Source organism: Synechococcus sp. FACHB-909, from assembly GCF_014698945.1.
GTDB lineage: Bacteria > Cyanobacteriota > Cyanobacteriia > PCC-6307 > Cyanobiaceae > Cyanobium.
In genome coordinates this window covers 109,190-163,255 of sequence record NZ_JACJTY010000003.1, presented here as the reverse complement: position 1 = coordinate 163,255, position 54,066 = coordinate 109,190, and the positions used below count along the sequence as shown (strand labels likewise).

At 71.4% G+C, this 54,066-nt stretch carries 59 protein-coding genes and 1 tRNA gene (2 of these 60 only partly in view); 32 read left to right on the top strand and 28 right to left on the bottom strand.

The genetic code is table 11. The features are described from left to right. From kaiC to H6G99_RS06970, 3 genes are all read right to left on the bottom strand, one after another. On the bottom strand, positions 1-447 hold the start of the coding sequence (gene kaiC, locus H6G99_RS06980; protein ID WP_094585600.1) for a circadian clock protein KaiC. 1,098 nt of this gene lie to the left of the window's left edge; only the first 447 of its 1,545 coding nucleotides appear in the window; its start codon is at positions 445-447; its stop codon lies off the left edge, out of view. A 92-nt stretch (positions 448-539) separates the two neighbouring features. Continuing rightward, complete coding sequence (gene kaiB, locus H6G99_RS06975; protein WP_094585601.1) at positions 540-899, bottom strand: circadian clock protein KaiB; 360 nt, start codon at positions 897-899, stop codon at positions 540-542. Positions 900-908: 9 nt separating this feature from the next. Further along, on the bottom strand, positions 909-1,757 hold the full coding sequence (locus tag H6G99_RS06970) for a circadian clock protein KaiA (protein WP_190610705.1): 849 nt from the start codon (positions 1,755-1,757) through the stop codon (positions 909-911). Positions 1,758-1,906: 149 nt separating this feature from the next. Here H6G99_RS06970 and rplU point away from each other — a divergent pair, with 149 nt between their 5' ends. Both rplU and rpmA read left to right on the top strand, forming a co-directional pair. Next, positions 1,907-2,305, top strand: a complete 399-nt coding sequence (rplU, locus tag H6G99_RS06965) for a 50S ribosomal protein L21 (protein WP_190610703.1) — start codon at positions 1,907-1,909, stop codon at positions 2,303-2,305. A gap of 54 nt (positions 2,306-2,359) precedes the next feature. Further along, entirely contained in the window at positions 2,360-2,626 is a 267-nt protein-coding gene (gene rpmA / locus H6G99_RS06960) for a 50S ribosomal protein L27 (protein ID WP_094585604.1), read from the top strand. Here rpmA and H6G99_RS06955 read toward each other — a convergent pair. Continuing rightward, entirely contained in the window at positions 2,623-3,384 is a 762-nt protein-coding gene (locus H6G99_RS06955; RefSeq protein WP_190610702.1) for a queuosine precursor transporter, read from the bottom strand. The genes rpmA and H6G99_RS06955 overlap by 4 nt on opposite strands. 12 nt (positions 3,385-3,396) lie before the next feature. On the opposite strand from H6G99_RS06955, the gene truB reads away from it, so the two are divergent. Both truB and H6G99_RS06945 read left to right on the top strand, forming a co-directional pair. Then, positions 3,397-4,320, top strand: coding sequence for a tRNA pseudouridine(55) synthase TruB (gene truB / locus H6G99_RS06950; protein WP_190610700.1), 924 nt, complete (start codon positions 3,397-3,399; stop codon positions 4,318-4,320). 18 nt (positions 4,321-4,338) lie between these two features. Further along, positions 4,339-5,115 (top strand): YebC/PmpR family DNA-binding transcriptional regulator, encoded by a 777-nt coding sequence (locus tag H6G99_RS06945; protein ID WP_190610699.1) that lies wholly within the window; start codon positions 4,339-4,341, stop codon positions 5,113-5,115. Between the two features lie 45 nt (positions 5,116-5,160). Here H6G99_RS06945 and H6G99_RS06940 read toward each other — a convergent pair whose 3' ends face one another. Both H6G99_RS06940 and H6G99_RS06935 read right to left on the bottom strand, forming a co-directional pair. Continuing rightward, entirely contained in the window at positions 5,161-5,934 is a 774-nt protein-coding gene (locus tag H6G99_RS06940; RefSeq protein ID WP_190610697.1) for a glucosamine-6-phosphate deaminase, read from the bottom strand. Between the two features lie 8 nt (positions 5,935-5,942). After that, complete coding sequence (locus H6G99_RS06935; protein ID WP_502707673.1) at positions 5,943-7,241, bottom strand: SpoIID/LytB domain-containing protein; 1,299 nt, start codon at positions 7,239-7,241, stop codon at positions 5,943-5,945. A gap of 114 nt (positions 7,242-7,355) precedes the next feature. On the opposite strand from H6G99_RS06935, the gene rnz reads away from it, so the two are divergent. After that, positions 7,356-8,303, top strand: a complete 948-nt coding sequence (gene rnz, locus H6G99_RS06930) for a ribonuclease Z (protein ID WP_190610695.1) — start codon at positions 7,356-7,358, stop codon at positions 8,301-8,303. Positions 8,304-8,399: 96 nt separating this feature from the next. Continuing rightward, complete coding sequence (gene psbV, locus H6G99_RS06925; RefSeq protein WP_286191042.1) at positions 8,400-8,972, top strand: photosystem II cytochrome c-550; 573 nt, start codon at positions 8,400-8,402, stop codon at positions 8,970-8,972. A 67-nt stretch (positions 8,973-9,039) separates the two neighbouring features. Here the strand turns inward: psbV and H6G99_RS06920 are convergent, their stop codons facing one another. From H6G99_RS06920 to serA, 4 genes are all read right to left on the bottom strand, one after another. After that, positions 9,040-9,435: a DUF8632 family protein gene (locus H6G99_RS06920; RefSeq protein WP_190610832.1), complete on the bottom strand. Its 396-nt coding sequence runs from the start codon at positions 9,433-9,435 to the stop codon at positions 9,040-9,042. Positions 9,436-9,514: 79 nt separating this feature from the next. After that, positions 9,515-9,814: a ferredoxin gene (locus tag H6G99_RS06915; RefSeq protein ID WP_094585612.1), complete on the bottom strand. Its 300-nt coding sequence runs from the start codon at positions 9,812-9,814 to the stop codon at positions 9,515-9,517. A 142-nt stretch (positions 9,815-9,956) separates the two neighbouring features. Next, positions 9,957-10,901, bottom strand: a complete 945-nt coding sequence (gene prmA, locus H6G99_RS06910) for a 50S ribosomal protein L11 methyltransferase (protein WP_190610693.1) — start codon at positions 10,899-10,901, stop codon at positions 9,957-9,959. Beyond that, a complete protein-coding gene (gene serA, locus H6G99_RS06905) occupies positions 10,901-12,487 on the bottom strand; it encodes a phosphoglycerate dehydrogenase (protein WP_094585614.1) in 1,587 nt (528 codons plus the stop codon). Before serA ends, prmA begins: the two co-directional genes overlap by 1 nt. 87 nt (positions 12,488-12,574) lie before the next feature. Between serA and H6G99_RS06900 the strand changes: the two genes are divergently transcribed. From H6G99_RS06900 to H6G99_RS06880, 5 genes are all read left to right on the top strand, one after another. Next, positions 12,575-13,078, top strand: a complete 504-nt coding sequence (locus tag H6G99_RS06900) for a hypothetical protein (RefSeq protein WP_094585615.1) — start codon at positions 12,575-12,577, stop codon at positions 13,076-13,078. A 12-nt stretch (positions 13,079-13,090) separates the two neighbouring features. Continuing rightward, complete coding sequence (locus H6G99_RS06895; RefSeq protein WP_190610692.1) at positions 13,091-13,864, top strand: photosystem II electron transport protein, Sll1252 family; 774 nt, start codon at positions 13,091-13,093, stop codon at positions 13,862-13,864. A 230-nt stretch (positions 13,865-14,094) separates the two neighbouring features. Then, positions 14,095-14,166: transfer RNA gene (locus H6G99_RS06890), tRNA-Val, on the top strand. Positions 14,167-14,260: 94 nt separating this feature from the next. Continuing rightward, entirely contained in the window at positions 14,261-15,679 is a 1,419-nt protein-coding gene (gene murD / locus H6G99_RS06885; RefSeq protein WP_190610691.1) for a UDP-N-acetylmuramoyl-L-alanine--D-glutamate ligase, read from the top strand. Positions 15,680-15,691: 12 nt separating this feature from the next. After that, positions 15,692-16,159, top strand: coding sequence for an EVE domain-containing protein (locus H6G99_RS06880; RefSeq protein WP_190610689.1), 468 nt, complete (start codon positions 15,692-15,694; stop codon positions 16,157-16,159). 2 nt (positions 16,160-16,161) lie between these two features. On the opposite strand, the gene H6G99_RS06875 is transcribed toward H6G99_RS06880, so the two are convergent. From H6G99_RS06875 to H6G99_RS06865, 3 genes are all read right to left on the bottom strand, one after another. Then, positions 16,162-16,416 carry a DUF2811 domain-containing protein gene (locus H6G99_RS06875; protein ID WP_094585619.1) on the bottom strand — a complete coding sequence of 85 codons (255 nt, stop codon included), beginning with the start codon at positions 16,414-16,416 and terminating at the stop codon, positions 16,162-16,164. A gap of 294 nt (positions 16,417-16,710) precedes the next feature. After that, on the bottom strand, positions 16,711-17,136 hold the full coding sequence (locus H6G99_RS06870; RefSeq protein WP_094585620.1) for a DUF1818 family protein: 426 nt from the start codon (positions 17,134-17,136) through the stop codon (positions 16,711-16,713). A 22-nt stretch (positions 17,137-17,158) separates the two neighbouring features. Continuing rightward, positions 17,159-17,386 carry a DNA-directed RNA polymerase subunit omega gene (locus H6G99_RS06865; protein ID WP_015110657.1) on the bottom strand — a complete coding sequence of 76 codons (228 nt, stop codon included), beginning with the start codon at positions 17,384-17,386 and terminating at the stop codon, positions 17,159-17,161. A 95-nt stretch (positions 17,387-17,481) separates the two neighbouring features. Here H6G99_RS06865 and H6G99_RS06860 point away from each other — a divergent pair, with 95 nt between their 5' ends. The 3 genes from H6G99_RS06860 (at position 17,482) to H6G99_RS06850 (ending at position 20,268) form a co-directional block, all read left to right on the top strand. Further along, positions 17,482-19,035 carry an Hsp70 family protein gene (locus H6G99_RS06860; RefSeq protein WP_190610688.1) on the top strand — a complete coding sequence of 518 codons (1,554 nt, stop codon included), beginning with the start codon at positions 17,482-17,484 and terminating at the stop codon, positions 19,033-19,035. 146 nt (positions 19,036-19,181) lie between these two features. After that, a complete protein-coding gene (locus H6G99_RS06855; protein WP_094585622.1) occupies positions 19,182-20,009 on the top strand; it encodes a hypothetical protein in 828 nt (275 codons plus the stop codon). A 40-nt stretch (positions 20,010-20,049) separates the two neighbouring features. Next, positions 20,050-20,268 (top strand): ferredoxin-thioredoxin reductase variable chain, encoded by a 219-nt coding sequence (locus H6G99_RS06850; protein WP_106220503.1) that lies wholly within the window; start codon positions 20,050-20,052, stop codon positions 20,266-20,268. A 52-nt stretch (positions 20,269-20,320) separates the two neighbouring features. Here H6G99_RS06850 and pyrR read toward each other — a convergent pair whose 3' ends face one another. Then, the gene (pyrR, locus tag H6G99_RS06845) at positions 20,321-20,881 is read right to left on the bottom strand and encodes a bifunctional pyr operon transcriptional regulator/uracil phosphoribosyltransferase PyrR (RefSeq protein ID WP_094585624.1); all 561 of its coding nucleotides are present in this window, start codon (positions 20,879-20,881) and stop codon (positions 20,321-20,323) included. 193 nt (positions 20,882-21,074) lie between these two features. Here pyrR and gpmI point away from each other — a divergent pair, with 193 nt between their 5' ends. From gpmI to msrB, 3 genes are read left to right on the top strand one after another with little or no spacing between them, the layout of a single operon-like run. Beyond that, entirely contained in the window at positions 21,075-22,643 is a 1,569-nt protein-coding gene (gpmI, locus tag H6G99_RS06840; RefSeq protein WP_190610830.1) for a 2,3-bisphosphoglycerate-independent phosphoglycerate mutase, read from the top strand. A 51-nt stretch (positions 22,644-22,694) separates the two neighbouring features. Next, positions 22,695-22,925: a preprotein translocase subunit SecG gene (secG, locus tag H6G99_RS06835; RefSeq protein ID WP_015110663.1), complete on the top strand. Its 231-nt coding sequence runs from the start codon at positions 22,695-22,697 to the stop codon at positions 22,923-22,925. Between the two features lie 5 nt (positions 22,926-22,930). Beyond that, entirely contained in the window at positions 22,931-23,434 is a 504-nt protein-coding gene (msrB, locus tag H6G99_RS06830) for a peptide-methionine (R)-S-oxide reductase MsrB (RefSeq protein ID WP_190610686.1), read from the top strand. Positions 23,435-23,455: 21 nt separating this feature from the next. Here msrB and H6G99_RS06825 read toward each other — a convergent pair whose 3' ends face one another. The 3 genes from H6G99_RS06825 to groES form a co-directional block, all read right to left on the bottom strand. Beyond that, positions 23,456-25,054, bottom strand: coding sequence for a B12-binding domain-containing radical SAM protein (locus H6G99_RS06825; protein ID WP_190610685.1), 1,599 nt, complete (start codon positions 25,052-25,054; stop codon positions 23,456-23,458). A 345-nt stretch (positions 25,055-25,399) separates the two neighbouring features. Further along, positions 25,400-27,037: a chaperonin GroEL gene (groL, locus tag H6G99_RS06820; RefSeq protein ID WP_094585628.1), complete on the bottom strand. Its 1,638-nt coding sequence runs from the start codon at positions 27,035-27,037 to the stop codon at positions 25,400-25,402. A 53-nt stretch (positions 27,038-27,090) separates the two neighbouring features. Next, positions 27,091-27,402 carry a co-chaperone GroES gene (gene groES / locus H6G99_RS06815; RefSeq protein ID WP_015110667.1) on the bottom strand — a complete coding sequence of 104 codons (312 nt, stop codon included), beginning with the start codon at positions 27,400-27,402 and terminating at the stop codon, positions 27,091-27,093. 248 nt (positions 27,403-27,650) lie between these two features. Here groES and atpD point away from each other — a divergent pair, with 248 nt between their 5' ends. Genes atpD through H6G99_RS06800 form a run of 3 tightly spaced genes read left to right on the top strand, consistent with a single transcriptional unit; the run spans position 27,651 to position 30,673 of the window. Continuing rightward, positions 27,651-29,117: a F0F1 ATP synthase subunit beta gene (gene atpD, locus H6G99_RS06810; protein ID WP_094585629.1), complete on the top strand. Its 1,467-nt coding sequence runs from the start codon at positions 27,651-27,653 to the stop codon at positions 29,115-29,117. A gap of 13 nt (positions 29,118-29,130) precedes the next feature. Continuing rightward, positions 29,131-29,538, top strand: coding sequence for an ATP synthase F1 subunit epsilon (atpC, locus tag H6G99_RS06805; protein WP_094585630.1), 408 nt, complete (start codon positions 29,131-29,133; stop codon positions 29,536-29,538). 31 nt (positions 29,539-29,569) lie between these two features. Then, positions 29,570-30,673 (top strand): rhomboid family intramembrane serine protease, encoded by a 1,104-nt coding sequence (locus H6G99_RS06800; RefSeq protein ID WP_190610683.1) that lies wholly within the window; start codon positions 29,570-29,572, stop codon positions 30,671-30,673. A 19-nt stretch (positions 30,674-30,692) separates the two neighbouring features. Here the strand turns inward: H6G99_RS06800 and H6G99_RS06795 are convergent, their stop codons facing one another. After that, positions 30,693-33,023 carry a transglycosylase domain-containing protein gene (locus H6G99_RS06795; RefSeq protein ID WP_190610682.1) on the bottom strand — a complete coding sequence of 777 codons (2,331 nt, stop codon included), beginning with the start codon at positions 33,021-33,023 and terminating at the stop codon, positions 30,693-30,695. Positions 33,024-33,082: 59 nt separating this feature from the next. Between H6G99_RS06795 and H6G99_RS06790 the strand changes: the two genes are divergently transcribed. Genes H6G99_RS06790 through H6G99_RS06765 form a run of 6 tightly spaced genes read left to right on the top strand, consistent with a single transcriptional unit; the run spans position 33,083 to position 38,244 of the window. Further along, entirely contained in the window at positions 33,083-33,364 is a 282-nt protein-coding gene (locus H6G99_RS06790; protein ID WP_094585633.1) for a hypothetical protein, read from the top strand. Then, positions 33,364-34,095, top strand: a complete 732-nt coding sequence (locus tag H6G99_RS06785) for an FHA domain-containing protein (RefSeq protein WP_190610680.1) — start codon at positions 33,364-33,366, stop codon at positions 34,093-34,095. Before H6G99_RS06790 ends, H6G99_RS06785 begins: the two co-directional genes overlap by 1 nt. Further along, entirely contained in the window at positions 34,092-35,447 is a 1,356-nt protein-coding gene (locus H6G99_RS06780; protein WP_190610678.1) for a protein kinase domain-containing protein, read from the top strand. Before H6G99_RS06785 ends, H6G99_RS06780 begins: the two co-directional genes overlap by 4 nt. Positions 35,448-35,450: 3 nt before the next feature. Continuing rightward, positions 35,451-36,188: a vWA domain-containing protein gene (locus tag H6G99_RS06775; protein ID WP_190610677.1), complete on the top strand. Its 738-nt coding sequence runs from the start codon at positions 35,451-35,453 to the stop codon at positions 36,186-36,188. Next, positions 36,182-37,576, top strand: a complete 1,395-nt coding sequence (locus H6G99_RS06770) for a protein phosphatase 2C domain-containing protein (protein WP_190610675.1) — start codon at positions 36,182-36,184, stop codon at positions 37,574-37,576. Before H6G99_RS06775 ends, H6G99_RS06770 begins: the two co-directional genes overlap by 7 nt. Positions 37,577-37,581: 5 nt before the next feature. Continuing rightward, entirely contained in the window at positions 37,582-38,244 is a 663-nt protein-coding gene (locus H6G99_RS06765) for a transaldolase family protein (RefSeq protein WP_190610674.1), read from the top strand. 10 nt (positions 38,245-38,254) lie between these two features. Here H6G99_RS06765 and H6G99_RS06760 read toward each other — a convergent pair whose 3' ends face one another. Then, positions 38,255-38,737, bottom strand: coding sequence for a 30S ribosomal protein PSRP-3 (locus H6G99_RS06760; protein ID WP_015110678.1), 483 nt, complete (start codon positions 38,735-38,737; stop codon positions 38,255-38,257). Between the two features lie 48 nt (positions 38,738-38,785). On the opposite strand from H6G99_RS06760, the gene H6G99_RS06755 reads away from it, so the two are divergent. Further along, positions 38,786-39,583, top strand: a complete 798-nt coding sequence (locus H6G99_RS06755) for a TIGR01548 family HAD-type hydrolase (RefSeq protein ID WP_190610829.1) — start codon at positions 38,786-38,788, stop codon at positions 39,581-39,583. Here the strand turns inward: H6G99_RS06755 and H6G99_RS06750 are convergent. After that, on the bottom strand, positions 39,555-40,886 hold the full coding sequence (locus H6G99_RS06750; RefSeq protein WP_190610672.1) for an aminopeptidase P N-terminal domain-containing protein: 1,332 nt from the start codon (positions 40,884-40,886) through the stop codon (positions 39,555-39,557). The two genes, H6G99_RS06755 and H6G99_RS06750, sit on opposite strands and share 29 nt — an antisense overlap. Positions 40,887-40,989: 103 nt before the next feature. On the opposite strand from H6G99_RS06750, the gene H6G99_RS06745 reads away from it, so the two are divergent. The 5 genes from H6G99_RS06745 to ald are packed head-to-tail and all read left to right on the top strand — an operon-like array spanning position 40,990 to position 46,819. After that, complete coding sequence (locus H6G99_RS06745) at positions 40,990-42,003, top strand: CNNM domain-containing protein (protein ID WP_190610670.1); 1,014 nt, start codon at positions 40,990-40,992, stop codon at positions 42,001-42,003. Beyond that, the gene (locus H6G99_RS06740; RefSeq protein WP_190610668.1) at positions 42,000-43,340 is read left to right on the top strand and encodes a DUF697 domain-containing protein; all 1,341 of its coding nucleotides are present in this window, start codon (positions 42,000-42,002) and stop codon (positions 43,338-43,340) included. Before H6G99_RS06745 ends, H6G99_RS06740 begins: the two co-directional genes overlap by 4 nt. 23 nt (positions 43,341-43,363) lie before the next feature. Then, entirely contained in the window at positions 43,364-43,933 is a 570-nt protein-coding gene (locus H6G99_RS06735) for a nicotinate-nucleotide adenylyltransferase (RefSeq protein ID WP_199297026.1), read from the top strand. Further along, positions 43,933-45,627 carry an NAD+ synthase gene (locus H6G99_RS06730; RefSeq protein ID WP_190610667.1) on the top strand — a complete coding sequence of 565 codons (1,695 nt, stop codon included), beginning with the start codon at positions 43,933-43,935 and terminating at the stop codon, positions 45,625-45,627. The genes H6G99_RS06735 and H6G99_RS06730 overlap by 1 nt, the downstream gene beginning before the upstream one ends. Positions 45,628-45,670: 43 nt before the next feature. Continuing rightward, entirely contained in the window at positions 45,671-46,819 is a 1,149-nt protein-coding gene (gene ald, locus H6G99_RS06725; protein ID WP_286191041.1) for an alanine dehydrogenase, read from the top strand. 40 nt (positions 46,820-46,859) lie between these two features. On the opposite strand, the gene H6G99_RS06720 is transcribed toward ald, so the two are convergent. The 8 genes from H6G99_RS06720 to kdpB form a co-directional block, all read right to left on the bottom strand. Next, the gene (locus tag H6G99_RS06720; protein WP_094587277.1) at positions 46,860-47,588 is read right to left on the bottom strand and encodes a class I SAM-dependent methyltransferase; all 729 of its coding nucleotides are present in this window, start codon (positions 47,586-47,588) and stop codon (positions 46,860-46,862) included. Between the two features lie 153 nt (positions 47,589-47,741). Beyond that, the gene (locus H6G99_RS06715) at positions 47,742-48,515 is read right to left on the bottom strand and encodes a DUF7544 domain-containing protein (RefSeq protein WP_094587279.1); all 774 of its coding nucleotides are present in this window, start codon (positions 48,513-48,515) and stop codon (positions 47,742-47,744) included. Between the two features lie 99 nt (positions 48,516-48,614). Continuing rightward, positions 48,615-49,241, bottom strand: coding sequence for a response regulator transcription factor (locus tag H6G99_RS06710; RefSeq protein WP_094587281.1), 627 nt, complete (start codon positions 49,239-49,241; stop codon positions 48,615-48,617). Beyond that, complete coding sequence (locus H6G99_RS06705; RefSeq protein ID WP_190610666.1) at positions 49,241-50,314, bottom strand: sensor histidine kinase; 1,074 nt, start codon at positions 50,312-50,314, stop codon at positions 49,241-49,243. The genes H6G99_RS06710 and H6G99_RS06705 overlap by 1 nt, the downstream gene beginning before the upstream one ends. Continuing rightward, positions 50,311-51,405, bottom strand: a complete 1,095-nt coding sequence (locus tag H6G99_RS06700) for a sensor histidine kinase KdpD (protein ID WP_190610664.1) — start codon at positions 51,403-51,405, stop codon at positions 50,311-50,313. Before H6G99_RS06700 ends, H6G99_RS06705 begins: the two co-directional genes overlap by 4 nt. Next, on the bottom strand, positions 51,402-51,974 hold the full coding sequence (gene kdpC, locus H6G99_RS06695) for a K(+)-transporting ATPase subunit C (protein WP_190610663.1): 573 nt from the start codon (positions 51,972-51,974) through the stop codon (positions 51,402-51,404). The genes H6G99_RS06700 and kdpC overlap by 4 nt, the downstream gene beginning before the upstream one ends. After that, positions 51,974-52,162, bottom strand: a complete 189-nt coding sequence (locus tag H6G99_RS06690; RefSeq protein ID WP_094587289.1) for a potassium-transporting ATPase subunit F — start codon at positions 52,160-52,162, stop codon at positions 51,974-51,976. The genes kdpC and H6G99_RS06690 overlap by 1 nt, the downstream gene beginning before the upstream one ends. Positions 52,163-52,230: 68 nt before the next feature. Continuing rightward, on the bottom strand, positions 52,231-54,066 hold the 3' portion of the coding sequence (gene kdpB, locus H6G99_RS06685) for a potassium-transporting ATPase subunit KdpB (protein WP_190610661.1). Its footprint extends 264 nt past the window's final position; only the last 1,836 of its 2,100 coding nucleotides appear in the window; its start codon lies off the right edge, out of view; its stop codon occupies positions 52,231-52,233.

The following is a 54,066-nucleotide window of genomic DNA, read 5'->3' as shown; positions in this document are numbered from 1 at the left end:
GAAGACGGCGGTGATGGAGTCAATCGCCACCCGCTTGGCTTTGTATTTGCGAATCGCGTAGTGGATCCGCTCAATCAGCCCGGAGAGGTCGAAGCTGCCCGACACCTCCTGGCCATCGGGGTCCGGGGAGGCATCGAGGACAAACAACTTGTTCTGTTCGACCATTTCCTGCAGGTTCCAGCCGAAGCTGGAGGCATTGCGCAGGATGTCGAGGGGCGACTCCTCGAAGGTGACGAAAATGCCGTGTTCGTTGAACTGCCGGATGCCGTTGCAGAGAAAGTTCAGGGAAAAGACCGTCTTGCCGGTTCCCGAAGTTCCGCTGATCAGAGTCGATCGGCCGATCGGCAGGCCGCCATGGCAGATGTCATCGAAACCTTCGATCCCCGTGGGAAGTTTCTGCATCTGCATTCGATTGGCAGCGGCGTCGTGGTCGTTGGGATCCTGCATCGAAGAGATGGAAGCGCGAGGGGTCTGAAGGGGAACGGGGTTGACGCTGGGATGGCCTGGTCCGGAAGGCGGCGGCAGACGTTGATCAGGGCTCAGGAGGTTTCCGGGGGAGAGGGAACATCGTCGGCTTCCAGATCATCGATGTCGAGCTTGAAATCCTCGGTGAGCTCTTCGTAAAGGAGATCGAGGCCGATCAGCACCCGGTCACGGTCGGAGAGATCGCCGATGATTCGCCGCACCGGTGGGGGCAGGATCTTCGCCAGGGTGGGGGTGGCCAGGATCTTGTCCTCCTCCGCCAGCTGGGGATTCTTGAGCACATCGATCACCTTCAGGGCGTAGACGCCGCGGAACTCGGACTCGAGGATGTCGCGCAGCGTCTTGAGGGCCCGCATCGAGTTGGGGGTGTTGCCCGCCACGTAGAGCTTGAGGATGTAGGTCTTGCGGAAGGTCATGGCTGGGACTCAGGCGGAGGGGCTGGTGGATTCGGCCACGACGGCGGGCACGATGGGCAGGTCGGGCGGGATGGAGCGTCGATACATTTCGCAGAGGTGAGCCATGACATCCAGGAGGGCCAGCCGGTAGTCCTGGAGAAAATCGTTCTTCTGTCCTTTGAGCATCAGCATCTTTCGAAACTCCTCGATCAGATTCACGTGGATCTCGACCATCTTGGTGATCGGCAGATCGGCGAAGAAGGCCGTGTTCACGAAGCTTTCGATCGCCTGGTTGGCGGCGGCGGGGTTCTTGAAGTAGCTGATCAGCAGGTCCCGGTAGGTGCGCCGCAGGGAGTCCAGCAGCTCGTTGCGTTCCTCGGCTTCCAGGTTGCGCAGGAAGCGGGAGGGATCCCGCTTGTAGTAGACGCCCAGGTAACCGAGCCGTCCGTTGAGCCGGTTCGGCAGTTTCCAGCCGTCGGGGGTGGCCGCCTTGGCTTCGCTGCCGGCGGGCAGCGTGTTGCTGCGCAGGAAACGGGAGACGGCCGCATCCAGGCTGTAGCTGAGCTGCTCCAGCTGGTCGGGCGGGAGGCGGACCTCCGCATCGTGGAACTTCACTTCGCCGTCCACCGGGCCGATCAGCACGGCCGGCAGCTCCAGGCCCTGGTCGTGGAGGCTGCCGAAGAAGGTCCCGTCGACGGCGCCCTCCTCCAGCAGGATCCCGTCGAAGTCCTCGCGGCGCTGCTCCAGCTGCTCCAGGGGCCCGGCGGCGAGATCCACCGGCACCAGCTGGTAGCGACCGCCCCTGAGCCACTGGCCGCAGGCTTCGGCCAGGGCCGGGGTCTGGATGAGAGAGAGGATGTTGAGAACCGGTTGGGGCATCGACCGCTGCGGCGGGGAGCTCCCCTGACCGGGCTGATTCTTGACGGAAGGGAGGCCCAGACGGGAGGATCTTAGTTCTGTCTTTCGATTCCGTGCGTCCAGGCCCAATGGTGGCTTCCTGCCGCCAGCCTGGCCACGCCCCCTGAGCGATGACCCAAGCCCCCCATAAGGAGACCCTGAGTGCACCTGCCACCGGTGCCCAGGGCGATGCCACCGGCGCCTACGCCATCGTCGAGGCCTCCGGCCAGCAGTTCTGGCTTCAGCCCGATCGTTATGTCGATCTCGACCGCCTCAATGCCGAGGTCGACAGCACCGTGACCCTGGAGAACGTGCTCCTGGTGAAGGACGCCTCCGGCACCACCCTGGGCCAGCCCTACGTGACGGGCGCCACGGTGGAGCTCAAGGTGCTGGCCCATCGCCGCGGCCAGAAGATCATCGTTTACAAGATGCGCCCCAAGAAGAAGACCCGCCGCAAGAACGGCCACCGCCAGGAGCTCACCCGGGTGATGGTCCAGTCGATCAAGGTGGGCGGCAAGGCGATCGCCTGATCGGGCCCCCAGCCTCTTCTCCAGTTCCCCCCGTTCTCCCTTCTCTGCTCTCCCATGGCCCACAAGAAAGGCACAGGCTCCACCCGCAACGGCCGCGACTCCAACTCCAAGCGTCTCGGCGTCAAGCGTTACGGCGGTGAAACCGTCAGCGCCGGCTCGATCCTGATCCGCCAGCGCGGCACCTCCGTGATCCCGGGCGTCAACGTGGGCCGCGGCTCCGACGACACCCTGTTCGCCCTGGTGGATGGCGTCGTCAGCTTCGAATCCATCAAGCGTGGCCTGCGCAACCGCAAGCGCATCAACATCGCCGTCGCCGCCTAGGCCCCCGGCAGGGGGGCGTCCGCCAGCTCGGTGCCGTCCCCCGGCACTTCCAGATAGCGCCTGAGCCAGCCCACCAGCAGGTAGAAGGGCAGGGTGTCGGCCAGGGCCGCCACCAGCTTGAACACGTAGCCGCTGGCGATGAACACGCCCAGCTGGGGCAGCACCGGCTCCTCCGGCCGGATCGGCAGCACATGGGCGGCGTAGTGGCTGATCAGCACCACCGCCGACGTGTCGACGACCTGGCTGATCAGGGTGGAGCCGTTGTTGCGCAGCCACAGGGCCTTGCCGTTGCTGAAGCGCTTCCAGAAATGGAACAGGCGCACGTCCGTGAACTGGGCGGCCATGTAGGCGGCCATGGAGGCCCCCACGGCGCCGAAGGCCAGCCGGCGCACCTCGAAGAACACCGGCACCCCGTCGGCGTGGGTGTCGGCCGGCAGGCCCGCCACCCCACCGAATCCGTCCAGGCCCGGCAGGATGCCACCGAGCCACAGCACCAGGACGATCCAGCCGTTGAGCATCAGACCCACCCACACCACCTGGGAGGCGCGCCGTTCGCCCCAGATCTCGCTGATCAGGTCCGTGCACAGGAAGGTGACGGGGTACGGCAGGGCCCCCACCGCCACGATGATCGGGAAGGACCCGATGCTGCCCAGGTGGAGGAACCGGGTCAGCCCCAGGATGTTGAGCATGCCCATGGTCCCCAGGAAGATGCCGGCCAGCACCAGAAAGGTGACCTCGCGCCGGTCCTGCAGCGTCATCGGCGCCTGAGCATGGGAGAAGGTCCCTCCAGGCTGCCGCCATCGCCTCCGTCGCGCCACGGCTGCGGGTTTCTGGTGCTCGACAAACCCGCCGGCCTGACCTCCCACGACGGCGTCGCCAGGGTGCGGCGGGCCTACGGCCTGCGGCGGGTGGGCCACGGCGGCACCCTGGATCCAGCCGTCACCGGGGTGCTGCCGATCGCCCTCGGCCCGGCCACCCGGTTGTTGCCCTACCTGCCCGGCGACAAGACCTACCGCGGCACCGTCCAGCTGGGCGTGCGCACCGGCACCGACGACCTCGAGGGCGAGGTGCTGGAGCGCTCGGCCGTTCCGCCCCTCGATCCCGAGGCCCTCGAGCTGGCCCTGGCCCGGTTCCGGGGCGAAATCCTCCAGGTCCCCCCCCAGGTCTCGGCTGTGCATGTGGATGGCCAGCGGGCCTACGCCCGGGTCCGGGCGGGGGAGCAGCTGGCGCTGGCGGCGCGGCCGGTGCAGATCCATGGCCTCGACCTGCTGGGCTGGGACGCCGAGCGCGGCCGCCTGGAGCTGGAGGTGCGCTGTTCCGCCGGCACCTACGTGCGTGCCCTGGCGCGGGATCTGGGGGAAGCTCTCGGCTGCGGCGGCGCCCTGGCCAGCCTGCGCCGCATCGCCGCCCTCGGCTTCGGGCTGCACCAGGCCGTTTCCATGGAGCGTCTGGCGAGCGGCCCCCTCCCGCCGCTGCTGGATCCCCTCGACGTGCTGGTGGATCTGCCGCGCCAACGCCTCGATCCGGCCCAGCTGTCCCCGTGGCGCTGCGGCCGGTCCCTGCCCCGTACGGTGGAGCAGTTGCCAGAGGGGGCGGTTGCCGTGCTCACCCCGGATGGCAACCTGGCCGGCATCGCCCGTGCCGATGGCAAGGGCCTGCTCCTGCCCCGGCTGGTGTTCGACGCCGCCGGTTGAACCCCCTGCGACATCGCGATGGCCGGCCACAGCAAATGGGCCCAGATCAAGCGCACCAAGGCGGTGGTGGACGCCCGGCGCGGAGCGCTGTTCACCCGTCTGGGGCGGGAGATCACCGTGGCGGCCCGCGGTGGTGCTGATCCGGCCGGCAACTTCCAGCTCCGCACCGCGATCGAGAAGGCCAAGGTGGCGGGGCTCCCCAACGCCAACATCGACCGGGCCGTGGCCAAGGGCAGCGGCCAGGGGGGTGGCGGGGCCGACCTGTTCGAGGCGGTGCGCTACGAGGGTTACGGCCCGGGGGGCGTGGCCGTGCTGGTCGAGGCCCTGACCGACAACCGCAACCGCACCGCGGCCGACCTGCGGCTGGCCTTCGGCAAGCACGGCGGCAACCTCGGTGAGACCGGCTGTGTCAGCTATCTGTTCGAGCAGCGGTCCGTGGTGCGGCTGGCCCTGCCCGGCGCCGACGAGGAGCGCCTGCTGGAGGACCTGCTGGCCCTGGAGGAGCGGGGTGGCCCGGCGGCGGCGGGCTACGAGATCGATGCCGAGGGCGTCGATGTGTTCGGCGCCTATGCCGACCTCGAAGCCCTCCAGGATGGGCTCAGGGACCTGGGGCTGCCCCTGGCCGGCTGGGAGCATCGCTGGATTTCCTCCCTGCCCTGCCGCCTCGAGGACGCCACTGTGCTGGCCGCCTGCCTGCGCATGCTGGATGTGCTCGAAGATCTCGATGACGTGCGCAGCGTCACCAGCAATCTCGAGGCGGATGAGGCCCTGATGGAGGCCGCCCTGCCCGGCTGAGGCCACCTCCCCGCCCTCTGCCGCGCCCTCCGCCGCGCCAGAGGTTCAGCCCATGGCCTCGGCGTCGGCGATCACCGTGAGGGCAGGGTGGTGCTGCAGCCAGCTGGCGGGCAGCTCCGGCGTGGGGGGCTCCCCCAAGGCACGGCGCAGGATCGTCGCCTTGGCCCCGCCGGTCACCACAAGGAGCACCCGGCGGGCCGCGAGGATCTCGGCCATCCCCAGGGTGATGGCCCGCCGGGGGACGGCGCCTGGGTCGCCCCCGAAGGCGCCGGCGTTCTGGCGACGGGTGTGGTCGCTGAGGGCCAGGCAGCGGCAGGCCACGGCCGCCCCCGCGGGGGGTTCGTTGAAGCCCACGTGGCCGTTGAGGCCCAGGCCCAGCAGCTGGAGGCCGATGCCGCCGGCGGCCGCCACGGCGGCGCCGTAGCGCCGCGCTTCGCCATCGGGATCGCAGGCCCGCCCATCGGGGAGCCATACCTTCCCGGGGTCCAGGCCGAGGGGCTCCACCAGCTGGCGGGCCATGGTGGCGGCGAAGGAGGCGGGATCCTGGGGCCCCAGCCCCACGTACTCGTCCAGGTTGAAGCTGCACCAGCCCTGACGCACCTGCGCCGCCAGGGCTGGCTCCAGGCGCCCCAGCCGTCGCGCCAGGGCGGCATAGACGGGCTCCATGGTGCGTCCGGTGGCCAGACCCAGGGGCCGGCCCGGCCGCAGCCGATCAGCCAGCAGCAGGGCCGCCACCCGCTCCGCCACCGCCGCCGCATCGGCCAGAACGATCGGGGTGATGGAGGCTGCGACCGGGGCGCTGGGGGCGTGGCGGCTCAACGGGTGCTTCAAAGGGCGGAGTAGGGCTGGATCCTGGCCCCCTGGTAGTAGTGCTGGAGGATCTGCCGGTAGTCCTCGCCGCGCAGGGCCAGGGCGTAGGCGCCCCACTGGCTCATGCCCACCCCGTGGCCGTAGCCCCGGCCGCTCACCAGCAGGGTCGGCGCCGCCGGCGGGCGGGGGGTCCGCCAGGGGGCCTGCACGAGGCCGGAGGCCAGGGAGCGGATCCCCTCGGGGGTGAAGACCCCCTGCAGGGACGGCAGCGGCGGCGGGAAGGGGGCGGCCCGGGGCGCCTCGAAGTCGAAGCGGGCCAGGGTGCTGCGCAGGCCCAGCCGCTGGCGCAGCTCGGCGCCGGAGAGCAGCAGCGAGCCACCGGGACCCGTCACCCGGGCCTGGCGGATGCGGCCGGAGCTGGTGGTGGAGAGCACCTCGATGCGGAAGGCTCCGTCGATCTCCCGGAAGGCCCGGGCCAGCTTGTCGGGCTCGACGCGCAGCTGCCAGACATGCACCGGGCTGGCCTGGTCGTAATCGGGCACGCTCACCAGGTAAGGCAGTTGCTGGCGCCAGATGTCGCCGCTGTTCTCCGTGAGGCCGCCACTGCTGCTGTGGAACACCGCGTTGATCAGGGCGGAGCCGTGCATCAGCACCTGGGAGCGGGTGCTGCGCACCGCTTCGCGGGTGGAGTCGGTTTCGGCCTCCACCCCCTTGTAGACCTGGCTGGAGACGGTGGCCTTGAGGTCGAAGGGCTCCGCCGGCCGGCGCTGGCGCAGGGCGTAGGTGCGGGCCGCCACCGCCTGGGCCCGCAGGGCCGCCAGCGGCCAGCTGGCCGGCATCTCGCTGCCCACCACGCTGGGCAGGTAGCTCTCGACATCGATCAGGTTGATCGCCTGCAGCCGATCGCCCTCGCTGCGCACCAGCAGCCGGCCGCGGTAGCGGCGCTGCTGCAGGGTCAACACGGCCTCGCTGCCCGCACCCCGTCCTGGGGCGGGATCGATCCAGGCCTGGCCCGACGGCAGCGCCACCCGGCGGGGCGGCCCGGTCGGTCCCTCCAGCCTGGCCTCCAGGGCCGGGCCGCTGCCCACCAGCTGCAGCCGCGCCCCCGGGGCCAGCTCCGCCAGGGTGCGCCCCGTGGCGTCGCCGAGGCGCAGCACGGTGCTGCCGGCCTCCAGTTCCAGGGTGGGGGCCTCCCGCAGCAGCACCCGCACCACGGGAGCCGGCGCCCTCGCCTCCGTGGGGACCGGCGCCGCGACGGCGGCGGGAAGCAGGGCCAGCGAGAGGCCGGCGCGCCATCCGAAACGGAGGAGGGTCACGAGGGTGCGCGAGCGACAACGGCTCATTCTGAACGGGTCATCCTGTCCACGCCATGGCGCCAGCCAGCACACCGGCCGGCGCCGTGGCAGCATGCGCTCTGAGGCAGCCAGGGTGTGCAGGTCACCTTCCTGGGAACCAGCTCCGGCGTTCCCACCCGCGCCCGCAACGTCTCCGCCGTGGCCCTGCGGTTGCCGCAGCGGGCCGAGCTGTGGCTGTTCGACTGCGGCGAGGGAACCCAGCACCAGTTCCTGCGCAGCGACCTGCGGGTGTCCCAGCTGCGCCGGATCTTCGTCACCCACATGCACGGTGACCACGTCTTCGGTCTGCCGGGGCTGCTGGCCAGCCTGGGGCTGGCGGGCAGCTGCGCCGGCATCGACCTCTACGGACCGGATCCCCTGCGGGACTACCTGGAGGGCGTGATGCGCACCTCCTCGACCCGCATCGGCTATCCCCTGCGCACCCACCGGGTGAAGGAGGCCGCTGCCCGCGGCACCCTGGTGCTCGACGACGACGACATCACGGTGCGCTGCACGGCCCTCACCCACCGGGTGCCGGCCTACGCCTACCGGGTGGATCAGAAGCCCCGGGCCGGCCGCTTCGACGTGGAGCGGGCCAGGGCCCTGGGCATTCCCCCCGGGCCGGTCTACGCCGAGCTCAAGGCCGGTCGAAGCGTCACCCTCGACGACGGCCGGGTGATCCGGGGCGAGGCCCTGTGCGGGCCGCCGCGGCCCGGCTGCAGCGTCGTCTACTGCACCGACACCGTCTTCAGCGAAGCGGCGGTGGCCCTGGCCCGTGGCGCCGACCTGCTGATCCACGAATCCACCTTTTCCCATGGCGAGGCGGAGCTGGCCATCGCCCGCCAGCACTCCACCAGCACGATGGCCGCCCAGACCGCCCTGGAGGCGGGGGTGAAGCAGCTGGTGCTCACCCACCTGAGCCCCCGCTACGTGGCGGGGAATCCCATGACCCCCGACGACCTGGTGGCCGAAGCCCGGGCCATCTTCCCCGAGACGGTGGTGGCGAAGGACTTCCTCAGCCTCTCGGTGGGGACGGCGGGCTGAGCCTGCAACAGTTCGCGTGATTCCGTTCCGGGGGACCCGTCGCCCGTGATACAAGGTCTCAGTTGCGGTCCGACCGCCATTCCGCCGGCTTCTCCCATGGCCCCCCTCCTTCGCTCAGCCGCCCCGCTGTCAGCCGCCCGTCGCACCGCCCGCCTCAGCACCGCTCCCCTTCGCAGCGCCCTCCGTGCCGTGGTCCGGACGCTGCTGATCCTTCCCCTGGCCCTGCTGGTCTGTTTCGCGGGCCCTGCGGCCGCGGCCCAGTGGAGCGCCGAGGATCTCACCGTGCCGGTCTCCCCTGACGGCACCCTGGTGACCTTCAGCGAGAAGGAGGTCAAGACCGGCCGCAAGCTCTTCAACGAAAGCTGTGGCACCTGCCATGCCGGTGGCATCACCAAGACCAACCAGAACGTGGGTCTGGACCCCGAGACCCTGGCCCTGGCCACCCCGGCCCGGGATTCGGTCGACGCCCTGGTCGACTACATGAAGGACCCCACCTCCTACGACGGGGAGTACAGCATCGCGGACGTGCACCCCAGCCTGCGCAGCAGCGACGTGTTCGTGAAGATGCGCGATCTGGACGACGAGGACCTGCGCCTGATCGCCGGTTACATCCTGGTGGCCCCCAAGGTCCAGGGCATCCAGTGGGGCGGCGGCAAGATCTACTTCTGATCACCGCGCCCACCTCCGCCGGCCGGCCCTGCGTCGGCCGGTTTTTTTGTGCCTGGACGCCTGCGCCTCAGGGGGCAGGGGTAGGCAGCGGCAGCGGTGGTGGCGGGGCCAGGTTGCCGGCCTCCAGCGACCCCGGCAGCTTGCTGTACCACCACTCCTGCAGCCCTGGGGCCAGGCGCTGGGGGAACAGGGTGATCACGGTGCGGGTGGGGCGGGCCCCCGGCTGCAGCAGCTCCACGGCGTAGGAGGGGCAGCGGCGGGCGGCCAGGTCGGGCACGAAGCGGCGGCCGACGCGGCGCCAGCTGGGCTCCTTGCTGCGCCAGGCCAGCCGGCAGCAGGGCCAGGGGAGCTCCTCCCGATCGAACAGCCGGCAGCAGGGCCCCAGGACCCGGTAGCTGTACTGGCCGCCGGGGCTGGGATGCTCGCTGCCGGAGGCCAGCACGGTGTCCACCTGAAGTGCCATGAAAAAGCCACCCCTGAGGGTGGCGGAGAAGAACGCGGGGTTCAAGTGGGCGATCCAACCGGACCGCCCGGCGAGGAGCTCAGTAGAGCTCTTCTTCGGTGTGGGTCTTGATGGTGCAGTCGGAGGTGGGGTAGGCGACGCAGGTGAGGACGAAGCCGGCCTCGATCTGGTCGTCGTCGAGGAAGCTCTGGTCCGACTGGTCGACGGTGCCGGCGGTGAGCTTGCCGGCGCAGGTGGAGCAGGCGCCGGCGCGGCAGGAGTAGGGCAGGTCAATGCCCTGCTCTTCGGCGGCGTCGAGGATGTACTGGTCGTCGGGAACCTCGATGGTCTTGTTCAGCCCCTCGCTCTCATTGACGAGGGTGACCTTGTAGGAAGCCATGGAAGAGATTGGAGCTCACAGACACCCGGCAGCCAGGGCCTGTAGGACCCGCCCTTCCTACATCCGACAGGGGGCATTCCCGGCGATCTTGGGCTCGCAGGCCGGGAAGCCCAATCAAAGCCAGGACACAGATCAGCGTGCCTTATGCAACATCCGATGCCGAACGGATCCGCAGCAGGCCCCAGCGGTCCTGCTCGACCCGCCCTTCCACCCGCCAGCCCGCTGCCGCCAGATCCCGCTCCAGGCCTGGAGCCTGATCCACCAGCAGGCCGCTGAGCAGGCCCACACCGCCGGGGCTCAGCAGCTGCCCGAACCAGGGAATCAGGGCCTCGATCACCGGCGCCAGGATGTTGCACAGCAGCAGATCCGCCGGACGTCCCTCCAGCAGCGCCACCAGGGCCTCGGCCGAGCCCGTGGTGACCGTGAGGCCACGGGCGCCGTCCAGGCCGTTCAGGGCGGCGTTCTCCCGGGTGGCCCGCTCGGCCAGGGGGTCGGTGTCGGCGGCGGCCACGCTGGCCGCCCCCAGCCGCAGGGCGGCCAGGCCCAGGATGCCGCTGCCGCAGCCCAGATCGGCCACCCGCAGCCCCTCCAGGCCCTCACCCAGGCCCGCCTGTTCCCGCTCCCCGGCGAGGGCCTCCAGGGCCTCCAGGCAGAGGCGGGTGGTGGGGTGGCTGCCGGTGCCGAAGGCGCTGCCCGGATCGATGCGGATCACCAGCCGCCCGGCCTGCTCGGGCGGCACCTCCAGCCAGGCCGGCAGCACCAGCAGCCTCTCCCCCACCGGATCGGGCCGCCAGTGGCTCTTCCAGCTCAGGCTCCAGTCCTCATCGGCCTGCCGCTGCCAGTGAATCTGTGGCAGCGCCAGGTCGAAGGGCTCCCCCAGCGGGGCCAGGGCCCGCTCCAGCTCCTGGCGCTGGTCGGCGGGCCAGTCGCTCTCCGGCAGCCAGGCCAGCAGCTGCCGCTGCTCCGGCGCCTCGGGGGGGTGCTGGAGCGCCACCCGCGCCACCCCCAGGAGCGGCAGCTTCCAGAGCAGGGACTCCTCCAGTTCGGCCGGGGCGGCCATCTCCAGCCGCCACCAGACCAGGCCCATCAGAGGGTGACCGGGTGGGCGGCCTGGATGCCGTTGATGCTGTGGATCACCGCCAGCAGGCTGGGGGGGATCGGGTCGTCGAGGCTCAGCACCATCACCGCGTCGCCGCGCACGATGCGGCGGCCCACCTGCATCGAGGCGATGTTGACGTTGTGCTCGCCCAGCAGGGAGCCCAGCTGGCCGATGATGCCGGGCATGTCCCGGTGGCGGGTGAAGAGCATGTGACGGCTGGGGGTCACGTTCACCGGGAATTCGTCGATGGTGGTGATGCGCAGTTCCCCGTCGGTGAACACCGCGCCGGTGACGCTGTGGTTGCCCCGGGGGCTGCGGGAGCTGAGCTGCAGCGAACCGCCGGCGAAGTCGCGGCTGGCGTCGTCCTTCACCTCGAGGACGTGGATGCCGCGCTCCTTGGCCTCCAGGGTGGCGTTGACGTAGTTGATGCTGTCGCCGAGGGCGGCCGAGAGGATGCCCTTGAGGGCGGCCACCACCAGGGGCTGGGCCGGGTGGGAGGCGAATTCGCCCTGCAGCCGCACCTCCAGCTCGCTGATCTGGCCGCCGGCCAGCTGGCTGAGCAGCAGGCCCAGGGTTTCCGCCAGCTGCAGATGGGGCTTGAGCAGCTCCATCACCTCGGGGGTCAGGCCGGGGATGTTGACGGCGCTGCGGGCCGGCAGACCGAGGAGCACGTCCCGGATCTGCTCGGCCACGTCGATGGCCACGTTCTCCTGGGCTTCCTCCGTGGACGCGCCCAGGTGCGGGGTGAGGATCAGCCGCTCCTTGACCAGGCGCAGCGGGGAATCGGCCGCCAGCGGCTCCTTGGCGTAGACGTCGAGGGCCGCACCGGCGATGACGCGGTTCTCGACCGCATCGGCCAGGGCCTGCTCGTCGATGATGCCGCCGCGGGCGCAGTTCACCAGGCGGGCGGTGGGCTTCATCGTGGCCAGCAGCGCCGCGTTGACCAGGTTCTCGGTGTCCGGCGTGCGGGGCAGGTGCAGGCTGACGTAGTCGGCTTCGGCGAACAGCTGGGGCAGGGGCAGCAGCCGCACCTGCAGCAGCTGGGCCCGCTCGGCGGAGATGAACGGGTCGTAGGCGGCCACGTCCATGCCCAGGGCCCGGGCGACACGGGCCACGTGGGAGCCGATCTTGCCGAGGCCCACCACGCCGAGGGTCTTCTTGTAGAGCTCGTTGCCGACGTAGGTCTTGCGGTCCCAGCCGCCGGCCATGGTGCTGGCGTGGGCGTGGGGCACGTGCCGCGACAGGGAGAGCATCAGCGCCAAGGCGTGCTCGGCGGCGGCGATCGTGTTGCCCTCCGGCGAATTGACGACGATCACGCCGCGGCGGGTGGCGGCGGGCACATCGACGTTGTCGACGCCCACGCCGGCCCGGCCGATGATGCGCAGGTGGCTCGCGGCCTCGATCACCTCAGCGGTCACCTGGGTGCCGGAGCGGATCATCAGCCCCTCGTACTCACCGATGCACGCCACCAGCTGCTCCGGGCTCAGCCCCGTGCGCACGTCCACCTGGGCGACCTGGGAGAGGATGTCGATCCCCGCCTGGTCGATGGGATCGGAGACCAGAACCTTCGTCATGTCCGGCAGCGGTGGGGAGGGCGGGGGGTGCGCCCCCAGGGGGGCAGGCCGGAGGTGCAGTGTAGAGAGCGGTGCGGAGACGAGCCCATGTCCCTGAGTGTGGTGGTCGTGCTGGACGACCGGGAACGCCTGTATGCCCTGCGGGATCGCTTGCAGGCACTTCAGCCGGCCCCGACCCGGGTGCTGGCGATCGGCAGCGGTGAGGCGACCATGTCGGACGTGGAGCGGCTGGATCCGGCCACGGCCCGACGGCGGCGCCAGCAATCGATGGTGCGCTGGCTGCTGCCCTTCGGGTTCCTGGCCGGGCTCACCTTCACCCAGATCACCGATCTGCACACGTTCAGCTTCGCCGGGGCCTACGGGGAGCCCCTGATCGGCGGCCTGCTGGGCATGGGCTCCGGCTGGATGGGCAGTTTTGCCGCCGCCGCCAGCGTCAGCTCGGAGGAGGACGACCGCATCCGCATCCTGCGCAACCGGCTCGACGAGGGCTGCTGGCTATTGCTGCTGGAGGCCCCCGTCGGCCGCGAGATCCCCTGGACCACCATCCAGCTGGCGCGACCGACGGCGGTGGTGCGACTGGACGACACCTGAGGCGCGGGGCCCATGCTTCCACGACGGGACCTGCTGGAGGGGAGTCGGCACCCGGAGGAGCTCGGGGCCCTGTTCAGCCTGGCGGAGACGGCCCTGCGCACCTGGGAGCCCCAGGTCAGCGGCTTTCTCGAGGCGGCGGTGCGGGAGGAGGCCGAGGACCGGCTCGGTGCCCTCAGCGAGCTGAGCCTCGCCAGTGACGGCGGCCACCCCGGTGCCGAGCGCCGCTGCCTGCTGCTGGCACGGTCGGGACAGGAGCCGACGGCCCCCGCCCTGCTGGGGTTGGAGATCAGCGGCAACTTCCTCTTCGATCCCGCCGCCGTGGCCGACATGGCCGCGGGACTGGCCGCTTCCGGCGCCGGGGCCGCGGAGCTGGGTGACCTGTGGCTGCGGGGCGATCGGGGCGGCCAGGCGATCGTCAGCGAGGCCCTGGCCCGGCGGCTGGACGGGACCGAGGGCCTGGTGCGCACGGTGCCGGTGCGGTTCGAGGCCCGGCCCATCGAGGCGCTGCAGCTGCCGGCCCGCCGGCTGCCCCGCCAGCTCACCACGGTGGAGGCCTCCCTGCGGCTGGATGCCCTGGCGTCGGCCGGCTTCGGGCTGTCCCGCAATCGCATGGCCACCCTGATCCGGCAGGGGGCCGTCCGCCTCGACTGGAAGGTGGTCAGCAGTCCCAGCCAGCCCCTGGCGGTGGGGGCGCGGGTCCAGCTGGAGGGGCGGGGAGAGCTGGAGGTGCTGGCCATCGAAGCCACCAAGCGGGAGCGTTTCCGGATCCGGCTGGAGCGCCATTGAGGGCCCGGCGGCGCAAGTTGACAGGAGGGAAGGCCGGCGAGTAGGAAAAGTCCTGGTTGGAGACGGATCCGACGGATCGACTGTGAAAGGTCAACTTTCGGTGATGCTTTCTTTTCCCCGAGAACCATCCATCTCGAGGGCCAGCCATTTCAACGGCAATCCAGCTCGGCCCTCATCGGGCTACCCATGATTGTTGTCTGAAATGGAGCCGCTTCGGTTTTTCCGAACTCGGGCGATTAGCTCAGAGGTAGAGCACTACCTTGACACGGTAGGAGTCACTGGTTCGATTCCAGTATCGCCCATTGATTGAATTAAAATCTTCCGATTCGATCCCGATTCGGTTCAGCGATCCCTTCGCTGCTACCCTCGGCCGATCCTGAGTATGAGTCTGCCAGCGTGAGTCCCGCCGAGGCCGTTGCACCTCTTTCCTGCGCGGTGGTGGTGGGTCTGGGCCGGTCCGGTCTGGGGGCGGCCCGCCTGCTGCAGGCCCGCGGCGAGACGGTGGTGGTCATCGAGAGCGGTGACACGCCGGAGCACCGGGCCCTGGCGGCCCAGCTGGAGTGCGAGGCCATCGCGGTGCGGCTGGGGGTGCCCCTGAGCCTCGAGGCGTTCCGGGAGCTGCCACTGCCGCCGTCGGTGGTGGTGGTCAGCCCGGGCATCCCCTGGAACCACCCGGTGCTGGAGGCGCTGCGCTCCCGGGGAGTGCAGGTGCAGGGGGAGATCGTGCCCGCCTGGCAGGCCAGCCGCGACGTGCCCTGGATCGCCATCACCGGCACCAACGGCAAGACCACCGTCACCTGCCTGGTGCACCACCTGCTGCAGCAGGCCGGCCGGGATGCGCCCCTCTGCGGCAACGTCGGCATCTCCGCCGCTGAGGTGGTGTTGCAGCGGCGTCTCGAGCAGGGGCCCCGCCCGGACTGGCTGGTGGTGGAACTGAGCAGTTACCAGATCGAGGCCGCCCCCGCCGTCGCACCGGCGATCGGCGTCTGGACCACCCTCACCCCCGACCACCTGGAGCGCCACGGCACCCTGGAGGCCTACCGGGCCATCAAACGGAGCCTGCTGGAGAACTCCCGCGTCCGCATCCTCAACGCCGACGACCCCGACCTGCGCCAGCACGCCGACAGCTGGGACCAGGCCGACTGGATCACCGCCGGCCCCAGGGAGGCCCTGCCGCCGGGCCTCGATCCGGTGCTCTGGATCGACGGCGACGACCAGGTGCGGGGCCGCCAGGGCCCCCTGTTCCCGGCCTCCGCCCTGGCCATGCCCGGGGCCCACAACCGTCAGAACCTGCTGCTGGCCGTGGCGGTGGGGCTCCATGCCGGGCTGGAGCCGGCGGTGATGGAGGCGGCCTGCCGTTCCTTCCCCGGTGTCCCCCACCGGCTTGAGCGCCTCCGCAGCCTCAACGGCGTGACCTGGTTCAACGACAGCAAGGCCACCAACTACGACGCGGCCGAGGTGGCCCTGCGGGCCCTGGAGGGTCCCCTGGTGGTGCTGGCCGGCGGCCAGTCGAAGCAGGGGGAGGCCTCGGCCTGGCTGGAGCAGCTCCGGCAGCGGGCCGCGGCGGTGGTGCTCTATGGCGCGGCGCGGCAGGAGTTCGCCGGCCTGCTGGAGTCCAGCGGCTACGGCGGCGTGGTCAAGCAGGAGGAGGGCCTGGAGGGAGCGGTGGCCCTCGCCGCGACGCTGGCCCCCTCTCTCGGCTGCCGGGGGGTGCTGCTCTCCCCGGCCTGTGCCAGCTTCGACCAGTACACCAGTTTCGAGGCCCGCGGCGACCACTTCCGCGGCCTGGTGCTGGCCCTCGACACCGACAGCTGAGGCGGACGCACCATGGCCTGGTGGTTGATGAAGAGCGAGCCGGACGTCTACGGCATCCACCACCTGCAGGCGGAGGGCACCACCCTCTGGGACGGCATCCGCAACTACCAGGCCCGCAACTTCATGCGTGCCATGCAGATCGGCGACCGGGCGTTCTTCTACCACTCCAATGCCAGCCCCCCGGGCATCGTCGGCCTGATGGAGGTGACCGAGACGGGGCTGGTGGATCCCAGCCAGTTCGACGCCGCCTCGAAGTACTTCGATCCGGCCTCCAAGCCGGAGGCCCCGCGCTGGGACTGCGTGCGCCTCGCCTATCGCGCCACCTTTCCGGCGATGCTGAGCCTGGAGGCCCTGCGGGAACAGTTCAGCGTCGAAGACCTGGCGGTGGTGCGCCGGGGCAATCGCCTCTCGATCCTGCCGGTGAGCGACGCCAGCGCCGCCCGGCTGTTCCGCCTGCTGGGGGTGGAGCCGGACGCCTGAGGTCAGGCCGCCGGCGCCGAGAACGCCTGGTGGCCAGGAAACAGGTTGGCCAGGTAGCAGCGGGTCACCCCGCGGTTGCGGATCCCGTTCTGCACCAGAAAGCCCGCCAGGGCGGCCTGGAACAGCCGGTACTGGTCCCAGTTGGGGTGCTCCTCGATGAACTCGCGCATGGCCGCCAGCAGGGGCGCGGGCACATCCGCCCGCAGGCTCACCAGAGACTCGGCCCCGTCCAGCGGCAGTGTTCTCGGGCGGGACATTGCGAATTCCTGGCTGGGCGTGAGCCAGTTCTCCACACCCAGGGGGCCGCGTCAAACGCCGCCGCCGGCGGCCATCCGTCCCCCGTCCCAGCCTGAGACACCAGCCACAGCAGGGGCTTGCGAATGTCCCCGTGGCCACTCCCGCTTCTCAGGAACGCTCGCCTTTCCCTGTCAAGCGGCAGCGGCGACACGGGCCGCTTCTCCCCATCCGGGGCCCGAGGCCAGCGGCGATCGCCACCGGCCTGGGGAGAAACGGTGCAAAACCGGGGGGCCGGCTGCGGAATCCGCCAACGATCACCAATCCTGATCCCCGCCGCCTTGCTCAGCGGGTCTCAGGCGCTCCAGCGCGGCGCTGAACGCCTCACTGGCGGCGGCGCTCCAGCCCCCCTCGATGCCCCGCAGTCCCGGGGCGGGGGTGAGCACCAGCTGCAGCGTCCAGTGCTGCCGGTCACCCTCCAGGCCCAGCCACAGGGATCCGGCGTCGCCTCCTTCGGGCTCTCCGATCGGCAGCTCCACCTCCATGGCCACGGCCTCTTCCGCCATCAGAACGTCGGCCATGGCCCGGTGCTGGGCGGTGAGGCGACCGGCGGCCAGCTGCAGGGCGCCCAGCTCGGCCGCCGTCAGTTCACTGGCCCAGCCGTCCCCGCCGATGAGGGCGATGAAAGGGGCCCGGGCGGGATCCACCACCAGCCGCCAGCCCGGGCCCTCGCAGATCTCCACGGCGGGGTGGTGGCGGGGACCCTCAGCCGGGCAGCAGGTCGGGCTGGTCCTGCTCGTCGCTGAGCTCGATGATGGCCCGCTGGACCGGCTTGATCATCGAGTCGTCGAGCAGGCCGTCGAAATCATCGAAGCGGCGCTGCTTGGCCCGGAAAGCGATGCGAACGGTGGTCAGGTAGCGGTTGCTGGAGTGACGGATCAGGCTCTCCCCGCGCTGGGCCAGTTCCTTGGCGTTGAGTTCGCTGCTCGGCATGCGGGCCTGATCATCAGTCTCAACACCCTAGATCAGCCCATCGGCCCGCCCTTTCCAGCCGCCACCGGCCTAGAAGGGGAGCCATCCGTCGACCCATGCCCGGAACCCTCGCCATCGACCTGGGCAGCAGCACCACCGTGGTGGCCTGGCAGGACCGCCAGGGACCCCCCGGTCTGCTGCCCCTGCCGCCCTACAGCTGCGGCGACCCCTGCGTGGTGCCCAGCCTGCTGTGGCTGGAGGCCCCCGACGCCGAACGCCCCCTGATCGGCCGGCAGGTGCTCGAGGCGGCCCTGGCCGATGGCGACCACCCCGGCCTCTGCCGGGACTTCAAGCGCCACATCGGAGCCCCGGCGACGGGCCCCTCGCCGGGCTGGCTCAGTGCCGAGCGGGCCGGTGCCCTGCTGCTGGAGGGGCTGTGGCGGGCCCTGCCGGCGGAGCTGGTGCCGGAGCGGCTGGTGCTCACCGCCCCGATCGAGACCTACCGGGGCTACCGGGCCTGGCTGGAGCGGGCCAGCCGCGACCTGGCGGTGCCCGAGCTTGCCCTGGTGGACGAGCCCACCGCCGCCGCCATCGGCGCCGGCCTGCCCCCCGGCAGCCGGGTGCTGGTGGTGGACATGGGCGGCGGCACGATCGATCTCTCCCTGGTGGCCCTGGAGGGCGGCGAGGGGCGGGCGGCGCCGATCGCCCAGCTGCTGCGCTTCGCCGGCCGGGACCTGACCCGCAGCGGCCAGAGCCTGCGCTGCGCCCGGGTGATCGGCAAGGCGGGGGTGGCCCTGGGCGGGCGGGACATCGATCGCTGGATCGCGGCCCACCTCTGCCCGGACGGGCCCGCTGACGGCGCCCTGCTGCAGCTCGCCGAACGGATCAAGTGCCAGCTCAGCGAGGCCCCCGAAGCCCGGCAGATCCAGGCGACGGCCGGGTCCTTCCGGGAGCTGACCCTGAGCCGGCCGGCCTTCGAGCGGCTCCTGGAGGAGCGCGGCCTGCCCCAGCTGCTCGACGGTCTGCTGGAGGCGGTCCTGGCGGCCGCCCGCCGGGAGGGGCTGGGGCTGGGCGACATCGACGCCGTGCTGCCGGTGGGTGGCAGCAGCCGGATCCCCCTGATCCGGCGCTGGCTGGAGAGCCGCTGCCCCGGCGTGCCCCTGCGCGGCGAGCGGCCAGTGGAGGCCGTGGCCCTGGGGGCCCTGGCCCTGACCCCCGGCGTCCAGGTCCGGGACGTGCTGGCCCGTGGCGTCTCCCTGCGCTGCTGGGACCGGCGCAGCGGGGCCCACCGCTGGCATCCCCTGTTCGTGGCCGGCCAGAGCTGGCCGACGGAGCAGCCCCTGGAGCTGGTGCTGGCCTGCAGCCAGGACGGCCAGGAGGAGCTGGAACTGGTGCTGGGGGAGCCCCTGCCGGAGGAGCGGGCCGAGGTGGTCTTCGAGGCGGGGCTGCCGGTGCTGCGCGAGCGGCCGGCGGGGGCGGCCCCGGTGCGGCCCTGGTCCCCGTCGCCGCTGACCATCCCCCTGGCCTCCCCCGGTCAGCGCGGCGTCGACCGGCTGCGGCTGCGTTTTTCCATCGACGCCCAGGCCCGGCTCCTGGTGGCATGGGACGACCTTGAGGCCCTCGCCGAGGGCGGCCGCAGGGAGCCGCTGCCCCTGGGCCCGGTGCGCTGAGCGCCAGGGGAACCGCTGCGCTGGGCGCCACCGGGCCTGGCCGATCGCCGCCGTCGGCGGTGGACGCCGACCAGGCTGCCCCCGCGACCAGGCGCCGGTGGCCGCCGTTGCATACAACGGTGGAGAACCGTGCTCTCTCTCCCCCCTTGGCCCTCCGCCGGCACAGACTCCCGCGCTTCTGGCTGGCCATCACCCTGGGTTCGGTCGCCGCCGCCGTCGGCCTGGGTTACTGGTGGGAGCGCCAGCTGCCCGTGCGCCTGGAGCAGGCCTCCGCCACCGGCCGCCTCGACGACTGCCTCCGCTACAGCGAGCAGCTGGCGGCCCTCAGCTGGCTGCCCGGCCGCACCCCCTTCGACCGGGGCCGGTGCCTGCGGGCCAAGGCCGACCAGCTCTGGGGCCAGGAGGACTGGAGCGAGGCCCTGCGGCTGCAGCGCCAGGTGATCAACTCCCGGGCCGGCACCCCCTCCGACCGCGAACGGCTGGCGCGCTGGCAACGCCAGCTGCGCCACCTGGCCAAAACCCGCTTCCAGGACGGCGATCTGCAGGGTGCCCTGGCGGCGCTCGCCCCCCTGGGGGAGGAGCGCAACGACGACGGCAGCGCCATGGGCGACGACCTGCAGGCGATCTGGAACCGCAACCGCTCCCAGCTGGAGCGGGCGACGCTCCTGGTGAAGCAGAAGCGCTGGTGGGAGGCCCTCGACAGCCTCAACCGCATCGACCACCCCTGGTGGCGCCAGCAGAGCGAGCCCCTGAGGCAGGAGGTGAAGAAGGGCCTCGACCAGCTCCAGGGCAAGGACCGGGAGCACGACAGCCACGGTTCCCTGCCCCACACGGTGTCCGGGGAGAAGCTGGATGCCCTGGTGCAGCGCCGCATCAGCGCCGGCATGGACGAATGGCAGGCCTTCCAGGAGGCCTGCAAGGAGCTGGGCGGGCGGGTGGTGGAGGCCGGGCCGGAGAGCGCCTGCCAGCGCTGAGCCCCATGACAGGATGGCCGCGCAGAGCGTCCCGGTGGACATGCAGCCAGGTGATCAGGTCAGGGTGTGCCGCAGTGTGGTCGTCTACAACCACCCCCAGCATCGGGGTGAAGCCTTTGATATGGAAGGTCAGCAGGGGGAGGTGTTCAACGTGCTGAACGACTGGAAGGGACGCCCGATCAGCCCGACCCTGCCCGTGGTGGTCGCCTTCGGCAAGTTCCGGGCCCACTTCCGCGAGGACGAGCTCGCCACCGTCTGAGGCCGAGTCAGTCGCTCAGAAGTCAGTCGCGCAGGAGTCAGTCGCGCAGGAGTCAGTCGCGCAGCAGGTAGACCCCCTCCTCGCCATCGATGGCCTGGAGGCAGAGCTGGATCGTCTCGTGGCGCGCGGTGGGCACCACCCGGCCGCAGAAGTCCGGCTGGATCGGCAGTTCCCGGTGGCCCCGGTCCACCATCACCAGCAGCCCCACCCTCCGCGGCCGTCCCCAGCCCTGCAGGGCCTCGAGGGCGGCGCGCACCGTGCGGCCGGTGAAGATGACGTCATCGACGAGCACCACCTGGCGCCCGTCCACCGGCACCGGCAGCTGGGTGGCTTCCACCAGACGGGTGCCCACCCGCTCCAGGTCGTCGCGGTGGAAGGTGGGGTCGAGGCTGCCGTGGGCGATCGGATGGCCGCAGATCGCCTCCAGCCGACCGGCCAGCACCCGCGCCAGGGCGACACCGCGGGTGGGGATGCCCAGCAGCACCAGGTCCCGGCTGTCGGCCACGGCCTCCAGCACCTGGGAGGCGAGCCGATCGAGGGTGCGTCCCAGATCCTGGGCGGAGAGCAGTTCCAGCCTGTCCGAGGGTCCCGTTCCGGCCTGAGTTCTGGCCACAAAGCGTATGGCGTGTAACCAAAGCCTGACGCATCCGTGCCGGAAGAAGGTGATGTCTGGGGAGGGCTGTAGGTTGGCGTGGCGTTGAAACGTGCAGATTTTCTCGCTGGTGAAAGCAGCTCCCTCCCAGAAGCAGTCCGCCAGCGGCACCGGCGAACGCGTCTCCTGCGAGACGGCTGCTCCCGTCGCCCCCATGGTTCTGGCGATCCTCGATGGCTGGGGATACAGCCCGGAGACCGACCACAACGCCGTGCGGAAGGCCGACACACCGGTGATGGACGCGCTGTGGCACGCCTATCCCCACACCCTGATCGAAGCCAGCGGCGCCGCCGTGGGCCTGCCCGATCACCAGATGGGCAATTCCGAGGTGGGGCACCTCACCATCGGCTCCGGCCGGATCATCCGCCAGGAGCTGGTGCGGATCGGCCAGGCGGTGCGCAGCGGCTCGATCGCCGGCAACCAGGCCCTCAACGATCTGGGTGACACCCTGCTGGCCAGCGGCCGCCCCTTGCACCTGATCGGACTCTGCTCCGACGGCGGCGTCCACAGCCATGTCGAGCACCTCGGCGGCCTGCTGCGCTGGGCGGCCGGCCGCGGCCTCACCGACGTCCTGATCCACGTCGTCACCGATGGCCGCGACTCGGCTCCCCATGGGGGCCCGGGTTACCTGGCCCGCATCCAGGAGATGGTCGTCGAGGCCGGCGTCGGCCGCATCGCCACCCTCTGCGGTCGCTACTGGGCCATGGACCGCGACCAGCGCTGGGAGCGCACCCAGAAGGCCTACCGCCTGCTGACCGAGCCGTCCGAGATCTGCCCCTTCACGCCGGAGGAGGTGCTGCAGGGCTCCTATGCCGCCGGCATCACCGATGAATTCCTCGAGCCGGTGCGCCTCAGCGAGGGGCTGGTGGAGAGCGGCGATGGGCTGGTCTGCTTCAATTTCCGCCCCGACCGGGTGCGCCAGATCATCCGTGCCCTGGTCCTGCCGGAGTTCGATGGCTTCCCGCGGGAGTGGCTGGGCCCCCTCCATGTGGTCACCTTCACCCAGTACGAGCAGGGACTGCCCGTGCGGGTGGCCTTCCCGCCCGAATCCCTCGATGGCCTTCTGGGCCAGGTGGTCTCCGAGCACGGCCTGCGCCAGTTCCGCACCGCCGAAACCGAGAAGTACCCGCACGTCACGTACTTCATGAATGGCGGCATCGAGCAGGCCTTCCCCGGCGAAGACCGCCATCTGGTGCCCTCCCCCCGTGTCGCCACCTACGACCAGGCGCCGGCGATGTCGGCGGAGAAGCTCACCGACAGCTGCATCGCCGCCATCGGCAAGGGGATCTACTCCCTGGTGGTGATCAACTACGCCAACCCCGACATGGTGGGCCACACCGGCCAGATGGAGGCCGCCACCGAAGCCATCGCCATGGTCGACCGCTGCGTGGGCCGGCTGGTGGAGGCCACCACCCGCATGGGCGGCAGCATGCTGATCACCGCCGACCACGGCAATGCCGAGGTGATGCAGGGCCCCGATGGCCTCCCCTGGACCGCCCACACCACCAACCCGGTGCCGGTGATCCTGGTGGAGGGCGAGAAACGCAAGCTGCCGGGCCATGGCAACGACGTCACCCTGCGGGAACACGGCGGCCTGGCCGACATCGCCCCGACCCTGCTGGAGATCCTGGGTCTGCCGAAGCCCGCCCGCATGACCGGCACCTCCCTGGTGGTGCCCGCCTCGGTGCCCGCCGCCCGCATCCCCCAGACCCTCGGCGCCTGAAGCTCCGGCCTGCGGCGGCTAGGCTGGCGCGATGGTCAAGAACCAGGCCTGATGGTCAAGAACATCGTCTCCTCGCTCTGGATGCTCAGCGGTGCGCTGCTGATCGTGAGCGTGCTGCTCCACAGCCCCAAGGGGGATGGCATGGGGGGCCTGGCCTCCAGCGGCGGCTCGATGTTCAGCAGCGCCCGCAGCGCCGAGAACACCCTCAACCGCATCACCTGGACCCTGCTCTCCCTGTTCCTGGGGCTGGCCGTGGTGCTGAGCGCCGGCTGGCTGGGCTGAACCCGATGGACCGCCGCAACTTCCTCTCCAGCCTGCTGGCCCGGCTGGGGGCGCCCCTGGCGGGGCTGCTGCCCTTCCTGCCGGCCGGCCGGGCCCTGGCGGCCGCCAAGGCCACCGACCCGGCCTGGCAGCTGAGCCCGGCCGAGTGGAAGAAGCGCCTCACTCCGGCGGCCTATGCCGTGCTGCGCGATGAGGGCACCGAGCGTCCCTTCAGCAGCCCGCTCAACAAGGAGAAGCGCAGCGGTACGTACGTGTGTGCCGGCTGCCGCCTGCCCCTCTTCAGTTCCAAGGCCAAGTTCGACTCGGGCACGGGCTGGCCCAGCTTCTGGCAACCCCTGCCCAACGCGGTGGCGACCAAAACCGACTTCAAGCTGATCCTGCCGCGCACCGAATACCACTGCCGCCGCTGCGGCGGCCACCAGGGCCATGTCTTCGACGACGGCCCCAAACCCACCGGCAAGCGCTACTGCAACAACGGCGTGGCCCTGGCCTTCGTGCCGGGGGGCTGAGGCTCAGGCGAAACGGGTCGGTCACTCCGCCCCCACCAGGGCGGCCTCCCTGAGGCTGACTGCGGCTACGGTCGGCGGCGGCAGCAGGGGATCGTGACCCAGCTGGGCTCCGATGCGCTCGCGGGCCAGGAGGCGGTACTCCCAGAAGTGCTCTCCGGCGGCGCACAGGCTGAGGTAAAGCGCCAGCAGCCTGGGTTTTTGCCGCCCCATGTCCAGCAGCTGGCGCCAGAACTGGTTGCGGATGTCTGCCCGACGCACCCCCTGGCTCCAGACCAGCCGCACCATCAGCCGGATGGCTTTGGCGAGGGGGTAGTTGATCTGCTGGGAGCAGTGGGGATTGGGGGTGATGGCGAGGCAGTGGCGCAGGCAGCGCTCCAGATAGGTGGCGGGCTCGTACATCCGCCAGAGGGCCTGCACGTACTCGCGGCCGATCTCCTCCGACGGCCGGGTGGGCACGAAGTTCATCAGGGTGTTCTGGTCGCCACACCAGCCATCGGCATTCGTCAGCAACCTCCCCTCCTGCTCCAGCCGTGTCCACAGGGCCGTGTTCGGAAGCGCCTGAAGAATGCCCAGCATCGGCTGGGGGATGGCCGTTTCGGCGACGAACGCCTCGATGCGCTCGCCTGCCCCCGATCGTTCCCCATCGAAGCCGAGGATGAAACCGGCGTAGATGACCAGTCCCGCCGCGTTGATCGTCCGGCAGGCCTCCACGAGTGGATGGCGGGTGTTCTGCTGCTTGCGGGTGACTGCGAGACTGTCCTGATCGGGTGTCTCGATGCCCAGGAAGACCCCGAAAAAGCCGGCCTGGGCCATGAGCTCGAGAAGCTCGGGCTGCTCGGCCAGATTCACTGAGGCTTCGGTAAAGAAGTTGAAGGGGTAGCGATGCTCCCGCATCCAGGGAATAAGGCTGCGGAGCAGACGTTTGACGTTGTGCTGATTGCCGATGAAGTTGTCGTCCACCATGAAGATGGAGCCCCGCCAGCCCAGGTCGCAGAGGGTCTGCAGTTCCGCCAGGAGCTGGTGGTTCTCCTTGGTCCGGGGCTTGCGCCCGTAGAGGTTGATGATGTCGCAGAACTCGCAGTTGAAGGGGCAACCGCGTGAGAACTGCACCGCCATCATCAGGTAGGCCTCACGCTGCAGAAGGTCGTAGCGGGGTACGGGGCTGAGGCTCACATCGGGCTTCTCTGCGGCCCGGAATACACCATCCGGCTCCCCTCGTTCCAGGGCCGCCAGGAAGGCGGGAACGGTGATCTCGCCCTCATCCAGGATCAGATAGTCGGCACCTGATTGGAGCGCATGCTCCGGCAGGGAGGTGGGATAGGGGCCACCGACCGCCACCTTCTTCCCCATCCCCACCGCCTTGCGGATCAGATGGTGAAAGTCCTCGCGCTGCACCATCATCGCCGAGACGATCACGAGGTCGCACCAGTGCCAGTCGGCCTCCGGCTCCTCGGCCACGTTCCTGTCGTGGAAGCGGAGGTTCCAATCCGGCGGCAGCAGGGAGGCCACCGTAAGGATGCCCAACGGCGGGATGAAGGCCTTCACCCCGGCCATCTCCAGGAACCGGTCGAACGACCAGAAGGTTTTCGGGAAGTGGGGATAGAGCAGGAGGGCGTTCATCACATCTGCAGCACGATGGCAATGGCCCGGCCGCGGGTGCCGGTCCGATCCTTCCTATCGAACGTAGGCAGCCGGAGAAGAATCACGCTGCCGCCACACATTTCTTGCGTCCGCTCACCGGCCGGTCGCTGGAGCGGAAGCGGCGATTTCTGGCCGTCCTGGCTGATTCAAATCTGCGCCGTGATTGCAGCCGTTCTACGGCGGATTCCCGGCACTCCGGTCGCGCTCATCATCGTTGGGACGGCCACGACGCCAAAACACGACGCCAAAAAAAAAAGCGCCCCCGCAGGGGCGCTTGGTGCTGAAGGCGAAGGATCGGAGATCCGACGCTGATCGCAGAGGCGATCAGTAGTCGAAGTCGCCGCCCATGCCGCCACCGCCACCGGCGGGAGCAGCTTCCTTCTTCTCGGGCATGTCGGCCACGATGCACTCGGTGGTGAGCACCATGCCGGCGATCGAGGCGGCGTTCTGCAGGCCGGAGCGGGTCACCTTGGCGGGATCGACGATGCCGGCGGCCAGCATGTCGACGTACTCGCCGGTGGCGGCGTTGTAACCCTCGTTGAAGGGCTTGTTGCGCACGTGCTCGGCGACGACGGCGCCGTTGACGCCGGCGTTCTCAGCGATCCGCTTGAGCGGGGCGGTGAGGGAGGAGGCCACGATGGTGGCGCCGATCAGCTCCTCGCCGGAGAGATTGGCGGCCGCCCACTCCTCGAGGGCCGGGGCCAGGTGGGCCAGGGTGGTGCCACCGCCGGGGACGATGCCTTCCTCAACGGCCGCCTTGGTGGCGTTGATGGCATCTTCCAGGCGCAGCTTCTTGTCCTTCATCTCGGTTTCGGTGGCAGCGCCCACCTTGACCACGGCCACACCGCCGCTCAGCTTGGCCAGACGCTCCTGCAGCTTCTCCTTGTCATAGGAGGAGTCGGTTTCGTCCATCTGCTTGCGGATCTGCTCGCAGCGGGCCTTGACCGCCGCCTCGTTGCCTTCGGCGACGATGGTGGTGGTGTCCTTGTTGATGGTGATGCGGCGGGCGGTGCCCAGCATCTCCAGCTTGGTGTTCTCCAGCTTGAGGCCGGCGTCCTCGGTGATCAGCTGACCGTTGGTGAGAACGGCGATGTCCTCGAGCATGGCCTTGCGGCGGTCACCGAAGCCGGGAGCCTTGACGGCGGCGACGTTCAGGACGCCACGCAGACGGTTCACCACCAGGGTGGCGAGGGCTTCCTTCTCGATGTCCTCGGCGATGATCAGCAGGGGCTTGCCGGTGCGGGCGATCTGCTCGAGCACGGGCACCAGGTCCTGCACCAGGCCGATCTTCTTGTCGGTGAGCAGGATGTAGGGCTCGTCGAGCACCGCTTCCATCCGCTCGGTGTCGGTGGCGAAGTAGGGCGAGATGTAGCCCTTGTCGAAGCGCATGCCTTCGGTGACCTCCAGTTCGGTGGTCATCGACTTGCCTTCCTCGAGGGAGATGACACCCTCCTTGCCCACCTTGTCCATGGCGTCCGCGATCATGCGGCCCACCTCTTCGTCGTTGCCGGCGGAGATGGTGCCCACCTGGGCGATGGCGTTGGAGTCGGAGATCGGCTTGGCGTGCTCCTCGATCTTGCCGACGAGGAACTCGGTGGCCTTGTCGATGCCCTTCTTGAGGGTGATGGCGTTGGCGCCGGCGGCCACGTTGCGCAGGCCCGCCTTGACCATGGCGTGGGCCAGGACGGTGGCGGTGGTGGTGCCGTCACCAGCGGCGTCGTTGGTCTTGGAGGCGGCCTGACGGATCAGGGCCACACCGGTGTTCTCGATGTGATCCTCCAGCTCGATCTCCTTGGCGATCGTCACGCCGTCGTTGATGATCTGGGGAGCACCGAATTTCTTCTCCAGCACCACGTTGCGGCCCTTGGGGCCGAGGGTGACGGCAACGGCTTCGGCTAGGATGTCGATGCCCCGTTCGAGCGCCCGGCGGGCTTGCTCGTTATAGATAATGCGTTTGGCCATGGAAGAAAAAAGATTGCTTGGTTGAAGGGGATGCCGACGGGAGTGCCGTCAGATCAGTTGACGACGGCCAGGATGTCCTTCTCGGACAGGAGCACGTACTCGTCGGTGCCGAGCTTGATGTCGGTGCCGGCATACTTGCTGTAGAGCACCTTGTCGCCGACGCCCACTTCAGGGGCCTGGCGGGAGCCGTCGTCGTTGCGCTTGCCGGGACCGATCTGGACCACTTCGCCCACCTGGGGCTTTTCCTTGGCGGTGTCGGGCAGAAGGATGCCACCGGCGGTTTTCTCCTCCGATTCGGACACCTTGATGAAGACGCGATCTCCGAGGGGTTTGACCGTGGAGACGCTGAGAGAAACGGCAGCCATGAATTGACGCGATGGATGGACGCGAAGGCAGCGACGGAAGACGACCGGGGCCGGCGCGTCGCTGGGACGGGGCGAGTTAGCACTCGCGCCCTTCGACTGCCAACCTAGGTGGCGCCTTCGCTGCGACGCCATCCCCGGGCTGTGCGGGTGACCGAACCCCAGGCCGCCAGGCACCCTGCAGTGGTAAGGTTGCGCGGCTTCAGACGGGTGGTTGGATCCCGCTGGCACCCCTCCTTCCCTCCTTACCTATGGCTGCTGCCGCTCCCGCCGTCCCTGGTACCAAAGGCACCGTGCGCCAGGTGATCGGCCCGGTCCTCGACGTTGAATTCCCTGCGGGCAAGTTGCCCAAGATCTTCAACGCCCTTCGGATCGAAGGCAAGAATTCGGCCGGCCAGCAGGTGGCCCTCACCGCCGAAGTGCAGCAGCTGCTGGGCGACCACCGGGTCCGCGCCGTGGCCATGAGCAGCACCGACGGCCTGGTGCGCGGCATGAGCGCCCTTGACACCGGCGCCCCCATCTCCGTCCCCGTGGGTGAGGCCACCCTGGGCCGCATCTTCAACGTGCTGGGTGAGCCCGTTGACGAACAGGGTCCGGTCTCCACGACCATGACCGCCCCGATCCACCGCCAGGCTCCCAAGCTCACCGAGCTCGAGACCAAGCCCCGCGTCTTCGAGACCGGCATCAAGGTGATCGACCTTCTGGCCCCCTACCGCCAGGGCGGCAAGGTGGGTCTGTTCGGTGGCGCCGGCGTCGGCAAGACCGTGCTGATCCAGGAGCTGATCAACAACATCGCCAAGGAGCACGGCGGCGTGTCCGTGTTCGGCGGCGTGGGTGAGCGCACCCGCGAGGGCAACGACCTCTACGAGGAGTTCAAGGAGTCGGGCGTGATCAACGCCGGCGACCTCTCCAAGTCGAAGGTGGCGCTCTGCTACGGCCAGATGAACGAGCCCCCCGGCGCCCGCATGCGGGTGGGCCTGTCGGCGCTCACCATGGCCGAGCACTTCCGTGACGTGAACAAGCAGGACGTGCTGCTGTTCATCGACAACATCTTCCGTTTCGTCCAGGCCGGTTCCGAAGTGAGCGCCCTGCTGGGCCGCATGCCTTCGGCCGTGGGCTACCAGCCCACCCTCGGCACCGACGTGGGTGAGCTGCAGGAGCGCATCACCTCCACCCTGGAGGGTTCGATCACCTCGATCCAGGCCGTCTACGTCCCCGCCGACGACCTCACCGACCCGGCGCCCGCCACCACCTTCGCCCACCTCGACGCCACCACCGTGCTGAGCCGCGGTCTGGCCTCCAAGGGCATCTACCCGGCGGTGGATCCCCTCGATTCCACCAGCACCATGCTCCAGCCCGCCGTCGTGGGCGACGAGCACTACCGCACCGCCCGGGCCGTCCAGTCCACCCTGCAGCGCTACAAGGAACTGCAGGACATCATCGCGATTCTGGGTCTGGACGAACTCTCCGAGGACGACCGCCGCACGGTGGATCGGGCCCGCAAGATCGAGAAGTTCCTCTCCCAGCCGTTCTTCGTGGCCGAGATCTTCACCGGCCAGTCCGGTGAATACGTGAAGCTCGAGGACACCATCAAGGGCTTCAACATGATCCTCGCCGGCGAACTCGACGATCTGCCGGAAGCCGCCTTCTACCTGGTGGGCAACATCGACCAGGTGAGGGCGAAGGCCGCCAAGATCCTCGCCGCAGCCAAGTCCTGATCCGGGAAACCCCATGACCCTCACCCTGCGCGTCCTCGCCCCCGATCAGAGCGTCTTCGACGGCACCGCCGACGAAGTGATCCTGCCCGGCACCACCGGCCAGCTCGGCATCCTCACCGGCCACGTCTCCATGCTCACCGCCCTCGACAGCGGCGTGCTGCGGGTGCGGGAAGGGGCCAACTGGCAGTCGATCGCCCTGATGGGGGGCTTCGCCGAGGTGGTGGCCAATGAGGTCACCGTGCTCGTCAACGGTGCCGAGCTGGGCAGCAGCATCAACGCCGCCGCCGCCCAGAGCGATTTCGAAGCGGCTCAGCAGGCCGCGGCAGCCCTGGAAGGCTCCGACCCCAGCCCCGAGAAGGTGAAGGCCCAGCAGGCCCTCGCCCGTGCCCGCGCCCGTCTCCAGGCCAGCACGGGCGCCTGATCGCGCCCCTGCGGACCGGGACGCCGCGGCCATGGGCAAGGGTCGGGAGCTGGGTCTGCAGCTGCGGGAGTGGATCGCCACCGGTTCCGTCAGCCTGGACAACCCCCAGGCCCTCGCCAACCGCCTGATCGACGCCCTCGGAGCGGAGGAGACTCTGCGCGGGCCCGTCCGGGACCTGGCCACCCAGCCCCTGCTGCAGCGGGTGTTGCAGCTCCAGGGAGGGCCCCAGCGCAGCGCCATCGCCGCCCTCAGCAGCCATCTGGCCGGGATCTATGCCCCGGCTGTGCTGGCCGAACTGCTCGACCTGCTCGAGGCCAGCTCCGGTGTGGCCTCCTCCAGGCCCGGCTCCGATTCGCTGGCTTCCGGCTCCCCTGTCGCTGCCCCGACCACACCGCTGGGCTGGCTGGAGATCCTGCGGCCCCTCGGCCCGGGCCTGGCCCTGGCCGCCGCCTCGGCCCCGGTGCTGTTCTGGGCCGGCGGGGAGCTGGAGACGTGGTTCTTCGATCCCTGGGGCTGGAGCAGCGGCCTCGTGCTGGTGCTCGCCCTGGCCCTGCTCCAGGCCCTGGCCCTCGGCCCCCTGAAGCCCCTGCGTCGCCGCTGGCCCCTGACCCTCGAGGCCAGCGCTGATCCCCACCGCGCCTGGTGCTGGATCACCGCCCCCTGGATCCATGCCGCCAACGGCGAGGCCCTGCTCAACCTGGGGATCCTGGTGATCGTGCTGGGCCGTTCGCCGCTGCCCCTCTCCTCCCTGCTGCTGCGCTACGCGCTCGTCGCCCTGGCCACCACGGCGCCGGCGGTGCTGGTGGCCCGCCGGGCCCGGGTGCTGCGGCAGTGGGACGGCGCCTCCGGCCCCATCGCAGGCCTGATCGCCCTGGCCTGCACCCTCAGCCTCCTGCACTGGAAGGTCCACCCCTTCCCGGTCGGTGAGGTCGACTTCCCGGCCTGGGTGCTGCTGGTGGTGTACGGGGCACTGCAGCTGGGCTGGCAGCTGCCCCGCCGGGATCCCCAGGACACCAGCACCCCCCTGGCCCGGCTCCTCAGCAGCCCCTGGTGCTGGGGCACCGTGGCCGGCGTCGCCTGGGCCCTGGTGACCCGCGCCCAGGAACTGGGCAGGAGCCTGGGCTGGCTGGGCTGAGCGTCGGGTCCGTGCCCCCTCAGCCCGCCAGGGCCCGCATGTACCGCCCCCAGAGCTCGGCCACCAGGGCGCCGGAGGCGGCCTCGGCGGGGTGGTTGTCGTCGTTGCCCATCCAGATGCCGGTGAGGATGCGGCTGGAGGGGGAGTAGCCCACGAACAGCACATCGACGCCGTTGTCGGTGGTGCCGGTCTTGCCGCGGGCATCGGCCACCACCCCGGCGGCGCGGCCGGTGCCGCCGCTCACCACCCCCCGCAGCAGGGCATCCATCTCGGCGGCCACCGCCGGTTCGATCAGCTGCTGGGGCCGCTCGCCGATCGGTGTGGTGACGCCGGCGGCCGGACAGGTGGCCAGGGAGCGCACCGAGCCGCAGATGCCCAGGTCGTAGATGCGCGTCACGCCGTGCAGGGGCACCGAGCGGCCGCCGTTGGCCACCACGGCATAGGCCCGGGCCAGCTCGTAGAGGAAGGTCTCCTTGCCACCCAGCACCATCGAGAAGCTCTCCTCCATCGGCGTGCTGATGCCGAGCTGGCGGGCCTTGGCCACCACCTTGTTCAGGCCGGCCTGCTGGGCCAGCCGCAGGGCCACCACGTTCTCGGAGCTGGCGAAGCCCGCCGCCACGCTGGTGCTGCCACCCCCGCCCCGGCAGCCGGCCACATACGAGAGGGGGGCGCAGGAGACGGCATCGCCGGGCTTCGCCCCCGCCTCCAGGGCCGCCAGGAAGGCGAACAGCTTGAAGGTGGATCCGGGCTGACGCAGGGCCTGCACCCGGTCAAAGCTCGAGCGGCTGTAATCGCCGCCGCCGACGTAGGCCAGGATCGCGCCGGTAGCGTAGTCGATCGAGATCATCGCGCCCTGGGTGAGGCCGGCCCGGCCCCCCGGCCCCTCGAGGAACGCCTTCAGCTCTTTCTGGGCGATGGCCTGCAGGCGCGGATCGATGCTGCTGATCACCGCGTAGTTGCCCCGGGCCTCCGCACTGCTGAGGTCGAGGGCGAAGCGGCGCCCTTCCAGCTCACCGATCACGTAGTCGCTGAAGAAGGGGTAGCTGGAATAGGTGGATTCGCGGCAGGCGGAGGGGTCGATGTTCAGCGGCCGGCGGCGGGCGTCGATCAGCGCCTGGTCGGAGAGATAGCCCTCGGCGTGCATCCGGCCCAGCACCAGGTCGCGCCGCTCCCGGCCCCAGGTGGGGTTCTCCCGGTTGCAGGGGCTGTAGCTGTTGGGGCTGGGCAGCAGGCCCACCAGGAACGCCGACTCCGCCACGTCCAGGGCGCTGGCCGACTTGCGGAAGTAGAGCTGGGCCGCCTGCTCGAAGCCCTCCGCCCCCAGGCCCAGGTAGGCCCGGTCGAGGTACATCTTGAGGATGCGGTTCTTGCTGAAGCCCGCCTCCAGCTGCCAGGCCACCCACAGCTCCCGCAGCTTGCGGGCCACCGACACGTCGGTGCCCACGGCCGGGTAGACCATGCGGGCCACCTGCTGGGTGAGGCCGCTGCCGCCGCCGGTGCCCTGCACCAGGGAGCGCAGGGTGCCGAACAGGTCGATGCCACTGTTCCAGCCGAAGCGCGAATCCTCCGAGGCGATCAGGGCCTGGCGCAGGTGCAGGGGGTAGTCGGCCAGGGTCGGCAGGGCCGTCGAGGAGCCCTCGGCCGCATCGATCTGGCGGCCGTCGGTGGAGAACACCTTCACCGGTCCGCTCACCGAGCGGATCGAGGAGCCGCCGGCGACGGTGGTGGCCAGCAGCAGGCCCCCCAGGGCCACGCCCGAGCCCACCAGGGCACCGATGGCGCCCCAGTGCACCAGTTGCCCCAGGGGGCTGCGGGGATGGCGGTACACCAGGGTCGGCGCCTCCCCCTTGAGCGGGGAACCGAGTTGGAGCCGGTCCCCGTCCCGCAGGCGGAGGGAGCGGATGCGGCGATCGCGGTGGAACAGGCCGTTGGCGGAGCCGAAGTCCTCGGCCCCATAGTCCCGATCACCGGGCCGTTCCTGCTCCACGATCGCGTGCACCCGGCTGACGCCCGTGGCGTCGGCCTGCAGCTCGCAAAGGGGATCCCGGCCGATCCGGTAGCGGCCCCCCTCCAGCGCCAGCCGCCGGCGGCACTGGCCGCCGATCCAGAGTTCCAGCCAGGCGCCGTGGTGCCTCAGCCCCCCGAGGGCCGCCGTCAGGTCCCGGCGGCGGCCACCCGCCGTTGGGGCGGTCAGGGCCCGCCAGAGGCCTGCCCAGCTGGTGGCTCCGGCCGGCGTGTTTTGGGGTGCGGTGTCCGGTGCGGCGTCAGCAGAGGTGGCAGGTGCGGTGCCGGAGACGGTGCTGGGTGAAGTGCTGTCGCCCGGCGACGCCTGCTCCGTCGTCCCCACCATCGCCGGCCCGTCCGCCTTGCTCCCATACGCTACCCGCAGCGATCGGAGCGGCCTGCCAGGTGGAGCAACGCCGGGATCCATGGGCACCCTTCCGCATCTGGATCGCCCTGACCATCGGGGTGTACGCGGTGCGGGCCAGCTTCGCCGCCACCTGGGTGGGGGCGATCCCTGGCTGGGTGCTGCTGCTGCTGCTGCTGGTGGCCCTGCTGCTGGCCAGCTGGGCGCTGCTGTTCCCCGGGCGGGTCGTCCCCTGGCGGGAGGGGGAACCGGTGGGCTGGTGGGGCCGGTTCCTGGCCGATCGCCGTCTCGGCCGCCGCGGCGGTGCCGTGGACGACCCCTGATGGGCGCCCTTCCCCGCCTGGTGCTGCGTGACGATCCCGGCCGGAGCGTGCCGCTGGATCCCCGCACGCCCCTCTCCATCGGTCGGGATCCGGCCAGCGGCCTCTGCCTGGCCGAGGCCCGGGGCGTCTCCCGCCACCATGCCCTGGTGCGGGTGTCGCGCACCCGGCCGGGCCAGTGGCTGCTTTGCGACCTGGGCAGCGCCAACGGCACCTATCTCGAGGGGGCCCGACTCAAAGACTGCCGCCCCCTCTCCGACGGCGACGAGATCCGCCTGGGCCTGAGCGGGCCGGTGCTCCAGTTCCGCGCCGGCTCCCCCAGCGCCCCCCCTGCAGCCCCTGCCGCCGCTGCCACCCGCGGGCGATCGGCGCCGGTGCCGACGGCGGTGGCCGGACAGCTGGATTTCGCCGGCCGTTCCCTGCCCCTTGATCGGATCCGCTCGGCCTACGTGCGCAGCCGCCGGCGCCATCCCCAGGCCTTCAGCTGGTGGCTGCTGCTCTGCCTGGGCGGGCTGCTGCTGCTCCCCTTCCCCTGGCTGTTCTGGCCGCTGCAGGCGGGGGCGCTGGCGGGCTGGATCGTGCTGGGCTCCCGCTGGGAGCATCTGCTGGAGGTGACGCTCCAGGACGGCCTGGCCTACCGGCACCGCTTCGACAGCCTGGCGACGGCCCTGGCCCACCGCAACGGCATCCGCCGGGCGATGGCGGCGGCGGCGCCGGCAGGGAGGCGGCCATGAACTGGATCCTGCCGGAGGGCGCCAGCCTCGACTTCGAGGGGCTGGCCGCGCCGCTGCGGATCGTCCGCGGCCTCGGGGGCGGCACCCAGGGCCAGGTGTACGAGGTGGAGCTGGAGGAGGAGCGGCTGGCGCTGAAGTGGTACCTGCCGGCCTGCATCGCCCGCGACGTCGGCCTGGAGCGGCGCCTGGCGGCCAGCATCCGGGCCACCGCACCGAATGACGCCTTCCTCTGGCCGATCGCCCTGCTGCGGGCCAGCCCCGCCAGCCGGCCCCTGATCCGCATCCGCGAGGAGAGCTTCGGCTATCTGATGCCCCTGCGGCCCCCCGCCTACGTGGGGGCCAGCGAGCATGCCGCCGGCCGGCTGGCGATCGGCCTGCGCCAGGTGCTGCGGGCCTGCTTCGGCCTGGCCGACGCCTTCCACGCCCTGCACCTGGCGGGCCTCTGTTACAAGGACGTCTCCCTGGGCAACCTCTTCCTGGAGCCCGGCGGCGGCGGCATCCTCATCTGCGACAACGACAACGTCGCGGTGGACGGGGCCGACCACGGCGCCGTGCTGGGCACCCCGGGTTTCATGGCCCCGGAGGTGCTGCTGGGGCAGGCACGGCCCGGGGCCGACAGCGATCTCTTCTCCCTGGCGGTGCTGCTGTTCCGGCTGCTCACCCGCCACGACCCCCTCAAAGGTCAGATGGAGCTGGCGATCCGCTGCCTCGACGAGCCGGCCCGCCGGCGCCTCTGCGGCGAGGACCCGGTGTTCATCTTCGATCCGGTGGATGCCCGCAACAGGCCCGACCCGATCGAGCATGCGGCCGCCCTGATCACCTGGCCCATCTACCCCCGCCCCCTCCAGGCCCTGTTCGAGCAGACCTTCTGCCGCGGTATGAAGCAGCCCTCGCGCCGGGCCCTCACCGGCCAGTGGAAACAGGAGCTGGCCCGCACCCTCGATCAACGCAGCCTCTGCCCCGCCTGCGGCCAGGAGAACTTCCAGGCCGCCGGCGCGCCGGCACTGTGCTGGAGCTGCGGCAGCCCCCTGCCGCAGCCGATCACCCTGGTCCTGCCACGGGGCTCGGTGCTGGCCGCCCCGGACAACGAGCTGCATCCCCACCACTTCGATGCCCTGGTCGGGGAGGATCTGCGCCGGCCGCTCGCCCGGGTGGTGGCCCATCCCCAGGACCCCCGTCGCCTGGGGCTGTGCAATCTCTCGGCCGCCGCCTGGAGCGCCGAGGCCACCGATGGCCGCAGCTGGCCGGTGGGGCCTGGCGAGAGCTGTAGCCTCGCGGCACTCACCCGGATCCTCACCCCGGCGGGTCCGATCGCCGTGCAGCGCCCCATCCCGCCAGCCCCCGCCGCCTGAGAGATGCCGTTTCCCGACGTCAAGCTGGCCAACCGGCCGCTCCATTTCCTTTACCTCTGCGACTGCTCCGGCTCCATGGCCGCCTCGGGCAAGATGCAGGCCCTCAACCAGGCCATCCGCCAGTCGCTGCCGGGCATGGCGGCGGTCGCCCGGGACAACCCGGAGGCCCGGGTGCTGGTGCGGGCCGTGAGTTTCGCCGACCATGCCGCCTGGCACATCGAGACCCCCACGCCGGTGGACCAGCTGGAGTGGCGCGATCTCCAGGCGGGCGGCATCACGGCCATGGGGGAGGCCCTGAAGCTGGTGGCGGCGGCGCTCCAGACCCCGCCGATGGAGGTGCGCGCCCTGCCGCCGGTGCTGGTGCTGATCTCCGATGGCCAGCCCACCGATGACTTCGCCGGCGGTCTCGAGGCCCTGCGGCGGGTGCCCTGGGCCCAGAAGGCGGTGCGCCTGGCCATCGCCCTCGGCCACGACGCCGATCTGGAGGTGCTGCAGCGCTTCATCGGCAGCGAGCCGGCGACGGCGGGCCGTTCCCCCCGCCGACCGCTGCAGGCGGGTAACGCCACCTCCCTGGCCCAGTACATCCAGTGGGCTTCCACGGCGGTGGTGGGGGCCGCCTCGATGCCCGCCAGCCGGGTGAGCGAGACGCCCCTGGAGCCCGCGGCGGGCAACATCCCCCTGCCGGATCTGCCCCCCACCGTGCTCGATCCCACCGACGACGTCGGTCCCGTGGTGTGGTGAACCGCTGGGTGGCGCCGATCGGTGCCAGCCGGACCGGGGCCGCCCACCGCCGCGCCGGCCGGCCCTGCCAGGACGCCGTGCTCTGCCGTGAGCTGCGGGGCCTCGAGGGCCAGCCGGTGATGGTGATGGCGGTGGCCGACGGCCATGGCGGGCGCCGCTACCGGCGCAGCGAGGTGGGCAGTCGGCTGGCCTGCGAAACGGCCCTGGCCGCGGTGCAGGGCGCCCTGGCCGCCAGGCCCCTGGACGGGGGGGAGGAGGGCTGGCGCCGCTGGCTGGAGCGGGACCTGCCCGAGGCGATTCAGCGCGGCTGGCTGGAGGCGGTGGCGGCCCACTGGCAGGGCGATCCGGGGGAGGGCGGCTTCGAGGCCCTGCTCTACGGCAGCACCCTGGGCCTGGTGGTGATGACCCCCCGCTGGTGGGGCCACACCGGCCTGGGCGACTGGGATCTGGTGCGGGTGGAGGCGGACGGCCAGGCCCGGCTGCTGGAGGAGGAGAATGAGCCCACCGCCCTCGGGGAGGCCACCTGCAGCCTCTGCCAGCCCCGGGCGGCGTCCCTGTTCGCCCGCCGGGCGGGCCTGCATCGGCTCGATGGCGGGGCCGGCGACTTCGCCCTTGTGCTCTGCACCGACGGCATCCGCAAGTCCTGTGCCACCGACGGCGACTTCCTCACCCTGGCGGCCTGGCTGGCCCGCGGCGACGGCGAGGCGGACCCCGAGGCGGCCGGCACCCTGCCGGCGGCGCTGGACCGGATCAGCCGCGAGGGCAGCGGCGACGACGTGACCGTGGCGGTTGGTCGTGTCTGCAGCCCAGGCGGCGGGCCGCCACCACCCCAGCCCCCGCCGCCCGTCGCACCGGCTCCTTTGGCGACCCCGACGCCCCCTGCAACGGAGCCCGCCCAGGGGCCCCTTCCCCGGCGGCGGCGCCCGGCGATCGGCCGGGCGGTGGCCATCGGCCTGGCCCTGGCCGGCGCCGGGGGGGGCTGGTTGGCCCTGAACTGGCCCCGCAACCCGACAGCTCTGCCGGCGGCACCCAGCTCCCCGGGGCTGCGGGCCGCCCGCCTGCAGGTGGAGCGGCTCTGCGGCCAGCCGGCCGCCATTCCCCTGGAGCTGCGCCGCCGCCGCGAGCTGTTCGTCGCCCTGCGCCAGGGCCGGCAGGAGCCCGCCCCGCTGAAGGCCGCGGCCGCCGCCGATCCCCTCGCCGCCCTGATCGCCGCCGATCTGCCGGCGGAGGATCACCGCGACGGGACACTCCCGGCGGCCCAGCCTGCTGCCGCCCAACCTGCTGCCGCCAGACCCCACCGCCCCCTGCGGGCACTGGGGGCCTGCCCCGCCCTGCTGGAGGCCCTCGACCGGCAGTGGGCCGTCACCCCGGCCGCCCCTACCCCCTGATCCCCATGGCCCTGCGTCTGCTGCTCGACTGCGCCGACCCCCTGGAGTGGGAACGCTGGCTGCCCAGCGGCCTGTTCCAGGGCATCACCACCAACCCGACCCTGCTGCGGCGGGCCGGTCAGCCCTGCCGCCTCGACCACATGGCGCAGCTGAGCGCACGGGCCGCGGCCCTCGGCTGCCGGGAGATCCATCTGCAGACCTGGGGCGGCGATGCCGACCAGCAGCTGGCGAACGGCCGGGCCCTGGCCGCCCTCGATCCCCAGCGGGTGTTCGTGAAGGTGCCGATCACCCGCCAGGGGGCGGCGGTGGCGCGCGACCTGATCGCCGAAGGCGTCCCGGTCACCTTCACGGCCTGTTATGAGGTGGCCCAGGTGCTGGTGGCCGCCGCCCTGGGCGCCGATGGCATCGCCGCCTACCTGGGGCGGATCAGCGATCTGGGCCGGGATGGCCACGGCGAACTGATCGCCATGCAGCGGGCCCTGGAGGGGGTGGGATCCGGCACGCGGCTGCTGGTGGCCAGCCTGCGCCAGCCGCAGGATCTGGCCCGGCTGGCCGCAGCCGGTCTGGCGCACCACACGATCAGCCCGGCGATCGCCGCCGCCCTGTTCGGCAGCCCGGAGACGGCCGCGGCCGCCGAGGGCTTCGAACGTGACGCCGCCGGGACCTGAGGCCCGGGGATCAGGCGGTCCCGCAGAAGGTGACGTCGGGGAACTTGAGCTTGGCTTCATCGAGGGATTTGCCGCGCCCTTCCTCCTGCCAGTAGTTGATCACCTCGGTGGCCTTGTTCAGGATCTCGACCCGTTCGTTGTCGGTGATCCAGCTCTTGGCCTCGAGCTCGCCCTTGAGGGTTTCCCAGGCGTCTTCCCGGGGCCAGAAGAAGTAGGCGGTGAGGGGGCTGGGCCCGCCGCCGACGATCTGATCCACCGCCAGGGCGACGTTGTCGGGGAGCCAGAGGATCTTCACCAGGAAGCGGCCCTCATCGGCCTTGGGGGTGTAGCCCGAAGGAACCCCGTCCTCGTCGATGGTGGCGGTGGCCAGGGCGGCACTGCCGCCGCGCAGCACCGGACGCCCTTCGGTCGTGTCGGCTGCGATGGCCGCCGGGATGGCGCTCAGGGCAGCGGCCTCGGCACTCTCAGGGGCTGTCACGGTTTCGGCGCTCAAGGAGAAACGGCAATTGCCTAACCTACCAGCCGATTCGCAGCAACCCCACTGGCCGCCTCCGCCGCCCCCCGCGCCGTCCTCCTCTTCGACATCGACGGCGTGATCAGGGATGTGGCGGGCAGCTACCGGCGCGCCATCGTCGAGACCGTCCGCCATTTCAGCGGCTGGGCCCCGGAGAGCGCCGTGATCGACGCCCTCAAGGGGGAGGGCCGCTGGAACAACGACTGGCAGGCCTCGATGGAGCTGCTGCGTCGCCACGGCACCGACCCCCTGCCCGCCTGGGAGGAGTTGGTGGCGGTGTTCAGCGACCACTACTTCGGCGGCGATCCGGAGGGGGACCCCGCCCTCTGGCGCGGCTTCATCGGCGGCGAGCCCCTGCTGGTGGACGCCCCCTTCTTCGCTGCCCTCAGCGACCGGGGGATCGCCTGGGGCTTCGTCAGCGGTGCCGAGCCCCCCTCCGCCCGCTTCGTGCTGGAGCAGCGGCTGGAGCTTGTGGCGCCGCCCCTGGTCGCCATGGGCCAGGCCCCCGACAAGCCCGACCCCACCGGGCTGCTGGCCCTGGCGGCCACCCTGGCCCGTGGGCCCCTGGGGGCCGGGGCCCCGCCCGTGGCCTACCTGGGCGACACCGTGGCCGACGTGGAGACGGTGCGCCGGGCCCGCGCCCGGGTGCCCGGCCAGCGCTTTGAGGCCCTGGCCGTGGCGCCGCCCCATCTGCAGCAGGCCGGCCGGGAGGCCGAGCGGCAGCGCTACGAGCACCAGCTGCGCCAGGCGGGGGCCGACCGCCTCCTGGGTTCCACCACCCAGGTGCTGGAGCTGTTCAGCGTTCCATCGCCGCCGGCGCCTTGAGGGCGGCGGCGGTGAGCACCTCGTGGCCGTGGTCGCTCACCGCCACGTCATCCTCGATGCGGATGCCGATCCCCTTCCAGCGCTCTTCGATGGCGGGCTGGCCCTCGGGCACCGCCAGCCGGTCGCTGACGTAGAGGCCGGGCTCCACCGTGAGCACCATGCCCGCCTCGAGGGCCACGTGGTGCTCGCCGAGCCGGTAGGCGCCCACGTCGTGGACGTCGAGGCCCAGCCAGTGGCCGGTGCGGTGCATGTAGAGATGGCGGTAGGCCCCCTGCTCGATCAGCCCGTCCACCGCCCCATTCAGCAGGCCCAGCTCCACCAGCCCTTCCACCAGCACCCGCACGGCCGTGTCGTGGACCCCTTCGGCGGTCTGGCCCGGGGCCACCGCCGCCACCGCCGCCTCCTGGGCGGCCAGCACCAGCTCGTAGAGGGCCCGCTGCTCGCCGCTGAAGCGCCCGTTGACGGGGAAGGTGCGGGTGATGTCGCCGTTGTAGTAATCGCTGAGGCTGCAGCCGGCATCGATCAGCAGCAGGTCGCCATCCCGCAGCCGGTCGTCGTTGGCGGTGTAGTGCAGGACGCAGGCGTTGTCGCCCCCGGCCACGATGGATCCATAGGCAGGCCCGCGCGCTCCCTGCTCAAGAAAGTGCTGCTCGATCACGGCCTGCACCTGCCGTTCGCTGAGGCCGGGCCGGGCCACCTGCCGGGCCAGTTCATGGGCTTCGGCGGAGATGCGGGCGGCCTCCCGCAGGCGGGCCAGCTCCTCCGGCTCCTTGCGCAGCCGCAGCTCGTGCAGCAAAGGGCAGGGGGCCACCAGCCCCAGGGCGGCCTTGCCGCTGCGGGGGGCCCGATCCAGCTGGCGTCCCCAGGCGGCCAGCACCAGGGGCTCCACCTGGGGGTGGCGCCCCACCCGGAAGGCGATCCCCTCGGCACCTTCGAGATACTCCGCCAGCCGTTCGGCCAGCTCGCCGCGGGGATGGGCCACATCGGCGCCGAACTGGCTGACGGCCCCGTCACAGCCCCAGCGGAAGCCGTTCCAGACCTCGGCCCCCGGATCCTTCGCCTCGACGAACAGCACGAAGGGGGTCTCTGGCCGGTGGGGCAGGAACAGGGCCACGGCACCGGGCTCGTCGAAGCCGGTGAGATACCAGAAATCGCTGTTCTGGCGGAAGCTGTGCTCCACGTCGGCGTGGTGGGTCACCAGCGCCGCCCCCGGGATCACCGCGGCCGCGCCGCCCAGCTGCTGCAGAAACCGCTGGCGACGGCGGGCCAGCAGGGCGGGGTCGATCGGGGCGGTGTGGGGCATCGAAGCGAAGGGACGGACAGCGAGAAGATGGCACAGCCGATTAAATACACGTGATCCCCCCGAACCTGCCCGTGCCGATCCTGTCTGTTTCGATCAGCCGCGGATGAACGATCTCCTGCTCCTGGTGCTGGCGGTGGTCGGGATGCTGATGGGGTCCTTTCTGTGTTCGGGGGTGGAGGCGGCCCTGCTCACCGTCAATCCGGTGAAGGTGCATGAACTGGCGAGCCGCCCCCGTCCGGTGGCGGGCGCCCGCCGGCTGGAGGCCCTGCGTCAGCGCCTCGGCCGCACCCTGGCGGTGCTGGTGATCGCCAACAACATGTTCAACATCTTCGGCAGCCTGATGGTGGGCGGCTTCGCCAGCGTCGTCTTTGCCCGCTACGGCGTCAGCGGCCCGGCCCTGCCCCTGTTCTCGGTGGCCCTCACCGTGCTGGTGATCCTGCTGGGGGAGATCCTGCCCAAGGCGATCGGCAGCAAGCTGGCCCTGCCCGTGTCCCTGGCGGTCGCCCCCGGGCTTGGGCTGTTCACCAAGCTGATGCTGCCCCTGGTGCTGCTGCTGGAGCGGATCCTGCCGGCGATCACGGCCGAGAACGAGATCAGCACCGACGAGGAGGAGATCCGCCTGCTGGCCCGGCTGGGTTCCCAGAAGGGCCAGATCGAGGCCGACGAGGCCGCCATGATCGCCAAGGTGTTCCAGCTCAACGACCTCACCGCCCGGGACCTGATGCTGCCCCGGGTGTCGGCCCCCACCCTGGCGGGCCACCAGAGCCTCGATGAGCAGCGCTCCACCCTGCTGCGCCACACCACCGCCTGGTGGGTGGTGCTGGGGGAGGAGGTGGACGAGGTGCTGGGGGTGGCCAGCCGCGAGCAGCTGCTCACCGCCCTGGTGGAGGGACGGGGGGCCAGCCAGGCCGCCGATCTCTGCGAACCGGTGGAGTTCGTGCCGGAGATGATCCGGGCCGACCGGCTGCTCACCAGCTTCCGCCGCAACGGCTCCGGGGTTCGCGTGGTGGTCGATGAATTCGGCGGCTTCGTGGGGGTGATCGGGCCCGAGGCCGTGCTGGCGGTGCTGGCGGGCTGGTGGCGCCGGCCCGCCTCCGCCGCGGAGACCGCCCCATGACGACGGCGGCACCGGCAGCGGCGATCGCCGCCCCCCCCGCCGCCGAGCGCTGCCGCCAGCTGCTGGCCCGCTGGCGCGCGGAACTGGTGCTCAGCGGCCGGGAGCAGGCGGCCCTGGCGCCGGAGTTGGCCAGCCTCGACCGCCAGCTGGAGCGCCTGCGGCGCCGTCGGCCGCGGGTGGCGGTGTTCGGCCGGGTGGGGGTGGGCAAGTCGAGCCTGCTCAATGCCCTGCTCGGCGAGGACCACTTCGCCACCGACGTGGCCCATGGCTGCACCCGCCGTCAGCAGCAGCGGGCCTGGGGCCAGCCCGTGGCCGGCCTGGAGGGGGTCGACCTCGTGGACACCCCCGGCATCGACGAGATCGCCGCCGCCGCCCGCTCCCGCCTGGCGGCCCGGGTGGCGGTGGGCGCCGACCTGGTGCTGCTCGTCATCGACAGCGACCTCACGGTGATGGACGCCCAGGCCCTGGACGACCTGCTGGCCTCCGGCAAGCCCCTGCTGCTGGTGCTCAACCGCAGCGACTGCTGGCCGGAGGCCGAGCGGGACGCCCTGATCGCCAGCATCGGCCGGCGCCTGCCGCCGGGGGCCCGCCAGCTGCGGCCCCTGCCGGTGGCGGCCGCCCCCCGGGCGGCCCGCCTGCGCCCCGATGGCCGCGTGCGCAGCGAGGCGGCCCCGCCCCGGGTGGAGCCCCTGCGCCGGGAGCTCACCGGCCTGCTGGAACGCCACGGGGAGCTGCTGCTGGCCCTCAACGCCCTGCGGGCCGCTGACCGCTTCAGCCAGGCCCTGCACCGCTGCCGGCTGCGCCACGGCCGCCGCCAGGCCCAGGGCCTGATCGGCCGCTTCGCGGCCCTCAAGGCCACGGGGGTGGCGGCCAACCCGCTGCTGCTGCTCGATCTGGCCGGCGGTCTGGCCTGCGACAGCGCCCTGGTGGTGCAGCTCTGCCAGCTCTACGGCCTGCCGATGACCCGCAGCGGTGCCCGCACCCTGCTGGCCCGTCTGGGCGGCCACAACGCCCTGCTGGGGGGCGCCCAGCTGGGCCTGCAGCTGCTGCTCGGCGGTCTGCGCCAGCTGCTGCTGCTGGCAGCCCCCCTGAGCGGCGGGCTGAGCCTGGCGCCGGCGGCGCCGGTGGCCCTGGCCCAGGCGGCCCTGGCGGTCCACACCACCCGGCGCACGGGCCGTCTGGCCGCCGCCGAGCTGCTGCGCAGCACCACCGCCGCGGGCCAGCCGGGGGCCCTGCTGCGCCGGCTGGTGCGGCAGGACCCGGAGACCCGGCGCTGGCTGAGCGAATGGCAGCAGCAGGGGGCGGAGGGGACCGCCGGCGGCGGCCTGCAGCCGTGACGACCGCCGGCACGGACGCCCCGTTGACCCGTCTCGCCCTGTTCGGCACCAGCGCCGACCCCCCCACCCGCGGCCACCGAGCCCTGCTGGAGGGGCTGCTGGGCCTGTTCCCCCAGGTGCTCACCTGGGCCAGCGACAACCCCCTCAAGCAGCATGGCGCCCCCCTGGAGGTGCGTACGGCCCTGCTGGGCGCCCTGGTGGCCGCCATCGACGACCCGCGGCTCAGCCTGGAGCAGGAGCTCAGCAGCCCCTGGGCGGTGGAGACCCTGGAGCGGGCCAGGGCCCGCTGGCCTGACCGGGAGCTGGTCTTCGTGGTGGGCAGCGACCTGGCGGGCCAGATCCACCGCTGGAGGCGGGCCGAGGAGCTGCTGCGCGGCTGCCGGCTCGGCATCGCCCGCCGTCAGGGCTGGCCGCTGCAGGCGGCGGATCTGGAGCGGCTGCGGGGGCTGGGGGCGACCCTCGACCTGCTGCCCCTGGCGATCCCCCCCAGCGCCAGTTCCCGGATCCGGGCCCAGCCCGATCCGGCCCAGGTACCGTCCGAACTCTGGCCGGTGCTGCTGCAGCACAATCTCTACGGCCTCTCCGAGCCCTGATGCGCCTCGCCCTGGCCCAGCTCAATCCCCTGGTGGGCGACCTGGAGGGCAACGGCCACCGGATCCTGGCGGCGGCCGATCGGGCCCGCGCCGGCGGCGCCGACCTGCTGCTCACCCCCGAGCTGTCGCTGTGGGGCTACCCGCCGCGGGACCTGCTGCTGCGGCCCGCCCTGATCCAGCGCCAGGAGCGGGTCCTGGCGTCCCTGGCGGCGGCCTGCCCAGACGGACTGGCCCTGCTGGTCGGGGTGGCCGAGCCGCTGGCCGGCCGGCGCCAGCCGGGGCTGCACAACGCCCTGGCCCTGGTGGAGCGGGGCGGCTGGCGGATCGTCTGCCGCAAGCGCCTGCTGCCCAGCTACGACGTCTTCGACGAACGCCGCTACTTCCTGCCCGGCGACGCCCCGGCGGTGCTGGAACTGGAGGCGGGTGGCCGCCCCTGGCGCCTGGGCCTGACCATCTGCGAGGACCTCTGGGTGGAGGAGAACCTCCGCAGCCGCTGGCCGGACGCGGTGGATCCGATCGCCGATCTGGCGCCCGGCCGGATCGACCTGCTGCTCAACCTCTCGGCCTCCCCCTTCGGCCGCGGCAAGGGGGAGGTGCGCCAGGGGCTGGCGGCCCGGGCGGCGGCCCGGCTGGGGGAGCCTGTGGTCTACCTCAACCAGGTGGGCGGCAACGACGAACTGGTCTTTGACGGCGCCAGCTTCGTGGTGGACCGCGCAGGCAGGCCCCTGCTGCGGCTGGCCTGCGCCGCCGAGGACCTGGCCGTCTGGGACGCCACGCCAACCACGACGCCCGCCACGACCACCGCCGCAGCGCCACCGGACCCCTGGGAGCAGCTGCTGCGGGTGCTGGTGCTGGGGGTGCGGGACTACGCCGCCAAGTGCGGCTTCCAGCGGGCCCTGCTGGGGCTGAGCGGCGGCATCGATTCGGCGCTGGTGGCGGTGATCGCCGCCGCGGCCCTCGGCCCCGCCCAGGTGGAGGTGCTGCGCATGCCCTCCCCCTTCAGCTCGGCCGGTTCCCTCGACGATGCCGACGACCTGGCCCGGCGGCTCGGGCTGGCCACCGCCACCCTGCCGATCGCGCCGTTGATGGAGGCCTTCGCCGCCGCCCTTCCCCCCGCCCTGGGGGCGCCTCCGGCCGGGGTCACCGAGGAGAACCTGCAGTCCCGGATCCGCGGCACGCTGCTGATGGCGGTGGCCAACCAGAAGGGGGGCCTGCTGCTCTCCACCGGCAACAAGTCGGAGCTGGCGGTGGGCTACTGCACCCTCTACGGCGACATGAACGGCGGACTGTCGGTGATCGGCGATCTCTACAAGACCACCGTCTTCGGCCTCTGTGAGTGGCTGGATGGCGAGGCCTCCGGCCCCTGCCGGGCCGCCCTGGGCCTGCCGACCGACGGCGAGCTGATCGGCGCGGCGATCCGCACCAAACCCCCCAGCGCCGAACTGCGTCCCGACCAGCGCGACAGCGATTCGTTGCCCGACTACGGAGTGCTCGACCCCCTGCTGAAGGCCTCGATCGAGGAGCTGCGCACCCCGGAGGAACTGGTGGCCGAGGGGGCCGATCCGGCCCTGGTGGCCCGGGTGGCCAGCCTGCTGCGGCGGGCCGAGTTCAAGCGGCGCCAGGCGGCTCCGGTGCTCAAGGTGAGCGACCGGGCCTTCGGCACCGGCTGGCGGATGCCCATCGCCTCGGCCTAGGGTTTGGCCACGATCGCCTCCGGGCGGCAATCCTTCCTGCCCCATGCCAGCTCCCGGCCCGGCACCCCTGGCCTCTCCGATGGCGAGCATCGGTGTGCCCACGGAGATCAAGCGCGACGAACAGCGGGTGGCCCTCACCCCCGACGGCGTCCATGAGCTGGTGTCCCAGGGCATGGAGGTGCGCGTCCAGGAGGGGGCGGGCCTGGGGGCCGGCATCAGCGACGACGACTACCGCGCCTCCGGGGCCCGCATCGTCAGCTGCGAGGAGGCCTGGGCCGCCCACCTGGTGGTGAAGGTGAAGGAACCGCAGCCGCAGGAGTTCGCTTTTCTGCGCAGCGATCTGGTGCTGTTCACCTACCTGCACCTGGCGGCCTACCCCGAGGTGGGCAAGGCCCTGCTGGAGGCTGGCACCACGGCGGTGGCCTACGAAACCGTGCAGCTCGAGGACGGCAGCCTGCCGCTGCTGGCCCCGATGAGTGAGGTGGCCGGCCGGCTGGCGGCCCAGGTGGGGGCCCACCTGCTGGAGAAGCCCCACGGCGGGCGGGGTGTGCTGATGGGCGGCTGCACCGGCGTGCGGCCGGCGCGGGTGGTGGTGCTGGGGGCCGGCACCGTGGGCTGGAACGCGGCCCGCATCGCCGCGGCCATGGATGCGGAGGTGTTCCTGCTGGATCGCTCGCCCCACCGCCTGCGGGGCCTGGAATCCGACCGACGCGGCCGCATGACCAGCCTGGTGAGCAGCCGCAGCCTGATCGAGCGGCTGGTGCCGGGGACCGACCTGCTGATCGGCGCCGTGCTCCTGCCCGGCGGCCGGGCCCCCACCCTGGTGAGCGAGGAGCTGGTGCAGCGGATGCGGCCCGGGTCGGTGATCGTGGATGTGGCCATCGACCAGGGCGGCTGCATCGCCACCAGCCGCGAGACCACCCACACCGATCCGGTGGTCACCATCCACGGGGTGCAGCATTACGCGGTGGGCAACATGCCCGGCGCCGTGCCCTTCACCTCCACCGAGGCGCTGGTGAGTGTCACGCTCCCCTACATCCTGGTGATGGCGGGAAGGGGCCTGCTGGAAGCGGTCACCGACCGGCCCGAGCTTCTCAGCGGCCTGAACACCGTGGACGGGGCCGTGTGCCATCCCGGGGTGGCCAAGGCCCTGGGGGTGGCGCCGCGCCATCCGATGGCCTGCCTGCGCTGAGCCGGCGCCCGCAGAGTCGGGCGTCGGTTCAGGCGTCGGTTCAGAGGGTGGCGCGGAAGATCACCGAGGCGGGCTGGCCGCTGAGGGGATCAAGCGGTTCGCGCAGCTCCCGGACCACCAGGCCATGGCGCTGGAACAGCCGAACCCAGGATTCCAGGGTCCGGAAGAACCAGGGCGCCGGCGTGCGGAAGGCCGGGGAGAACCCGGCCCAGGAGCCCTCCCGCCAGCCGTCCTCGTAGGGATGGTCGGTGCAGATCAGCATCGGGTGCAGCGTCTGGACGAGGACGCTGCCGTCGGGCGCCAGCAGGGCCGGCAGCGCCGCGAACAACTCGTCGAGGCTGCGATCCCCGAGCAGGGAGAAGTTGGCCACCACCACGTCGAAGCGCTCGTTCAGGCTGCCGGCGCCGATCTGCTGGTGCGAAAGCGTCCGGAAGCGGGCGCCATCCGGTGCATCTTCGGCAGCGATGGTGGTGAGTTCGGCCACCGCGTCGGTCCCGAGCACCGCGATGCCCTGGCGGGCGCAGTGGTGGGTCAGCCAGCCCTCGCCGCAGCCCAGATCCAGCAGGGTGGCGGGCGCGCAGTCATTGATCGCCTCCAGGATCGCCCCGTTGGTCACCCTGACGCGACTGAGGATCTCGCCGCGGCGCACGGCCCGGGTCCAGGTGGCGGCGTTGACGACCCAGGAGGCCTGGATGTGCTCCTCCATGAACGCGAGCGCCGGTTCCGTCACGGATGCGGCGTCATCGCCGGCGTCAAGGGGAAGGAGCATGGGCGCGGTCGGAAACGACGCGGAATGGGTGGGTTGCAGAGTGCCTGGAGCACTCCATCACCCTGAGAAGCGTAATCAGTCCGCCTTCGACCTGCCGGCTTGGGCTGCAGACTCCGAACTGGCTGCCACCATCGGCACCCTGCGCCGCCTGGCTCAGGCCGCCGGCTCCGCCAGCAGGCCGGTGAGATCCTCGCTGCCGAACACCTGGCGATAGGCGGCCGTGCTGGTGCAGAGAACCACCGGCACCGCCACCAGCAGCCCCACGAAGCAGGCCAGCAGGCCCACCAGCACGATGGCGAATTCCACCAGGGCCAGCAGCAGCACCGAGCCCCACTGGGGATCGAGCAGGGTGCGGCCCCGGTTGATGGAGTCGATCGGTCCGCGGCCCTCCAGCAGGGCGATCTGGGCCATGAACTTCTGGTTGACCGCCAGGTAGATCAGCAGCGTGAAGGCCGCCAGGAACGGAAGCACGGCCAGGATCTGGTTGAGCTGGGCAGCGGCGACCCCCACCAGGGCCCCCACCATCAGGATCGCGATCATCAGGATCCCCAGGGCCAGGCCGTTGCGGAACAGCCGCCAGCTGGCCGGCCCATCCCAGCGGGTGAAGGTGCCCATGGCCGGCTTTCCGCCCGAAAGGGCGCTCCAGGCACCGCGGACCAGGCCCGTGGTGCTCCACAGGCTCACCAGCACGCTCAGGATCGAGCCCACCACCAGCCGGACCACGTCCACCGCCGTCACCACGGCGGCCTCGTCGGGGTCCACCTGGCCCTGGATCAGGGAGCAGATGCTGCTCAGCACACCCGCCAGCAGGGTGAAGCCGATGAACACCAAGGGGGCCCGGGTGAAGGCCTGCCAGCCCTGCTTCACGGCCTCGATCACCTTCAGGGAGGATCCGCCGCTGGGATCCTGCATCAGAGACTCGGCCATCGCTCGGGGGGGAGTTGCCGGGAGGTTAGGCAGCGTCCGACGGGCGGCCACCCCATCGGTGCGAAGCGTTGCATCCGGCGCCACGGGGTGGATCGTCGGTCAGCCCGGATCCAGGAACTTCAGCGCCGCCTGGGTGCGGTTGCTCACCTGCAGCTTCTGAAAGATCGTGTGCAGATACACCCGCACCGTCCCGGTGCCGAGGCCGAGGCTGGTGGCGATCTGGCGGTTGGTGAGACCGCCGGCCATGGCCGCCAGCACCTCCCGCTCCCGTGGCGTCAGCAGCGCCAGGGAGGCCTCCGGCGGGCCGGCGGCGGCAGGGGTGTCCCGGGTGCGCAGGGCCCGGGTGGCGGAGCGGTCCCACCAGCTGGCCCCCTGTTCGACGCTGGTCAGGGCCGTTTCCAGGTGCGCGAAGGCCTCCGCCTTGTGGAGATAGCCGCTGGCGCCGGCGTCCCACAGCCGCTGCACCCAGCGACTGTCATCCTGGCTGGTGAGAACCAGCACGGGCAGGTCGAAGCCGTCGCTGATCCGCCGGCAGGTCTCCAGGCCCCCCAGCCCGGGCAGGCCGATGTCGAGCACCACCACATCGGCCGGGGCCTCCGCCAGGGCCTCCAGGCCCTGCTCGCCGTCGCTCACCGAACGGACGGCGGTGACCGATGCCAGGCGCAGCAGGAACGCCTCGATCCCCACCCGGAACGCCTCGTCGTCCTCGATCAGCAGCACCCGCATCAGCCCGGCGGCTCCTCAATCGGCAGGCGCACCTCGATGCTGGCCCCTCCGGCGGGCAGGTTGCTGGCCCGGATGCGGCCCCCATGGGCTTCGGTGATCTGTCGGGAGAGATAGAGGCCCAGTCCGCTGCCCCGCTGCTCCGGATCACTCTGGTAGAAGCGCTCGAACAGGTGGGGCAGGCTCGCTTCGGGGAAGCCCTGGCCCCGGTCGCTGACGGTGACCACCGCCTGGCCCTGCTGGCGCTGCAGGTCGACCCAGACGCGCTCGCCCCGAAGGCTGTGGTTGATGGCATTGAGCAGCAGGTTCTCCAGCAGCCGCCGCAGGCCGCCGGCATCCCCCGCCAGGGTGAGGCGGCCTGGGCCGGTGGGTTGGCGCTGGATCAGGGTCACCTCCCGCTCGCGGGCGATCGGACCCACGGCCTCGATCGCCTCGGCGGCAAGGCGCCCCAGGTCGCAGCTCTCCGGTTGCAGCCTGAGGCCCTCCTGGTCGGCGCGGAACAGCCGCAGCAGGTCCTCGATCAGCCGCAGGCTCCGCTCCTGGCTGGCGAGGATGGCGACGAGGCCCCGCTCCAGCAGGCCCCCCGGACTCGGACTCGCCTCGAGCTCCATCATCCGGGCCGTGGCGATCGTGCCCAGCACGGGGGTCTTGAGGTCGTGGGCGAGGGTGGCGATCATGTCCCGGCGCAGGTCCGCCTGGGCCAGCCGCACCTCCAGGTCCACCTGCTGCCGCAGCAGGTGGCGGTTGTGCAGGCACAGGAAGGTGGTCACGGTCAGGGCCAGACAGACCAGCAGGCGATCCACCAGCACCGCCCTCCAGTCGGGATCCGGCACCGGCACCACCAGGTTCACCAGGGTCAGCCCGCAGCAGAGCGCCAGGAAGGCGAGGGCATCGCGGCGTTTGCGCTGGGGGGCCCCGATCACCAGCGGGATCACGTAGAGGTAGCCGAAGACGATGTGGGGCGGCGTGGCCAGCTCCAGCAGCAGGATCAGGCCGGTGAGCGCCCAGGGCGGCCCCGGGGATCGGGCCAGCCGGCGCAGGCGGCCCGTCTCGCCGGCCGGGCCGGGACTGATCATGGCTCCCCGTCGGGGCCCGGCGCCGTGGTGTCGGAGATCAGGTGCAGATCGATGCTCAGCCCCCGCAGCTGCTGCTGCAGCCGTTCCGAGATCGGCCGGCGCAGCAGCACCTGCCAGCGGGAGCGCAGCGTCTGCCCCAGCACGATCTGGCTGATGCGCCGCTCGCGGGCCACCCGGGCGATGGTGCCCAGCACGTCGCTGCTGTCGATGCGCAGGAAGGTGCCGCCCACGTCCTCGCACAGGGTGGCGCAGGCTTCGAGCCGCAGGGTCTCCTCCCGGCTGAGGAAGCGGCCGGGATCCTGGATGGTGAGGGCCAGCAGCGGCGCGTCCATGGTGCTGGCCAGGCGGGCGGCGCGCCGCAGCAGCCGGGTCGCGCTCGGATAGGCCGACAAGCAGACCATCACCCGCTCCCGCAGGCCCGCCGCCGTGGGCTCCTCCTCCTCCACCCGGTCGGCAACCTCCCGCAGCGACAGCTCCCGCAGGGCCACCAGGTGGCGTCGCTGGAAGAAGTTGGCCAGGGCCTGGGGGACCTTCTCCGGGGCATAGACCTTGCCCTCCCGCAGGCGCTCCTGGAGGGTCTCGGGGGTGACGTCCACCAGGACCACCTCGTCGGCCTGCTCCAGCACCCGGTTGGGGATCCGCTCCCGCACCACCACCCCGGTGAGCTCGGCCACCAGATCGTTGAGGCTCTCCAGGTGCTGGATGTTGAGGGTGGAGTACACATCGAGACCGGAGAGCAGCAGGGCCTCCACGTCCTGCCAGCGCTTGCGGCGTTCGCTGCCCGGGATGTTGGTGTGGGCCAGCTCGTCGACCAGCACCAGCTGGGGCCGGCGCTCCAGCACGGCGGCCACGTCCAGTTCCTCCAGGGTCACCCCCTGGTAGAGCAGGCGCTTGCGGGGCACCTGCTCCATCCCTTCGGCCTGGCGGATCGTTTCCTGGCGGCCGTGGGTCTCGAGCAGGCCGATCACCACGTCGGTGCCCTCCTTGAGCAGCTCACGGCCCTCCTGGAGCATGCGGCAGGTCTTGCCCACGCCCGGGGCCATGCCGATGAACACCTTGTGGCGGCCCCGGCCGCGGCTGGAGCGGATCAAGGCACCAGCTCGTCCAGGGCGAGGTTGAAGGCCAGCACGTTCACCAGCGGCGGCCGCGCCAGGCCGAGCAAGGGCCGGTGGCTGTGGCGCTCCAGCAGGGCCTCCAGGCGGTCGGGCGGCAGCCGGCGGGCGGCGGCGATCCGCGGCAGCTGCTGCCGGGCCGCCGCCAGGCTGATGTCGGGGTCGAGGCCCGACCCGGAGCTGGTGAGCAGATCGGCGGCCACACTGCCCACGCCGCGCTCGGACCAGACGACGACCTCCGCCGCGACCCGCTGGGCCAGGGCGGGGTTGCCGGGGGCCAGGTTGCTGGGGCCCGAGCTGGGGGGATCGCCGCTGCCGTAGGCCACGGCGCTGGGCCGCCCCTGCAGGTAGCGATCGCCCGCGAAGGCCTGCCCGATCAGGGCCGAGCCCACCACGCGCCCATCGACGCGCACCAGGCTCCCCTCGGCCTGCCGGGGGGCGGCGATGCGGGCCAGACCGAGCATCGGCACGGTGATCACCACGACGGTGAGCAGCCAGAGCACCAGGGTGAGGCACAGGCCCTGGCCGAGGCGGGAAAGGGCGTTCATCAGAATTTCTCCGGGCGGACCATGGCGGTGAACAGATAGGCCGAGAGGGCCAGGGTGACGCTGATCAGCAGGGCCAGGGCATGGCTCTGCAGGCTGTCCAGGCGGCCCCGCTGCAGGGGGGCGAGCAGCACGGTGCCGGCGGCAAGCAGCAGGGGCAGCCAGAACAGCGGTCGCTTGAGCAGATCCATCGGGAAGACGTGCAGCGGTGGAGGGGAGAGTGCGGAGCGGATGGGCGGAGGGCGCGGGCCCGGCCGGCTCAGAGGAGCCCCAGGGCGCCGATCGCCAGATCGATCGCCTTGATGCCCACGAAGGGGGTGATCACGCCGCCCAGGCCGAAGAGCAGCAGGTTGCGCCGCAGCAGCTGGTCGGCGCTGAGGGGCCGGAACTCCACCCCCTTCAGGGCCAGGGGCACCAGGGCCGGGATGATCAGGGCGTTGAACACCATCGCCGAGAGGATCGCCGACTGGGGACTGGCCAGCCCCATCAGGTTGAGGGGGCCGAGGCCCACCCCGGCGAACAGGGCCGGCAGGATCGCGAAGTACTTGGCCACGTCGTTGGCCAGGGAGAAGGTGGTCAGGGCGCCGCGGGTGATCAGCAGCTGCTTGCCGATCGTCACGATGTCGATGAGCTTGGTGGGATCGCTGTCGAGATCCACCATGTTCGCCGCCTCCTTGGCGGCCTGGGTGCCGGAGTTCATGGCCACGCCCACGTTCGCCTGGGCCAGGGCCGGGGCATCGTTGGAGCCGTCGCCGGTCATGGCCACGAGCTTGCCCAGTTTCTGCTCCCGGTCGATCACGGCGATCTTGTCCTCGGGGGTGGCCTCGGCGATGAAGTCGTCGACACCGGCCTCCCGGGCGATCACCCCGGCGGTGATCGGGTTGTCGCCGGTGAGCATCACGGTGCGGATCCCCATGCGGCGCAGCTGGTCGAACCGCTCCCGGATGCCCGGCTTGATGATGTCCTTGAGATAGATGACGCCGAGGATGGCGTTGCCGCGGCAGGCCGCCAGGGGGGTGCCGCCGAGCCGTGACACCTGCTCGTAGGCCCCGTCGAGGTCGTCGGGCACGGTGCCGCCGCGGGAGCGCACGAACCCCTTGATGGCGTCGACGGCCCCCTTGCGGAATTCGATCCCGGCGGGGTCGTCGCTGCCGCTCATGCGGGTGCGGGCCGAGAAGTCGAGGCCCGTGGCCTGCTCCGCGGCGAAGGGCAGCACGGCGCCGCGCTGCTCCGCCAGCCGCACGATCGAGCGGCCTTCGGGGGTCTGGTCGAAGCAGCTGGCCGCCAGGGCCACCTCCGCCAGCTCCGCCTCGCGGTGGCCGCCCACCGGCAGGAACTCCTCCGCCAGCCGGTTGCCGAGGGTGATGGTGCCTGTCTTGTCGAGCACCAGGGTGTTGATGTCGCCGCAGGCCTCCACGGCCCTGCCTGAGGTGGCGATCACGTTGAACTGGGCCACCCGGTCCATGCCGGCGATGCCGATGGCCGACAGCAGTCCGCCGATGGTGGTGGGGATCAGGGCCACCAGCAGCGCCACCAGGGTCACCACCGGGGTGGGTTCCTTGAGGTAGCCGGCCAGGGGCGGCAGGGTGGCCACGGCGATCAGGAACACCTGGGTGAGCACCGCCAGCAGCACCGTCAGGGCGATCTCGTTGGGGGTCTTGGTGCGCTCGGCCCCCTCCACCAGGGCGATCATCCGGTCGATGAAGCCCTTGCCCGGATCGGCGCTGATGCGGATGGTGAGCTGGTCGGAGAGGATCCGGGTGCCGCCCGTCACCGAGCTGGCCACGTCGGAGCCGGCCTCCTTGAGCACCGCCGCCGATTCGCCGGTGATCGCCGACTCATCCACCGAGGCCACCCCCTCGATCACCTCGCCATCGGCGGGGATCGTGTCGCCGGCTGCCACCAGCACCACGTCCCCCTTGCGCAGGCTGGAGGAATCCACCAGCCGTTCGCCGCCGGCGGGATCGAGCAGCCGGGCCTGGGTGCGGGCCTGGGTGCGGCGCAGGGCATCGGCCTGGGCCTTGCCCCGGCCTTCCGCCAGGGCCTCGGCGAAGTTGGCGAACAGCAGGGTGGCCAGCAGGGTGAGGCTCACCAG

Coding starts and splice junctions, on each gene's coding strand:
- atpD (WP_094585629.1), top strand. CDS start 27,651: ATGGCTGCTGCCGCTCCCGCCGTCCCTGGTACCAAAGGCACCGTGCGC.
- H6G99_RS06970 (WP_190610705.1), bottom strand. CDS start 1,757: ATGCCCCAACCGGTTCTCAACATCCTCTCTCTCATCCAGACCCCGGCC.
- H6G99_RS06715 (WP_094587279.1), bottom strand. CDS start 48,515: ATGGCCGAGTCTCTGATGCAGGATCCCAGCGGCGGATCCTCCCTGAAG.
- serA (WP_094585614.1), bottom strand. CDS start 12,487: ATGACGAAGGTTCTGGTCTCCGATCCCATCGACCAGGCGGGGATCGAC.
- truB (WP_190610700.1), top strand. CDS start 3,397: ATGGGAGAAGGTCCCTCCAGGCTGCCGCCATCGCCTCCGTCGCGCCAC.
- groL (WP_094585628.1), bottom strand. CDS start 27,037: ATGGCCAAACGCATTATCTATAACGAGCAAGCCCGCCGGGCGCTCGAA.
- H6G99_RS06775 (WP_190610677.1), top strand. CDS start 35,451: ATGCCGTTTCCCGACGTCAAGCTGGCCAACCGGCCGCTCCATTTCCTT.
- H6G99_RS06705 (WP_190610666.1), bottom strand. CDS start 50,314: ATGATCAGTCCCGGCCCGGCCGGCGAGACGGGCCGCCTGCGCCGGCTG.
- rplU (WP_190610703.1), top strand. CDS start 1,907: ATGACCCAAGCCCCCCATAAGGAGACCCTGAGTGCACCTGCCACCGGT.
- H6G99_RS06785 (WP_190610680.1), top strand. CDS start 33,364: ATGGGCGCCCTTCCCCGCCTGGTGCTGCGTGACGATCCCGGCCGGAGC.
- H6G99_RS06945 (WP_190610699.1), top strand. CDS start 4,339: ATGGCCGGCCACAGCAAATGGGCCCAGATCAAGCGCACCAAGGCGGTG.
- H6G99_RS06895 (WP_190610692.1), top strand. CDS start 13,091: ATGCTTCCACGACGGGACCTGCTGGAGGGGAGTCGGCACCCGGAGGAG.
- H6G99_RS06800 (WP_190610683.1), top strand. CDS start 29,570: ATGGGCAAGGGTCGGGAGCTGGGTCTGCAGCTGCGGGAGTGGATCGCC.
- H6G99_RS06720 (WP_094587277.1), bottom strand. CDS start 47,588: ATGCTCCTTCCCCTTGACGCCGGCGATGACGCCGCATCCGTGACGGAA.
- H6G99_RS06850 (WP_106220503.1), top strand. CDS start 20,050: ATGCAGCCAGGTGATCAGGTCAGGGTGTGCCGCAGTGTGGTCGTCTAC.
- H6G99_RS06955 (WP_190610702.1), bottom strand. CDS start 3,384: ATGACGCTGCAGGACCGGCGCGAGGTCACCTTTCTGGTGCTGGCCGGC.
- H6G99_RS06875 (WP_094585619.1), bottom strand. CDS start 16,416: ATGTCCCGCCCGAGAACACTGCCGCTGGACGGGGCCGAGTCTCTGGTG.
- msrB (WP_190610686.1), top strand. CDS start 22,931: ATGGACCGCCGCAACTTCCTCTCCAGCCTGCTGGCCCGGCTGGGGGCG.
- rpmA (WP_094585604.1), top strand. CDS start 2,360: ATGGCCCACAAGAAAGGCACAGGCTCCACCCGCAACGGCCGCGACTCC.
- secG (WP_015110663.1), top strand. CDS start 22,695: ATGGTCAAGAACATCGTCTCCTCGCTCTGGATGCTCAGCGGTGCGCTG.
- ald (WP_286191041.1), top strand. CDS start 45,671: ATGCCAGCTCCCGGCCCGGCACCCCTGGCCTCTCCGATGGCGAGCATC.
- H6G99_RS06745 (WP_190610670.1), top strand. CDS start 40,990: ATGAACGATCTCCTGCTCCTGGTGCTGGCGGTGGTCGGGATGCTGATG.
- H6G99_RS06900 (WP_094585615.1), top strand. CDS start 12,575: ATGTCCCTGAGTGTGGTGGTCGTGCTGGACGACCGGGAACGCCTGTAT.
- H6G99_RS06690 (WP_094587289.1), bottom strand. CDS start 52,162: ATGGATCTGCTCAAGCGACCGCTGTTCTGGCTGCCCCTGCTGCTTGCC.
- H6G99_RS06750 (WP_190610672.1), bottom strand. CDS start 40,886: ATGCCCCACACCGCCCCGATCGACCCCGCCCTGCTGGCCCGCCGTCGC.
- H6G99_RS06920 (WP_190610832.1), bottom strand. CDS start 9,435: ATGGCACTTCAGGTGGACACCGTGCTGGCCTCCGGCAGCGAGCATCCC.
- H6G99_RS06710 (WP_094587281.1), bottom strand. CDS start 49,241: ATGCGGGTGCTGCTGATCGAGGACGACGAGGCGTTCCGGGTGGGGATC.
- gpmI (WP_190610830.1), top strand. CDS start 21,075: ATGGTTCTGGCGATCCTCGATGGCTGGGGATACAGCCCGGAGACCGAC.
- H6G99_RS06765 (WP_190610674.1), top strand. CDS start 37,582: ATGGCCCTGCGTCTGCTGCTCGACTGCGCCGACCCCCTGGAGTGGGAA.
- H6G99_RS06740 (WP_190610668.1), top strand. CDS start 42,000: ATGACGACGGCGGCACCGGCAGCGGCGATCGCCGCCCCCCCCGCCGCC.
- psbV (WP_286191042.1), top strand. CDS start 8,400: ATGGCCCCCCTCCTTCGCTCAGCCGCCCCGCTGTCAGCCGCCCGTCGC.
- kaiB (WP_094585601.1), bottom strand. CDS start 899: ATGACCTTCCGCAAGACCTACATCCTCAAGCTCTACGTGGCGGGCAAC.
- atpC (WP_094585630.1), top strand. CDS start 29,131: ATGACCCTCACCCTGCGCGTCCTCGCCCCCGATCAGAGCGTCTTCGAC.
- H6G99_RS06780 (WP_190610678.1), top strand. CDS start 34,092: ATGAACTGGATCCTGCCGGAGGGCGCCAGCCTCGACTTCGAGGGGCTG.
- H6G99_RS06795 (WP_190610682.1), bottom strand. CDS start 33,023: ATGGTGGGGACGACGGAGCAGGCGTCGCCGGGCGACAGCACTTCACCC.
- H6G99_RS06865 (WP_015110657.1), bottom strand. CDS start 17,386: ATGCCGAGCAGCGAACTCAACGCCAAGGAACTGGCCCAGCGCGGGGAG.
- H6G99_RS06730 (WP_190610667.1), top strand. CDS start 43,933: ATGCGCCTCGCCCTGGCCCAGCTCAATCCCCTGGTGGGCGACCTGGAG.
- H6G99_RS06825 (WP_190610685.1), bottom strand. CDS start 25,054: ATGAACGCCCTCCTGCTCTATCCCCACTTCCCGAAAACCTTCTGGTCG.
- H6G99_RS06915 (WP_094585612.1), bottom strand. CDS start 9,814: ATGGCTTCCTACAAGGTCACCCTCGTCAATGAGAGCGAGGGGCTGAAC.
- H6G99_RS06880 (WP_190610689.1), top strand. CDS start 15,692: ATGGCCTGGTGGTTGATGAAGAGCGAGCCGGACGTCTACGGCATCCAC.
- groES (WP_015110667.1), bottom strand. CDS start 27,402: ATGGCTGCCGTTTCTCTCAGCGTCTCCACGGTCAAACCCCTCGGAGAT.
- prmA (WP_190610693.1), bottom strand. CDS start 10,901: ATGGGCCTGGTCTGGTGGCGGCTGGAGATGGCCGCCCCGGCCGAACTG.
- kdpC (WP_190610663.1), bottom strand. CDS start 51,974: ATGAACGCCCTTTCCCGCCTCGGCCAGGGCCTGTGCCTCACCCTGGTG.
- H6G99_RS06860 (WP_190610688.1), top strand. CDS start 17,482: ATGCCCGGAACCCTCGCCATCGACCTGGGCAGCAGCACCACCGTGGTG.